62 protein-coding genes and 1 tRNA gene (1 of these 63 only partly in view) are annotated in these 54246 nt (G+C 71.6%); 12 read left to right on the forward strand and 51 right to left on the reverse strand.

What is annotated here, in order from left to right; all coding sequences use genetic code 11:
- Positions 1-141 precede the first annotated feature (141 nt).
- The 42 genes from rplQ to ACFVS0_RS13430 form a co-directional block, all read right to left on the reverse strand.
- Positions 142-699, reverse strand: a complete 558-nt coding sequence (rplQ, locus tag ACFVS0_RS13225; RefSeq protein ID WP_430550489.1) for a 50S ribosomal protein L17 — start codon at positions 697-699, stop codon at positions 142-144.
- A 76-nt stretch (positions 700-775) separates the two neighbouring features.
- Positions 776-1792 (reverse strand): DNA-directed RNA polymerase subunit alpha, encoded by a 1017-nt coding sequence (locus tag ACFVS0_RS13230; RefSeq protein ID WP_429727860.1) that lies wholly within the window; start codon positions 1790-1792, stop codon positions 776-778.
- A 161-nt stretch (positions 1793-1953) separates the two neighbouring features.
- Positions 1954-2358 carry a 30S ribosomal protein S11 gene (rpsK, locus tag ACFVS0_RS13235; RefSeq protein WP_380321664.1) on the reverse strand — a complete coding sequence of 135 codons (405 nt, stop codon included), beginning with the start codon at positions 2356-2358 and terminating at the stop codon, positions 1954-1956.
- Positions 2359-2432: 74 nt separating this feature from the next.
- Complete coding sequence (gene rpsM / locus ACFVS0_RS13240; protein ID WP_430550490.1) at positions 2433-2807, reverse strand: 30S ribosomal protein S13; 375 nt, start codon at positions 2805-2807, stop codon at positions 2433-2435.
- Between the two features lie 194 nt (positions 2808-3001).
- Positions 3002-3115: a 50S ribosomal protein L36 gene (gene rpmJ, locus ACFVS0_RS13245; protein ID WP_009740505.1), complete on the reverse strand. Its 114-nt coding sequence runs from the start codon at positions 3113-3115 to the stop codon at positions 3002-3004.
- A 70-nt stretch (positions 3116-3185) separates the two neighbouring features.
- Positions 3186-3407, reverse strand: coding sequence for a translation initiation factor IF-1 (gene infA / locus ACFVS0_RS13250; RefSeq protein WP_012867920.1), 222 nt, complete (start codon positions 3405-3407; stop codon positions 3186-3188).
- A gap of 240 nt (positions 3408-3647) precedes the next feature.
- Positions 3648-4532 (reverse strand): type I methionyl aminopeptidase, encoded by an 885-nt coding sequence (gene map, locus ACFVS0_RS13255; RefSeq protein ID WP_430588239.1) that lies wholly within the window; start codon positions 4530-4532, stop codon positions 3648-3650.
- Between the two features lie 13 nt (positions 4533-4545).
- Positions 4546-5103 (reverse strand): adenylate kinase, encoded by a 558-nt coding sequence (locus ACFVS0_RS13260; protein WP_430550765.1) that lies wholly within the window; start codon positions 5101-5103, stop codon positions 4546-4548.
- Positions 5104-5204: 101 nt separating this feature from the next.
- Positions 5205-6503 carry a preprotein translocase subunit SecY gene (secY, locus tag ACFVS0_RS13265; protein ID WP_430550492.1) on the reverse strand — a complete coding sequence of 433 codons (1299 nt, stop codon included), beginning with the start codon at positions 6501-6503 and terminating at the stop codon, positions 5205-5207.
- Between the two features lie 304 nt (positions 6504-6807).
- Positions 6808-7272, reverse strand: a complete 465-nt coding sequence (gene rplO / locus ACFVS0_RS13270; RefSeq protein ID WP_430550493.1) for a 50S ribosomal protein L15 — start codon at positions 7270-7272, stop codon at positions 6808-6810.
- Positions 7273-7274: 2 nt separating this feature from the next.
- The gene (rpmD, locus tag ACFVS0_RS13275; protein WP_079573239.1) at positions 7275-7457 is read right to left on the reverse strand and encodes a 50S ribosomal protein L30; all 183 of its coding nucleotides are present in this window, start codon (positions 7455-7457) and stop codon (positions 7275-7277) included.
- Positions 7457-8134, reverse strand: a complete 678-nt coding sequence (gene rpsE / locus ACFVS0_RS13280; protein ID WP_079572450.1) for a 30S ribosomal protein S5 — start codon at positions 8132-8134, stop codon at positions 7457-7459. The genes rpmD and rpsE overlap by 1 nt, the downstream gene beginning before the upstream one ends.
- 43 nt (positions 8135-8177) lie before the next feature.
- A complete protein-coding gene (rplR, locus tag ACFVS0_RS13285; RefSeq protein ID WP_429727854.1) occupies positions 8178-8549 on the reverse strand; it encodes a 50S ribosomal protein L18 in 372 nt (123 codons plus the stop codon).
- The gene (gene rplF, locus ACFVS0_RS13290) at positions 8549-9085 is read right to left on the reverse strand and encodes a 50S ribosomal protein L6 (RefSeq protein WP_430550494.1); all 537 of its coding nucleotides are present in this window, start codon (positions 9083-9085) and stop codon (positions 8549-8551) included. The genes rplR and rplF overlap by 1 nt, the downstream gene beginning before the upstream one ends.
- A 20-nt stretch (positions 9086-9105) precedes the next feature.
- Entirely contained in the window at positions 9106-9504 is a 399-nt protein-coding gene (gene rpsH / locus ACFVS0_RS13295) for a 30S ribosomal protein S8 (protein ID WP_430550495.1), read from the reverse strand.
- 73 nt (positions 9505-9577) lie between these two features.
- Positions 9578-9763, reverse strand: a complete 186-nt coding sequence (locus tag ACFVS0_RS13300) for a type Z 30S ribosomal protein S14 (protein WP_430550496.1) — start codon at positions 9761-9763, stop codon at positions 9578-9580.
- A 1-nt stretch (position 9764) separates the two neighbouring features.
- Positions 9765-10340 (reverse strand): 50S ribosomal protein L5, encoded by a 576-nt coding sequence (gene rplE / locus ACFVS0_RS13305; RefSeq protein ID WP_430550497.1) that lies wholly within the window; start codon positions 10338-10340, stop codon positions 9765-9767.
- The gene (gene rplX / locus ACFVS0_RS13310; RefSeq protein WP_430550498.1) at positions 10340-10681 is read right to left on the reverse strand and encodes a 50S ribosomal protein L24; all 342 of its coding nucleotides are present in this window, start codon (positions 10679-10681) and stop codon (positions 10340-10342) included. The genes rplE and rplX overlap by 1 nt, the downstream gene beginning before the upstream one ends.
- 2 nt (positions 10682-10683) lie before the next feature.
- The gene (rplN, locus tag ACFVS0_RS13315; RefSeq protein ID WP_079572436.1) at positions 10684-11052 is read right to left on the reverse strand and encodes a 50S ribosomal protein L14; all 369 of its coding nucleotides are present in this window, start codon (positions 11050-11052) and stop codon (positions 10684-10686) included.
- Positions 11053-11197: 145 nt separating this feature from the next.
- Positions 11198-11488, reverse strand: a complete 291-nt coding sequence (gene rpsQ, locus ACFVS0_RS13320; RefSeq protein WP_429764762.1) for a 30S ribosomal protein S17 — start codon at positions 11486-11488, stop codon at positions 11198-11200.
- Positions 11489-11495: 7 nt separating this feature from the next.
- Complete coding sequence (gene rpmC / locus ACFVS0_RS13325) at positions 11496-11735, reverse strand: 50S ribosomal protein L29 (RefSeq protein WP_430550499.1); 240 nt, start codon at positions 11733-11735, stop codon at positions 11496-11498.
- Positions 11735-12154, reverse strand: a complete 420-nt coding sequence (gene rplP, locus ACFVS0_RS13330; protein ID WP_380244191.1) for a 50S ribosomal protein L16 — start codon at positions 12152-12154, stop codon at positions 11735-11737. Before rplP ends, rpmC begins: the two co-directional genes overlap by 1 nt.
- A 3-nt stretch (positions 12155-12157) precedes the next feature.
- Positions 12158-12994, reverse strand: coding sequence for a 30S ribosomal protein S3 (gene rpsC / locus ACFVS0_RS13335; RefSeq protein ID WP_430588240.1), 837 nt, complete (start codon positions 12992-12994; stop codon positions 12158-12160).
- A complete protein-coding gene (gene rplV / locus ACFVS0_RS13340) occupies positions 12994-13362 on the reverse strand; it encodes a 50S ribosomal protein L22 (protein ID WP_079572426.1) in 369 nt (122 codons plus the stop codon). Before rplV ends, rpsC begins: the two co-directional genes overlap by 1 nt.
- A gap of 58 nt (positions 13363-13420) precedes the next feature.
- Positions 13421-13702 carry a 30S ribosomal protein S19 gene (gene rpsS / locus ACFVS0_RS13345; protein WP_075829208.1) on the reverse strand — a complete coding sequence of 94 codons (282 nt, stop codon included), beginning with the start codon at positions 13700-13702 and terminating at the stop codon, positions 13421-13423.
- Between the two features lie 15 nt (positions 13703-13717).
- Entirely contained in the window at positions 13718-14554 is an 837-nt protein-coding gene (gene rplB, locus ACFVS0_RS13350; protein WP_430550501.1) for a 50S ribosomal protein L2, read from the reverse strand.
- A gap of 29 nt (positions 14555-14583) precedes the next feature.
- Positions 14584-14886: a 50S ribosomal protein L23 gene (gene rplW, locus ACFVS0_RS13355; protein WP_079572420.1), complete on the reverse strand. Its 303-nt coding sequence runs from the start codon at positions 14884-14886 to the stop codon at positions 14584-14586.
- A complete protein-coding gene (gene rplD / locus ACFVS0_RS13360) occupies positions 14883-15581 on the reverse strand; it encodes a 50S ribosomal protein L4 (RefSeq protein WP_430550502.1) in 699 nt (232 codons plus the stop codon). Before rplD ends, rplW begins: the two co-directional genes overlap by 4 nt.
- Before the next feature lie 4 nt (positions 15582-15585).
- Positions 15586-16239 (reverse strand): 50S ribosomal protein L3, encoded by a 654-nt coding sequence (gene rplC / locus ACFVS0_RS13365; RefSeq protein ID WP_430550503.1) that lies wholly within the window; start codon positions 16237-16239, stop codon positions 15586-15588.
- Positions 16240-16252: 13 nt separating this feature from the next.
- On the reverse strand, positions 16253-16561 hold the full coding sequence (rpsJ, locus tag ACFVS0_RS13370) for a 30S ribosomal protein S10 (protein WP_013837837.1): 309 nt from the start codon (positions 16559-16561) through the stop codon (positions 16253-16255).
- 470 nt (positions 16562-17031) lie between these two features.
- Positions 17032-18228, reverse strand: a complete 1197-nt coding sequence (gene tuf / locus ACFVS0_RS13375; RefSeq protein WP_430550504.1) for an elongation factor Tu — start codon at positions 18226-18228, stop codon at positions 17032-17034.
- A gap of 130 nt (positions 18229-18358) precedes the next feature.
- A complete protein-coding gene (fusA, locus tag ACFVS0_RS13380) occupies positions 18359-20461 on the reverse strand; it encodes an elongation factor G (RefSeq protein WP_430560128.1) in 2103 nt (700 codons plus the stop codon).
- A 112-nt stretch (positions 20462-20573) separates the two neighbouring features.
- Positions 20574-21044 carry a 30S ribosomal protein S7 gene (gene rpsG, locus ACFVS0_RS13385; protein WP_429764774.1) on the reverse strand — a complete coding sequence of 157 codons (471 nt, stop codon included), beginning with the start codon at positions 21042-21044 and terminating at the stop codon, positions 20574-20576.
- Complete coding sequence (rpsL, locus tag ACFVS0_RS13390) at positions 21044-21418, reverse strand: 30S ribosomal protein S12 (protein WP_225564431.1); 375 nt, start codon at positions 21416-21418, stop codon at positions 21044-21046. Before rpsL ends, rpsG begins: the two co-directional genes overlap by 1 nt.
- A gap of 387 nt (positions 21419-21805) precedes the next feature.
- On the reverse strand, positions 21806-25687 hold the full coding sequence (locus ACFVS0_RS13395; protein WP_430550506.1) for a DNA-directed RNA polymerase subunit beta': 3882 nt from the start codon (positions 25685-25687) through the stop codon (positions 21806-21808).
- Between the two features lie 56 nt (positions 25688-25743).
- Positions 25744-29256, reverse strand: a complete 3513-nt coding sequence (gene rpoB, locus ACFVS0_RS13400) for a DNA-directed RNA polymerase subunit beta (protein WP_430550507.1) — start codon at positions 29254-29256, stop codon at positions 25744-25746.
- Between the two features lie 482 nt (positions 29257-29738).
- Positions 29739-30131: a 50S ribosomal protein L7/L12 gene (gene rplL, locus ACFVS0_RS13405; RefSeq protein ID WP_430550508.1), complete on the reverse strand. Its 393-nt coding sequence runs from the start codon at positions 30129-30131 to the stop codon at positions 29739-29741.
- 83 nt (positions 30132-30214) lie between these two features.
- Positions 30215-30745 (reverse strand): 50S ribosomal protein L10, encoded by a 531-nt coding sequence (rplJ, locus tag ACFVS0_RS13410; protein WP_429764782.1) that lies wholly within the window; start codon positions 30743-30745, stop codon positions 30215-30217.
- Positions 30746-31049: 304 nt separating this feature from the next.
- Complete coding sequence (locus tag ACFVS0_RS13415; protein WP_430588241.1) at positions 31050-33611, reverse strand: CHAT domain-containing protein; 2562 nt, start codon at positions 33609-33611, stop codon at positions 31050-31052.
- A gap of 17 nt (positions 33612-33628) precedes the next feature.
- A complete protein-coding gene (locus ACFVS0_RS13420) occupies positions 33629-35479 on the reverse strand; it encodes a S8 family serine peptidase (protein WP_430588242.1) in 1851 nt (616 codons plus the stop codon).
- Positions 35480-35546: 67 nt separating this feature from the next.
- Entirely contained in the window at positions 35547-36068 is a 522-nt protein-coding gene (locus ACFVS0_RS13425) for a carboxypeptidase-like regulatory domain-containing protein (protein WP_430550511.1), read from the reverse strand.
- Positions 36065-36700, reverse strand: a complete 636-nt coding sequence (locus ACFVS0_RS13430; RefSeq protein ID WP_430564326.1) for an RNA polymerase sigma factor — start codon at positions 36698-36700, stop codon at positions 36065-36067. The genes ACFVS0_RS13425 and ACFVS0_RS13430 overlap by 4 nt, the downstream gene beginning before the upstream one ends.
- A 281-nt stretch (positions 36701-36981) precedes the next feature.
- On the opposite strand from ACFVS0_RS13430, the gene ACFVS0_RS13435 reads away from it, so the two are divergent.
- Both ACFVS0_RS13435 and ACFVS0_RS13440 read left to right on the forward strand, forming a co-directional pair.
- Complete coding sequence (locus tag ACFVS0_RS13435) at positions 36982-37389, forward strand: DUF4383 domain-containing protein (RefSeq protein ID WP_430550513.1); 408 nt, start codon at positions 36982-36984, stop codon at positions 37387-37389.
- Complete coding sequence (locus ACFVS0_RS13440; protein WP_430588243.1) at positions 37386-37952, forward strand: hypothetical protein; 567 nt, start codon at positions 37386-37388, stop codon at positions 37950-37952. Before ACFVS0_RS13435 ends, ACFVS0_RS13440 begins: the two co-directional genes overlap by 4 nt.
- Positions 37953-38033: 81 nt before the next feature.
- Here the strand turns inward: ACFVS0_RS13440 and rplA are convergent, their stop codons facing one another.
- From rplA to ACFVS0_RS13465, 5 genes are all read right to left on the reverse strand, one after another.
- Positions 38034-38744, reverse strand: a complete 711-nt coding sequence (gene rplA, locus ACFVS0_RS13445) for a 50S ribosomal protein L1 (protein WP_430550515.1) — start codon at positions 38742-38744, stop codon at positions 38034-38036.
- Between the two features lie 140 nt (positions 38745-38884).
- The gene (gene rplK, locus ACFVS0_RS13450) at positions 38885-39316 is read right to left on the reverse strand and encodes a 50S ribosomal protein L11 (protein ID WP_380323551.1); all 432 of its coding nucleotides are present in this window, start codon (positions 39314-39316) and stop codon (positions 38885-38887) included.
- Between the two features lie 70 nt (positions 39317-39386).
- Positions 39387-40232 (reverse strand): transcription termination/antitermination protein NusG, encoded by an 846-nt coding sequence (nusG, locus tag ACFVS0_RS13455; RefSeq protein WP_430588244.1) that lies wholly within the window; start codon positions 40230-40232, stop codon positions 39387-39389.
- A 62-nt stretch (positions 40233-40294) separates the two neighbouring features.
- Positions 40295-40555: a preprotein translocase subunit SecE gene (gene secE / locus ACFVS0_RS13460; RefSeq protein ID WP_430550517.1), complete on the reverse strand. Its 261-nt coding sequence runs from the start codon at positions 40553-40555 to the stop codon at positions 40295-40297.
- Between the two features lie 130 nt (positions 40556-40685).
- A tRNA-Trp gene (locus ACFVS0_RS13465) sits at positions 40686-40761 on the reverse strand.
- Positions 40762-41038: 277 nt separating this feature from the next.
- On the opposite strand from ACFVS0_RS13465, the gene ACFVS0_RS13470 reads away from it, so the two are divergent.
- From ACFVS0_RS13470 to ACFVS0_RS13505, 8 genes are read left to right on the forward strand one after another with little or no spacing between them, the layout of a single operon-like run.
- Positions 41039-41986, forward strand: coding sequence for an ABC transporter ATP-binding protein (locus tag ACFVS0_RS13470; protein ID WP_430588245.1), 948 nt, complete (start codon positions 41039-41041; stop codon positions 41984-41986).
- Entirely contained in the window at positions 41983-42879 is an 897-nt protein-coding gene (locus tag ACFVS0_RS13475) for an ABC transporter permease (RefSeq protein WP_430564443.1), read from the forward strand. Before ACFVS0_RS13470 ends, ACFVS0_RS13475 begins: the two co-directional genes overlap by 4 nt.
- On the forward strand, positions 42866-44167 hold the full coding sequence (locus tag ACFVS0_RS13480) for a sensor histidine kinase (protein ID WP_430588246.1): 1302 nt from the start codon (positions 42866-42868) through the stop codon (positions 44165-44167). The genes ACFVS0_RS13475 and ACFVS0_RS13480 overlap by 14 nt, the downstream gene beginning before the upstream one ends.
- Positions 44164-44811 carry a response regulator gene (locus ACFVS0_RS13485; protein WP_430550521.1) on the forward strand — a complete coding sequence of 216 codons (648 nt, stop codon included), beginning with the start codon at positions 44164-44166 and terminating at the stop codon, positions 44809-44811. Before ACFVS0_RS13480 ends, ACFVS0_RS13485 begins: the two co-directional genes overlap by 4 nt.
- 38 nt (positions 44812-44849) lie before the next feature.
- Positions 44850-45929 (forward strand): adenosine deaminase, encoded by a 1080-nt coding sequence (locus ACFVS0_RS13490; protein ID WP_430550522.1) that lies wholly within the window; start codon positions 44850-44852, stop codon positions 45927-45929.
- A 7-nt stretch (positions 45930-45936) separates the two neighbouring features.
- Positions 45937-46314, forward strand: a complete 378-nt coding sequence (locus ACFVS0_RS13495; RefSeq protein WP_430588247.1) for a hypothetical protein — start codon at positions 45937-45939, stop codon at positions 46312-46314.
- Entirely contained in the window at positions 46314-47906 is a 1593-nt protein-coding gene (locus tag ACFVS0_RS13500) for a sensor histidine kinase (protein WP_430588248.1), read from the forward strand. The genes ACFVS0_RS13495 and ACFVS0_RS13500 overlap by 1 nt, the downstream gene beginning before the upstream one ends.
- Positions 47903-48559 (forward strand): response regulator transcription factor, encoded by a 657-nt coding sequence (locus ACFVS0_RS13505; protein WP_430550525.1) that lies wholly within the window; start codon positions 47903-47905, stop codon positions 48557-48559. The genes ACFVS0_RS13500 and ACFVS0_RS13505 overlap by 4 nt, the downstream gene beginning before the upstream one ends.
- An 88-nt stretch (positions 48560-48647) precedes the next feature.
- Here ACFVS0_RS13505 and ACFVS0_RS13510 read toward each other — a convergent pair whose 3' ends face one another.
- From ACFVS0_RS13510 to ACFVS0_RS13525, 4 genes are all read right to left on the reverse strand, one after another.
- The gene (locus ACFVS0_RS13510; RefSeq protein ID WP_430588249.1) at positions 48648-49067 is read right to left on the reverse strand and encodes a hypothetical protein; all 420 of its coding nucleotides are present in this window, start codon (positions 49065-49067) and stop codon (positions 48648-48650) included.
- A gap of 106 nt (positions 49068-49173) precedes the next feature.
- The gene (locus ACFVS0_RS13515; protein ID WP_430588250.1) at positions 49174-50532 is read right to left on the reverse strand and encodes a phosphotransferase; all 1359 of its coding nucleotides are present in this window, start codon (positions 50530-50532) and stop codon (positions 49174-49176) included.
- 85 nt (positions 50533-50617) lie between these two features.
- Positions 50618-51727 (reverse strand): DNA glycosylase AlkZ-like family protein, encoded by a 1110-nt coding sequence (locus ACFVS0_RS13520; RefSeq protein WP_430588251.1) that lies wholly within the window; start codon positions 51725-51727, stop codon positions 50618-50620.
- A 37-nt stretch (positions 51728-51764) separates the two neighbouring features.
- The gene (locus ACFVS0_RS13525; RefSeq protein WP_430588252.1) at positions 51765-52709 is read right to left on the reverse strand and encodes a LysR family transcriptional regulator; all 945 of its coding nucleotides are present in this window, start codon (positions 52707-52709) and stop codon (positions 51765-51767) included.
- Between the two features lie 70 nt (positions 52710-52779).
- On the opposite strand from ACFVS0_RS13525, the gene ACFVS0_RS13530 reads away from it, so the two are divergent.
- Together ACFVS0_RS13530 and ACFVS0_RS13535 are read left to right on the forward strand one after the other, a co-directional pair.
- Positions 52780-53808: an EamA family transporter gene (locus tag ACFVS0_RS13530; protein ID WP_430588253.1), complete on the forward strand. Its 1029-nt coding sequence runs from the start codon at positions 52780-52782 to the stop codon at positions 53806-53808.
- Positions 53809-53818: 10 nt separating this feature from the next.
- A protein-coding gene (locus tag ACFVS0_RS13535) for a sensor histidine kinase (protein WP_430588254.1) crosses the window boundary here: on the forward strand, positions 53819-54246 show its 5' end (the start). The gene runs 814 nt beyond the window's last position; only the first 428 of its 1242 coding nucleotides appear in the window; the start codon lies at positions 53819-53821; the stop codon falls past the right edge of the window.

The following is a 54246-nucleotide window of genomic DNA, read 5'->3' on the forward strand; positions in this document are numbered from 1 at the left end:
GGGGGTCTACGTTGGGGGGGGGGGGGGAGGGGGGGGGGGGGAAAAAGAAAAAAACCGAACCCCGAGCGGGGGAAGAGGGGGGCCCCCCCCCCCTTTTGGGGGTGGCCTGGGGCCTCGTCGTCATCGCGGGGACGCGGGAGGTCAGGCCTCCTTGGTCTCCTCGGCCTTCTCGTCAGCCTTGTCCTCGGCGGGGGCCTCGGCCGGAGCCTCGGTGGCCTCCTCGGTCGCCTCGACGGCGGCCTCGTCCTTGGCGGGCTTCTCGTCCTCGGCCTTGGCGGCCTTCGTCGACGCCTTCTCAGTGGCCTTCGTGGCCTCCTTGACGACGGCCTGCTTCGGGCTCACCGGCTCGGTGACGAGCTCGATGACCGCCATGGGCGCGTTGTCGCCCTTGCGGTTGCCGATCTTGGTGATGCGCGTGTAGCCACCGTTGCGCTCGGCCATGGCCGGGGCGATCTCGGTGAACAGCGTGTGCACCACGGACTTGTCGCGGACGACGGTCAGCACCCGGCGACGGGCGTGCAGGTCGCCGCGCTTCGCGAAGGTGATGAGGCGCTCGGCCAGGGGGCGCAGGCGCTTGGCCTTCGTCTCCGTGGTCGTGATGCGGCCGTGCTCGAAGAGCGACGTCGACAGGTTCGCGAGGATCAGGCGCTCGTGAGCCGGGCTGCCACCGAGCCGCGGACCCTTGGTGGGGGTAGGCATTTCTGGTTCTCCTTGAGGGTGGTTCCGCACCGCGCGGCCCGGTCAGGTCGAGCGGGCTGCTGCGGGCGCGGAGACGTCAGTACGACTGCTCGTCCGAGTACGTGGCCTCGTCGTCCCCACCGCTGAAGTACGCGGAGCTGGACGGGTCGAAGTCGAGGGGCGAGTCCTTCAGCGAGAGGCCCAGCTCGGCGAGCTTCTCCTTGACCTCGTTGATGGACTTCGCACCGAAGTTGCGGATGTCGAGCAGGTCGGCCTCGCTGCGAGCCACGAGCTCACCCACCTGGTGGATGCCCTCGCGCTTGAGGCAGTTGTACGAGCGGATCGTGAGGTTGAGCTCCTCGATCGGCAGCGCCAGGTCCGCGGCCAGCGCGGAGTCCGTCGGCGACGGGCCGATCTCGATGCCCTCGGCCTCGACGTTCAGCTCGCGGGCGAGACCGAACAGCTCGACGAGCGTCTTGCCGGCCGAGGCGAGCGCGTCGCGCGGGGCGATCGCGGCCTTCGTCTCGACGTCGACGATCAGCTTGTCGAAGTCCGTGCGCTGCTCGACACGCGTGGCCTCGACCTTGTAGGTGACCTTGAGGACCGGCGAGTAGATCGAGTCGACGGGGATCCGACCGATCTCGGCCTCGTCGTTCTTGTTCTGCGCCGCGGACACGTAGCCACGACCGCGCTCGACGGTGAGCTCGATCTCGAGCTTGCCCTTGTCGTTGAGCGTGGCGACGTGCAGGTCCGGGTTGTGCACCTCGACGCCCGCCGGCGGCACGATGTCCGCGGCGGTGACCACGCCCGCACCCGTCTTGCGCAGGTACATCACGACGGGCTCGTCGTTCTCCGAGGAGACGACGAGGTTCTTGATGTTGAGGATGATCTCGGTGACGTCCTCCTTCACACCCGGCACGGTGGAGAACTCGTGGAGCACTCCGTCGATGCGGATGGAGGTGACGGCCGCGCCCGGGATGGACGACAGGAGGGTCCGGCGCAGGGAGTTGCCGAGCGTGTAGCCGAAGCCAGGCTCGAGCGGCTCGATGGAGAAGCGCGAACGGTACTCCGAGATGACCTCTTCGGTCAGGGAGGGGCGCTGTGCGATCAGCACGGTCAGGTCCTTTCAGTGTGCGTCCGCCATATGACGCATCACGGATCCGCGAGTACTCGCGGCCCCGGGCGGGACTCGGTCCACCCGCCCGGGCAGGCTGCGGCGTCGTGCGGGCCCGGGGCCGATCCCTCGGCCCCGGGGTCCCGACGACGTCGGGAGGGTCAGACGCGGCGGCGCTTCGGGGGACGGCAGCCGTTGTGCGCCTGGGGCGTCACGTCCTGGATCGAGCCGACCTCGAGGCCGGTCGCCTGCAGGGAGCGGATCGCGGTCTCACGACCGGAACCCGGGCCCTTGACGAAGACGTCGACCTTCTTGACACCGTGCTCCTGGGCGCGGCGAGCGGCCGACTCGGCGGCGAGCTGCGCGGCGTACGGCGTGGACTTGCGGGAGCCCTTGAAGCCGACGTGGCCGGCGGACGCCCACGAGATCACGGCGCCCGACGGGTCGGTGATCGAGACGATCGTGTTGTTGAAGGTGCTCTTGATGTGAGCCTGGCCGAGCGGGACGTTCTTCTTGTCCTTGCGACGCGGCTTGCGCGCGGCCGTGGCACGAGTCTTGGGAGGCATGTGTTCTCTGATCTCCTGGTCTGATCGGACCGGGGCGGTTCAGCTCGGGGAGCCGACCACGCCACGGACTGCTCTCAGCGGGCCTTCTTCTTGCCCGCGACGGTGCGCTTCGGGCCCTTGCGGGTGCGCGCGTTGGTCTTGGTGCGCTGACCGCGCACCGGGAGGCCGCGGCGGTGACGCAGGCCCTGGTAGGTGCCGATCTCGACCTTGCGGCGGATGTCGGCAGCGACCTCGCGGCGCAGGTCGCCCTCGAGCTGGAAGTTGCCCTCCAGGAAGTCGCGGAGAGCGACGAGCTGGTCGTCGCCGAGGTCCTTGACCCGCAGGTCCGGGCTGATCCCGGTCGCGGCCAGCGTCTGCTGGGCGCGGGTACGGCCGACGCCGTAGATGTACGTGAGCGCAACCTCGAGCCGCTTGTCGCGGGGGAGGTCGACGCCGATCAGACGTGCCATGTGCCTTCCGGCTCCTGTACTTCTTCCAGAGGTCTGCCGCACCGCCTCCCGCGATGACCGCGGGCCCCGGCCCCTGGACCGGAGGTTCCCCTCGCCCGTCCCCCCGGGAGCTTGCGCTCCGGCAGGACGGGTCGAGGTTCGTGGTGGTGCGCTGTGTCCGACGGCGAGCGAGTGCCGTCAGGCGGTGGCTGCGATCAGCCCTGGCGCTGCTTGTGGCGCAGGTTCTCGCAGATCACCATGACGCGACCGTGCCGGCGGATCACCTTGCACTTGTCGCAGATCTTCTTGACGCTCGGCTTGACCTTCATCAGTGTTCCTCCGCCGCCGTACGCACGCCGGCGGGTGCCGGCGCCACGACGGCGCTCGATGGGGTGGTGGTTACTTGTAGCGGTAGACGATCCGACCGCGGGACAGGTCGTACGGGCTGAGCTCGACCACGACACGGTCCTCCGGGAGGATCCGGATGTAGTGCTGACGCATCTTGCCCGAGATGTGCGCGAGGACCTTGTGGCCGTTCGCCAGCTCCACACGGAACATCGCGTTCGGCAGGGCCTCGACCACGCTGCCCTCGATCTCGATGACGCCGTCCTTCTTTGCCATGTCCTCCGCTAACTCTCGTCTGTCCCCGGGCGCCCGTCAGCAACGTGACGGAGGTCCGGATGTCGTGCGTGCCGCCTGCTCACCCTCGTCCCGACCGGCCGACGTGACGTCGAGCCGGTGCTGGTCCGCAGCGCCACCATCTCGCGCGTGCATCTCGAGGAACTGCCGAACGGACTACACCCGACAGACCATCGTACTCCATCGCACCAGCAGCTGCGAACGTGAGCAGACGGTCGTCGGTCACACGTCGAGGGGCACGGGCACGACCTCGAACGGGGCGAGACCGGCGCGTCCGCCGTCGGCGGCCGTCAGCACGCTGATGCCGCCCTCGAGGAGGGCCACGGAGTGCTCCCAGTGGGCGGCGCGCGAGCCGTCCTGCGTCACGACCGTCCAGTCGTCGGCGAGGACCCGGGTCGCCCCGCTCCCCCGCGTGACCATCGGCTCGACGGCGAGGCACATGCCCGGCCGCAGCCGGGGGCCGCGGTCCGAGGTGCGGAAGTTCACGACGTCGGGCGGCTGGTGCATCGCCGTGCCGATGCCGTGGCCCACGTAGTCCTCGACGATCCCGTACTCGACGCCCGAGACGCCCCCGGCCAGCTCGACGGCGGCCTCGACCGCGGTCCCGACGTCGCCCAGCCGCTTGCCGCCGGCCAGTGCGGCGATCCCCGCCCACATGGCCGTCCGCGTCGCACGGACGAGGTCGAGGTCCGCCGCGTCGACACCGTCGACCGCCGCCGTCTCCTCGACGTCGAGCGCGCCGTCCGGCCCCAGCACGAGGCTGATCGCCGAGTCGCCGTGCCAGCCGTCCACGATCGCGCCGCAGTCGACCGACACGACGTCGCCGACCTCGAGCACGCGACCACCGGGGATGCCGTGGATGACTTCCTCCGAGACGGAGACGCAGATCGTCGCGGGGTACCCCTCGTAGCCGAGGAACGACGGCGTCGCCCCCGCGTCCGCGATGACCCGCGCCGCGACCGCGTCGAGGTCCGCCGTCGTCAGGCCCGGGCGGGCCGCGGCACGCACCGCGTCGAGCGCCGACGCGACGACCAGGCCGGCACGCCGCATGACGCGCACCTGGTCGGGCGTCTTGAGCTCGATGCGCTCGCGCGAACCGAAGATCATGGCGTCAGGGACCTCAGCCGAGCTCGGCGGCCAGCGCCTGGACGATGCGCTCGGTGACCTCGGAGACGTCGCCGATGCCGTCCACCTTCGCGAGGATGCCCCGCTCGGAGTAGGCGGCGGTCAGGGGCGCGGTCTGCTCGTCGTAGATGTCGAGCCGGCGCGCGATCGCCTCCGGGGTGTCGTCCTCGCGGCCCTCGATCTCGGCGCGCTTGGCGATCCGCGACAGGAGCTCCTCGCGGGCGGCGGTGAGCTCGATGACGCCGTCCAGCTCCCAGCCGAGGTCGGCCAGGATGCCGTCCAGCGCCTCGACCTGGTGCGCGTTGCGCGGGTAGCCGTCGAGCAGGAAGCCGGACTTCACGTCGTCCTCGCCGAGGCGCGAGCGCACCATCTGGTCGGTGACCTCGTCCGGGACGAGCTCACCCTTGGCGCTGTACTCCTGCGCGAGCTTCCCGAGCTCCGTGCCGCCCTTGATGTTGGCGCGGAAGATGTCGCCCGTCGAGATGGCGGGGATGCTGAAGAGCTCGGCGAGGCGCGCGGCCTGCGTGCCCTTGCCCGCACCCTGCGGCCCCATGATCACCAGGCGCGTCACCCGCGCCTCGGCGCTGGGGGCGCCGTGGAGCTCGCGGCGGGTGGTCGGCGTGGCAGCAGTGCTGCCGCCTTCGGTCGTCTCGGTCAACGGAGGAACCCTTCGTAATGACGCTGCTGGAGCTGGGAGTCGATCTGCTTCACGGTCTCGAGCCCGACGCCCACGATGATGAGGATCGACGTGCCGCCGAACGGGATGTTCGTGGTGACTCCCAGCACCACGAGCACGATCGTGGGGATGAGGGCCACGATGGCCAGGTAGATCGAGCCCGCGGACGTGATGCGGGTGATCACGTAGTCGAGGTACTCGGCCGTGGGCCTTCCCGCGCGGATGCCGGGGATGAAGCCGCCGTACTTCTTCATGTTGTCCGCGACCTCGTCCGGGTTGAACGTGATCGACGTGTAGAAGAACGCGAAGAAGATGACCATCAGCACGTACAGCACGATGTACAGCGGGTCGGACTGCTGGACCAGGTTCTCCGAGATCCACAGCACCCAGCCCGCGGTCGGCTCGCCGAACTGGGCGATCAGCCCGGGGATGGCCAGGATCGACGCCGCGAAGATGACCGGGATGACGCCGGCCATGTTGATCTTGATCGGGATGTAGGTGCTGGTCCCGCCGTACATGCGGCGGCCCACCATGCGCTTCGCGTACTGCACCGGGATGCGGCGCTGGGACTGCTCGACGAAGACGACCAGCCCGACGACGAGCACGATGACCAGGATCATCACGATGAAGTTCAGGGGGCCGTTCGAACCGCCGGCGATCGACCAGAGGGCCGACGGGAAGCTCGCCGCGATCGACGTGAAGATCAGCAGGGACATGCCGTTGCCGACGCCGCGCTCGGTGATCATCTCGCCGAGCCACATGACCAGGCCGGTACCGGCCGTCATGGTGACGACCATCAGCGTGGCGGTCATGAAGCTGTCGTCCGTGATCACGTCGACGGGGCAGCCCTGGAAGAGCATCCCCGTGCGCGCGGTCGTGATGATCGTCGTCGACTGCAGGATCGCCAGGGCGATCGTCAGGTAGCGCGTGTACTGCGTCAGCTTCGCCTGCCCCGACTGGCCCTCCTTGTGCAGGGCCTCGAACCGAGGGATGACGACGCGCAGCAGCTGCACGATGATGCTCGCGGTGATGTACGGCATGATGCCGAGCGCGAAGATCGACAGCTGCAGCAGCGCGCCACCGCTGAAGACGTTCACGAGGCCGAGCAGCGAGGTGCTGCCCTCGAGGGCCGCGACGCACTGCTGGACGTTGCCGTAGTCGACGCCGGGTGTGGGCACGAGCGACCCCACCCGGAAGAGCGCCATGATCGCGATCGTGAACAGCAGCTTGCGCCGCAGGTCCGGTGTCCGGAAAGCCCGGCCGAATGCGCTGAGCACCTATCCTCCTGGCCCGCCGCGGCGGGTTGTCGTGTCGCCGGGGATCGGCGAGGTGTGGCGCGAGCTCCCGGCACCGCGGCCCGTGGGCCACGCCGCCGTCACGCCGACTCGGTCAAGGTCCGACCGGGGAGAACCCGGCCTCGCCGTCACCCGGATCAGGTGCGTGGCGCGGACCGTGACGGATTCTACGTGGCCGGGACCAGTGATCCAGACCACACGCCGTCGCGGAGAGCTGGCCCGCGCCAGCACGCCGGGAGCACACAGGGCCGGCAGCGCGTGTGCGCCGCCGGCCCTGATGCGGATGTCAGTCCTCGGAGACCGTGCCGCCGGCCGCCAGGATCTTGTCCTTGGCGGAGCCGGAGACGCGGTCGACCGTGACGTCCAGCTTGACGGTGATCTCGCCGTTGCCGAGCACCTTCACCGGCTGGCCCTTGCGGACCGCGCCCTTGGCGACGAGGCCCTCGACGGTGACGGAGCCACCCTCGGGGTACAGCGCGGCGAGCTTGTCCAGGTTGACGACCTGGTACTCGACGCGGAACGGGTTCTTGAACCCGCGCAGCTTCGGGAGGCGCATGTGCAGAGGCATCTGCCCACCCTCGAAGCCGGCGGGAACCTGGTAGCGAGCCTTCGTGCCCTTGGTACCGCGACCCGCCGTCTTGCCCTTCGACGCCTCGCCACGACCCACACGGGTCTTGGCGGTCTTGGCGCCGGGGGCCGGACGCAGGTGGTGGACCTTGAGCGGCTGCGACTTCTCGGTGTTGTCGGCCATGATCACTCGACCTCCTCGACGGTGACGAGGTGCGCCACCGTGGTGACCATGCCACGGATCTCCGGACGGTCCTCCTTCACGGCGGTGTCGCCGATCCGCTTGAGGCCGAGGGTCCGCAGCGTGTCACGCTGGTTCTGCTTGCCGCCGATGGCGGACTTGACCTGGGTGACCTTCAGTCGAGGCATCACGCACCCACCTTCTCGCCGGCCTTCTCCGCCTTGGCGGCAAGTCCGGCAGCCTGCGCACGCAGGAGCGCGGCCGGAGCCACGTCCTCGAGCGGCAGGCCACGGCGGGCGGCCACGGCCGCCGGCTCCTCGAGGCCCTTGAGGGCCGCGACGGTCGCGTGCACGATGTTGATCGAGTTGGACGAGCCGAGCGACTTGCTCAGCACGTCGTGGATGCCGGCGCACTCCAGCACGGCGCGCACCGGACCACCGGCGATCACACCGGTACCCGGCGAGGCCGGACGCAGGAACACGACGCCGGCGGCCTCCTCACCCTGGATGGGGTGAGGGATGGTGCCCTGGATGCGCGGGACGCGGAAGAAGTTCTTCTTCGCCTCCTCGACACCCTTGGCGATCGCCGCGGGCACCTCCTTGGCCTTGCCGTAGCCGACACCGACGGTGCCGTCGCCGTCGCCCACCACGACCAGCGCGGTGAAGCTGAAGCGACGACCGCCCTTGACGACCTTCGAGACGCGGTTGATCGTCACCACGCGCTCGACGAAGGCGTTCTTGTCGGCCTGGTCGCGGCCACCGCCACGGCGGTCGTCACGACGACCGCCACCGCCGCCGCGGCGGCCGTCGGTCTTGTTGGACTCGTTGGCGCCCTGGGGGGCGCCGGTGCGCTGCCCTGCAGCCATCAGAGGATCCTCATCTTCCGTGCGAACTCGCGGACGTCGGCCATCACAGCTCCAGCCCCGCTTCCCGGGCGCCGTCGGCGACCGCAGCCACCCGACCGTGGTACTTGTTGCCACCGCGGTCGAAGACCACGGTCTCGACGCCGGCGGCCTTGGCACGCGCGGCGACGAGCTCGCCGACCTTGCGGGCCTTGGCCGTCTTGTCGCCGTCGAGGGCGCGCAGGTCGGCCTCGAGGGTCGAGGCGGAAGCGACGGTCTTGCCGACCGTGTCGTCCACGACCTGCGCCACCATGTGGCGCGACGAACGGGTCACGACGAGGCGCGGACGCGCCGCGGTGCCCTTGATCTTCTTGCGCAGGCGCAGGTGACGGCGCTGACGAGCGACGGCCTTGCCCTTGCCCAGAACCTTGAGAGCCATCACTTACCAGCCTTTCCGACCTTGCGGCGGACGACCTCGCCGGCGTATCGCACGCCCTTGCCCTTGTAGGGCTCGGGCTTGCGGATCTTGCGGATGTTCGCTGCGACCTCGCCGACCTGCTGCTTGTCGATGCCCGCGACCGAGAACTTGGTCGGGCTCTCCACCGCGAAGGTGATTCCCTCGGGCGCCGTGACGACGACCGGGTGCGAGAAGCCGAGAGCGAACTCCAGGCTCTGGCCCTTGGCCGCGACGCGGTACCCGGTACCGACGATCTCGAGCTTCTTCTCGTAGCCCTGGGTCACACCGGTGACGATGTTGGCCAGGAGGGTGCGGGTGAGGCCGTGCAGCGCACGAGACTCACGCTCGTCGTCCGGGCGCGACACCACGAGGGTGGCGTCGTCCTGGGCGACCGTGATGGGGGCGGGCACCGCGTGCTCCAGGGTCCCCTTGGGGCCCTTGACGGTCACGAGCGCACCGCTGATGGTGACGTCCACACCGGCCGGGACCGGAACGGGAAGCTTGCCGATTCGAGACATGGCGATTTCTCCTTTCCGGATTACCAGACGTAGGCGAGGACTTCGCCGCCGACGCCCTTGGCCTGGGCCTGACGGTCCGTCAGCAGGCCGGAGGACGTGGACAGGATGGCCACGCCGAGGCCGCCGAGGACCTGGGGCAGGTTGGTGGACTTCGCGTAGACGCGGAGGCCGGGCTTCGAGACGCGGCGGATGCCGGTGAGGGCACGCTCGCGGCTCGGGCCGTACTTGAGGGACAGGGTGAGGGACTTGCCGACCTTCGCGTCCTCGACGCTCCAGCCGGTGATGTACCCCTGCGCCTGCAGGATCTCCGCGATGTTCGACTTCAGCTTCGAGTGCGGCATGGTGACCGTCTCGTGGTGCGCCGAGTTCGCGTTACGCAGACGCGTGAGCATGTCTGCGATGGGGTCTGTCATGGTCATTGGGCTCCAGCCCTTCCTCGCCGGGGTATCCGGGTAGTGCTTGCGCACCGCCCGGACCTGCGGCGTAGTGGTTTTACCAGCTGCTCTTGTTGACGCCGGGGAGCTCGCCGCGGTGGGCCATCTCCCGCAGGCAGATCCGGCACAGGCCGAACTTGCGGTAGACCGAGTGCGGACGGCCGCACCGCTGGCACCGGGTGTAGGCGCGGACCGCGAACTTCGGCTTGGCGGCCGCCTTGTTGATCAGGGCCTTCTTCGCCATGTCAGTTCTGCTCCTTGAAGGGGAAGCCGAGACGGCGCAGCAGGGAGCGGCCCTCGTCATCGGTCGTCGCCGTGGTCACGACCGTGATGTCCATGCCGCGGACGCGGTCGATCTTGTCCTGGTCGATCTCGTGGAACATCGACTGCTCCGTGAGACCGAAGGTGTAGTTGCCGTGCCCGTCGAACTGCTTCGGGCTCAGACCGCGGAAGTCGCGGATACGGGGCAGCGCGATCGACAGCAGCCGGTCGAGGAACTCCCACATCCGGTCGCCGCGCAGCGTGACGTGCGCGCCGATCGGCATGCCCTCGCGCAGCTTGAACTGCGCGATCGACTTCTTGGCCCGGGTCACCTGGGGCTTCTGCCCCGTGATCGCCGTGAGGTCGCGGATCGCGCCCTCGATGAGCTTGGAGTCCTTCGCGGCGTCACCGACACCCATGTTGACGACGATCTTCGTCAGACCGGCGACCTGCTGGATGTTCTGGTGGCCGAACTCCTCGAGCAGCGCCGCGATGATGTCCTCGCGGTACTTCTGCTTGAGGCGCGGGGTGGCCGGGGCCTCGAGAGTGGTCTCGGTCATCAGATGTCCTTCCCGGAACGCTTGGCGACGCGCACGCGGACGGTGCGGGTACGGCCATCGCGCTCGACCTGCTCGGTACGGAACCCGACGCGCGTGCCCTTCTTGGACTCCGGGTCGACGATCATCACGTTCGAGACGTGGATCGACGCCTCGACGGTCTCGATGCCACCCGTGCGGGTGCCCCGAGCCGTCTGGCCGGCCTTGACGTGCTTGGTGACGCGCTGCACGCCCTCGACCACGATGCGGTCGGTGTCCTTGAGGACCTCGAGCACACGGCCCGTCTTGCCCTTGTCGCGACCGGCGATGACGATCACCTGGTCGCCCTTCTTGATCTTCGCCATGGTCAGAGCACCTCCGGCGCCAGCGAGATGATCTTCATGAACCGCTTGTCGCGCAGCTCGCGCCCGACCGGGCCGAAGATGCGGGTGCCACGGGGCTCACCGTCGTTCTTGAGGATCACGGCGGCGTTCTCGTCGAACTTGATGTAGGAACCGTCGGGACGACGGCGCTCCTTGGCGGTCCGGACGATGACGGCCTTGACCACATCGCCCTTCTTCACGTTGCCGCCGGGGATCGCGTCCTTGACGGTGGCGACGATCGTGTCGCCGATACCGGCGTAGCGACGGCCGGATCCACCGAGAACACGGATGCAGAGAATCTCCTTGGCACCCGTGTTGTCGGCGACCCGCAGTCGCGACTCCTGCTGGATCATCGATTGATCTCCTGTCGTCGAGCCGGTTCTCGTCCCAGGCTGTCCCGGGCGAGCCTTGCCGAACGGATAGTTGCTGTGGTGGCCGGGGCGGGCCGCATACGTGTGTCACGTCCCGCCCCGGCCGAAGGTCACCAGACCTTCTGGATCACTTGGCCTTCTCGAGGATCTCCGTCAGGCGCCACCGCTTGGTCGCGGACAGCGGACGGGTCTCCATGATCTCGACCAGGTCGCCGATACCGGCGGAGTTCTGCTCGTCGTGCGCCTTCACCTTGGTGGTGGTGCGCAGGACCTTGCCGTACAGGGGGTGCTTCTTGCGGTCCTCGACCTCGACGACGATGGTCTTCTCCATCTTGTCGCTGACGACGTAGCCACGACGGACCTTGCGCGTGCTGCGCTCGGTCGTCTCAGCGGCCACCGCGTTGGTGTTCTCGCTCATCGATGCCTCACTCACTCACGCTCGGGGCCGTGCGGATACCGAGCTCGCGCTCGTGCAGGACCGTGTAGATCCGCGCGATGTCGCGCTTGACGGCCTTGATCCGACCGTGGGACTCCAGCTGGCCGGTGGCCGACTGGAAACGGAGGTTGAAGAGCTCCTCCTTGGCCTTCTTCAGCTCGGCGACCAGCTTCTCGTCGTCGAACCCGTCGAGGTCAGCGGGGGTCATGCCCTTGGTTCCGACTGCCATCAGTTCGCACCACCCTCGCGCACCACGAAACGGCACTTCATCGGGAGCTTGTGGATCGCGCGGCGCATGGCCTCACGGGCCAGCTCCTCGTCGACGCCGGCCAGCTCGAAGACGATCCGGCCGGGCTTGACGTTGGCGACCCACCACTCGGGCGAGCCCTTGCCGGAACCCATGCGGGTCTCGGCGGGCTTCTTGGTCAGGGGACGGTCCGGGTAGATGTTGATCCAGACCTTGCCGCCACGCTTGATGTGGCGGGTCATCGCGATACGAGCAGCCTCGATCTGACGGTTGGTGACGTAGGCGGGCTCGAGAGCCTGGATGCCGAAGTCGCCGAACGCGATCGTGGTGCCACCCTTGGCCGCGCCGGAGCGCTTCGGGTGGTGCTGCTTGCGGTGCTTGAGCCTGCGGGGGATCAGCATGACTCAGGCCTCCGTTCCGGACTCGGGGGCCGCAGCCGCCTCGGCCGGCGCCTGGGCCGCGTCGGACGCGGGGGCGCTCTCTACGGCCGGCTGGGCCTGACGCTCGGGGCGACGACCGCCACCGCGGCGCTCCCCGCGCTCCGGACGACCACCACGACCCCCACGGGGGGCGGCGGTCGCCTGCTGCGCGGCGAACTCCTTCTCGGTCATGTCGCCCTTGTAGATCCACACCTTCACGCCGATACGGCCGAAGGTGGTGCGGGCCTCGAAGAAGCCGTAGTCGATGTACGCGCGCAGCGTGTGCAGCGGCACACGACCCTCGCGGTAGAACTCCGACCGGCTCATCTCGGCGCCGCCGAGACGGCCCGAGACCTGGACCCGGATGCCCTTGGCGCCGGCGCGCTGCGCGGACTGGATGCCCTTGCGCATGGCGCGGCGGAACGAGACGCGGCTCGCGAGCTGCTCGGCGATGCCCTGCGCGACCAGCTGCGCGTCGATCTCCGCGTTCTTGACCTCGAGGATGTTGAGCTGGACCTGCTTGCCCGTGAGCTTCTCGAGCTCGCCGCGGATGCGGTCGGCCTCAGCACCTCGGCGGCCGATGACGATGCCCGGACGCGCCGTGTGGATGTCCACGCGGACGCGGTCGCGGGTGCGCTCGACCTCGACCTTGGAGATGCCGGCCCGCTCGAGACCGGTGCTCATGAGCTTGCGGATCGCCACGTCCTCGCGGACGTAGTCGCGGTACCGCTGACCAGGCTTGGTGCTGTCGGCGAACCAGCGCGACCGGTGGTCGGTGGTGATGCCGAGGCGGTACCCGTGCGGGTGAACCTTCTGCCCCACTATCGGGCCCCTTCCTTCTGCTCACGCGGTGCGACGACCACGGTGATGTGGCTGGTGCGCTTGAGGATCTGGCTCGCACGCCCCTGCGCCCGCGGACGGAACCGCTTGAGCGTCGGCCCCTCGTCGACGAACGCCGCCGAGACGAAGAGCTCCGTCTCGTCGAAGCGCTCGCTGGCGCGGTCGGCCTTCACCCGGGCGTTCGCGACGGCGCTCTCCACAACCTTGCGGATCGGCTCGCTCGCCGCCTGCGGCGCGAACTTCAGCACCGCGACGGCCTCGGCGGCCTGCTTGCCACGGATGAGGTCCACGACGCGCCGGGCCTTCTGGGGCGTGACACGGACGAACCGCGCCTGCGCCTTGGCTTCCATTGCTGTCCTGCTTCCTTTTCTCAGACCGTCGGGGCCTGTCGCCTGGCTGACCCGGGGGTCAGCGGCGACGGCCCTTCTTGTCGTCCTTCACGTGGCCGCGGAAGGTTCGCGTGGGAGCGAACTCGCCGAGCTTGTGGCCGACCATCGCCTCGGTGACGAAGACCGGGGTGTGCTTCCGGCCGTCGTGCACGGCGAAGGTGTGACCGAGGAAGTCGGGCGTGATGACCGACCGACGGGACCAGGTCTTGATGACGTTCTTGGTCCCCTTCTCGTTCTGAGCGTCCACCTTCTTCTGCAGGTGGTCGTCGACGAAGGGGCCCTTCTTCAGGCTACGAGGCATCTGTCAGGCTCCTTTTCAGCGCTTCTTGCCGGTGCGGCGACGGCGGACGATCAGCTTGTCGCTCGGCTTGTTCGGGCGGCGGGTCCGGCCCTCGGGCTGGCCCCACGGGCTGACCGGGTGGCGACCACCGGAGGTCTTGCCCTCACCACCACCGTGCGGGTGGTCGACCGGGTTCATGACCACGCCACGGACGGTCGGGCGGACGCCCTTCCACCGCATGCGGCCGGCCTTGCCCCAGTTGATGTTCGACTGCTCGGCGTTGCCCACCTCGCCGACCGTGGCGCGGCAGCGCAGGTCGACGTTGCGGATCTCGCCGGACGGCATGCGCAGCTGCGCGTACGGGCCGTCCTTCGCGACGAGCTGCACGGAGGCACCCGCGGAGCGGGCGATCTTCGCGCCGCCACCGGGGCGGAGCTCGACGGCGTGGATGACCGTACCGGTCGGGATGTTGCGCAGCGGCAGGTTGTTGCCGGGCTTGATGTCGGCGCCGGCACCGGCCTCGACGACGTCGCCCTGCGACAGCTTGTTCGGCGCGATGATGTAGCGCTTCGTGCCGTCCGCGTAGTGCAGGAGCGCGATCCGAGCCGTGCGGTTCGGGTCGTACTCGATGTGCGCGACCTTGGCGGGCACGCCGTCCTTGTCGTGACGACGGAAGTCGATCACGCGGTAGGCACGCTTGTGGCCACCGCCCTTGTGACGGGTCGTGATGCGACCGGAGTTGTTGCGCCCACCCGTCTTGGACAGCGGACGGACCAGAGACTTCTCCGGCTCGGAGCGCGTGATCTCGACGAAGTCGGCGACGCTGGAGCCGCGGCGTCCGGGCGTCGTCGGCTTGTACTTACGGATTCCCATGGGTTAGTCCTCGATCTGCTCTCTGCGCCTCAGGAAGCCGGACCGCCGAAGATGTCGATCGTGCCCTCACGGAGGGTCACGATCGCGCGCTTCGTGTCCTTGCGCTTGCCCAGGCCGAAGCGCGTGCGACGCGCCTTGCCCTTGCGGTTGATCGTGTTGACCGAGTCGACCTTGACGCCGAAGACCTGCTCGACCGCGATCTTGATCTCGGTCTTGTTGGCCCGCGGGTCCACGACGAAGGTGTACTTGCCCTCGTCGAGGAGGTTGTAGGACTTCTCGGAGACGACCGGCGCGATCAGGATGTCGCGCGGGTCCTTCGTCACGGCGGTCACTTGGTGGCCTCCTCGGTCTCGGCCGCCTCGGACTCCGTGGCGACGGCCTTCACGCTCTTGCCCGTGGCCGGGCCGGCGAGGAACGCGGCGAGCGCGCCCTCGGTGAAGACGACGTCGTCGGAGACGAGCACGTCGTAGGTGTTGAGCTGGTCCGCGGTCAGCAGGTGGACCTGCTCGACGTTGCGGAGCGACAGGATCGTCAGCTCGTCCGAGCGCTCGGTGACCACGAGGACGTGGGTGCGCTCGGTGAGCGCGGCGAGCGTCTTGACCGCGGTCTTGGTCGACGGCGCACCGTCGAGACCGAAGCCGGAGACCACGTGGACACGGCCGGCGCGAGCCCGGTCGGACAGGGCACCGCGGAGAGCGGCGGCCTTCATCTTCTTCGGGGTCCGCTGGTCGTACTTGCGCGGCTGCGGGCCGTGGACGGTGCCACCGCCGGCGAACTGCGGGGCGCGGGTCGAACCCTGACGGGCGCGGCCGGTGCCCTTCTGCTTGTACGGCTTGCGGCCACCGCCGCGGACCTCGCCGCGGGTCTTGGTGGCGTGCGTGCCCTGGCGGGCGGCGGCGCGCTGCGCCACGACCACCTGGTGGATCAGCGGGACGTTGGTTGCGACGTCGAACACCTCGGCGGGAAGGTCGGCGGTGCCGGCCTTCTTGCCCTGGGCGTCGAGCACGTCGACGGTCTGGTTGGCCATGGGGTCACGCACCCTTCGCAGCGGTACGCACGACGACGACGCCACCCTTGGGGCCGGGAACTGCGCCCTTGACGAGCAGCAGACCCTTCTCGGCGTCGACCGCGTGGACGGTCAGGTTCTGGACGGTCATGCGCTCGTGGCCCATGCGACCGGCCATCCGCAGACCCTTGAACACGCGCGACGGCGTCGAGGCGCCACCGATCGAGCCGGCCTTGCGGTGGTTGCGGTGGGCACCGTGGGAGGCGCCGACGCCGGAGAAGCCGTGACGCTTCATGACACCGGCGGTGCCCTTGCCCTTGGTGGTGCCGACGACGTCGACCACGGTGCCGGCCTCGAAGGCGGCGGCGGTGATCTCCTGGCCGAGCGTGTACTCGGCGGCGTCCTCGGTGCGGACCTCGGCGACGTGACGACGCGGCGTGACGCCGGCCTTCTCGAAGTGGCCCTTGAGCGGCTTGGTGACCTTGCGCGGGTCGATCTGGCCGGCGGCGAGCTGCACGGCGGCGTAGCCGTCGGCGTCCGCGGCGCGAACCTGCGTCACGACGTTGGTCGGGACGGCCACGACGGTGACGGGGACGAGGCGACCCGCGTCGTCCCACAGCTGCGTCATGCCGAGCTTGGTGCCGAGCACCGCGGTCACGTTCTTCTGCTGGTTGGTCATATCTATCCCAGCCTCAGAGCTTGATCTCGATGTTCACGTCGGCAGGCAGGTCGATCCGCATGAGCGAGTCGACGGCCTTCGGCGTGGGATCGATGATGTCGATGAGCCGCTTGTGCGTGCGCATCTCGAAGTGCTCGCGGCTGTCCTTGTACTTGTGAGGCGACCGGATGACGGTGAAGACGTTCTTCTCCGTCGGCAGCGGCACCGGACCCACGACCGTCGCACCAGCGCGCGTCACCGTGTCGACGATCTTGCGCGCCGAGCTGTCGATGACCTCGTGGTCGTAGGACTTGAGCCGGATGCGGATCTTCTGTCCCGCCATGGCGTCGTCTGACTCTCTCTCTCGAACCGCTACTGTCCGACCCCCGCGCTCGGGCGTGTCGCGTTAGGCGACGCACCCGGGCACACACCGAACCGGCGTGGGGCCGTTGATTGTGGTCCGCGAGGCGGACCACGACGTTTGTCTGGCCTGTCGAGACGTGTGTCCCGCGGGGCGCTCATGCGCGTCGACAGCCGGCAACCCCGCGACCCCTCCCTGAGGGAGGGGGACCGCTCCAGGCGGGTGGACCGCTCCGGGAGACCGGACCGGTGCACGCACCGTGGTGCTACACACTGTTCGACACGAGAAAGAACGCGCCCGTGACAGGCAACCTGAACATCTTGCCACAGGGAACCCCGTGATTCCAAGCCGGAACGAGGTTCTCCCGCTGTGACGCCGGACGCACCGGAGGCCCGGGCCCCGTACAGGGCCCGGGCCTCCTGCGCTCAGGTGATCAGCTGAGGGTCAGCAGGTCACTTGATGATCTTGGTGACACGGCCGGAACCGACCGTGCGGCCACCCTCACGGATGGCGAAGCCGAGGCCCTCCTCCATGGCGATCGGCTGGATCAGCGCGACCGTCATCTCGGTGTTGTCGCCCGGCATGACCATCTCGGTGCCCTCGGGCAGCGTGATGACACCGGTGACGTCCGTGGTGCGGAAGTAGAACTGCGGACGGTAGTTCGAGTAGAACGGGTTGTGACGGCCACCCTCGTCCTTGCCCAGGATGTAGACCTGAGCCTCGAAGTCGGTGTGCGGGGTGATCGAACCCGGCTTCACGACGACCTGGCCGCGCTCGACGTCCTCGCGCTTGATGCCACGCAGGAGCAGACCGGTGTTGTCGCCGGCCTGGGCCTGGTCCATCTGCTTGTGGAACGTCTCGATACCGGTGACCGTGGTCTTCTGCGGCTGGCGGATACCGACGATCTCGACCTCGGAGTTGACGTCGAGCGTGCCACGCTCCACCTTGCCGGTCACGACGGTGCCGCGGCCGGTGATGGTGAAGACGTCCTCGATCGGCATGAGGAAGGGCTTGTCGAGCTCGCGAACCGGGTCGGGGACGTTCTCGTCCACGGCCTCCATGAGCTCCAGGACCTTCTTGGTCCACTCGGGGTCACCCTCGAGGGCCTTGAGGCCGGAGACGCGCACGACCGGAGCGTTGTCGCCGTCGAACTCCTGCGACGACAGCAGCTCGCGGACCTCCATCTCGACGAGCTCGAGGATCTCCTCGTCGTCGACCATGTCGGCCTTGTTCAGCGCGACCAGCAGGTAGGGCACGCCCACCTGGCGGGCCAGCAGCACGTGCTCGCGCGTCTGGGCCATCGGACCGTCGGTCGCCGCGACCACCAGGATCGCGCCGTCCATCTGGGCGGCACCGGTGATCATGTTCTTGATGTAGTCGGCGTGACCCGGAGCATCGACGTGCGCGTAGTGACGCTTGGGCGTCTCGTACTCGATGTGCGCGATGTTGATCGTGATACCGCGCTGCTTCTCCTCCGGCGCGGCGTCGATCTCGTCGAAGTTGCGCTGCGTGTTCGCCGGCAGGTCGGGGTACGTGTCCGCAAGCGTCTTCGAGATCGCGGCGGTCAGCGTCGTCTTGCCGTGGTCGACGTGCCCGATCGTGCCGATGTTGACGTGCGGCTTGGTCCGCTCGAACTTGGCCTTAGCCACTGGGGTCCTCCTGGGACTTGGGTAGATGTTCCCGAACGTTGCGAGACTCGGCGAGAGAGCCTACATCCCGCGGGGCGACGGGGGTTTCCTACAGGTTGATGGTTGTGCTAGGTCGTCGACCTGTGGGGACTCACTCGCCCCGGGTCTTCTTGATGATCTCGTCAGCAACGTTGCGAGGAACCTCGGCGTAGCTGTCGAACTGCATCGAGTACACCGCGCGGCCCTGCGTCTTGGAACGCAGGTCACCGATGTACCCGAACATCTCGCTCAACGGTACCTGGGCACGCACGACCTTGACACCGGTCGCGTCCTCCATGGACTGGATCATCCCACGACGCGAGTTGATGTCGCCGATCACGTCACCCATGTACTCCTCGGGCGTCCGGACCTCGACGGCCATGACGGGCTCGAGGATGACCGGGTCGGCCCGCTTGATGCCCTCCTTGAAGACCATCGAGCCGGCGATCTTGAACGCCATCTCCGAGGAGTCGACGTCGTGGTACGCGCCGTCGAGCAGCGTGGCCTTGACCCCCACCACGGGGAACCCGGCCAGCACACCCTGCTGCATCGCCGACTGGATACCGGCGTCCACGGACGGGATGTACTCACGCGGGATGCGGCCACCGGTGACGGCGTTGGCGAACTCGTAGAGCTCGCCCTCGGTCGTCTCGAGCGGCTCGAAGGTCACCTGGACCTTGGCGAACTGGCCCGAGCCACCGGTCTGCTTCTTGTGCGTGTAGTCGATCTTCTCCGCGGTGCGGCGGATCGTCTCGCGGTACGCGACCTGCGGCTTGCCGACGTTCGCCTCGACCTTGAACTCGCGACGCATGCGGTCGACGAGGATGTCGAGGTGGAGCTCGCCCATGCCGCCGATGACGGTCTGGCCGGTCTCCTCGTCCAGCTTGACGCGGAAGGTCGGGTCCTCCTGGGCGAGCTTCTGGATCGCCGTGGAGAGCTTCTCCTGGTCGGCCTTCGTCTTCGGCTCGATGGCCACGTCGATGACCGGCTCCGGGAAGGTCATCGACTCGAGGATGACCGGGTTCGCCGGGTCGCAGAGCGTGTCACCGGTGGTGACGTCCTTGAGCCCGATGAAGGCGTAGATGTGCCCGGCGTGCGCCTCCTCGACCGGGTTCTCCTTGTTGGAGTGCATCTGGAAGAGCTTCCCGATGCGCTCCTTCTTGCCCTTGGTCGAGTTCTGGACCTGGGCGCCCTGCGCGACCTTGCCCGAGTAGACGCGGACGTAGGTGAGCTTGCCGAAGAACGGGTGCGTGGCGACCTTGAACGCGAGGGCCGAGAACGGCTCCGTCTCGTCCGGACGACGCTCGATGATCTTCTCCGCGTCCTTGACGTCGTGGCCCTGGACGGCCGGGACGTCGAGCGGGGTCGGCAGGTAGTCGATGACGGCGTCGAGCATGGGCTGCACGCCCTTGTTCTTGAACGCCGAGCCGCACAGGACCGGGAAGGCCTCGGACCGGATGACGAGCTTGCGGATGCCGGACTTGATCTCGGCGACCGTGAGCTCCTCGCCACCGAGGAACTTCTCGAGCAGCTCGTCGTCGGCCTCGGCGACGGCCTCGACGAGCTCGGCCCGGTACTGCTCGGCCTTCTCGACGAGGTCGGCCGGGATCTCCTCGACCGCGTACTCCTCACCCATCTTGGTGTCACCGCGCCAGGTGAGCGCCTTCATCTCGAGCAGGTCGACGACGCCCTCGAAGTCGTTCTCGGCGCCGATCGGCAGCTGGATGACCAGCGGCTTCGCCTTGAGGCGGTTGACGATCGTGTCGACCGTGAAGTAGAAGTCGGCGCCCAGCTTGTCCATCTTGTTGACGAAGCAGATGCGCGGCACGTCGTACTTGTCGGCCTGACGCCACACGGTCTCCGACTGGGGCTCCACGCCCTCCTTGCCGTCGAACACCGCGACGGCACCGTCGAGCACGCGCAGCGAGCGCTCGACCTCGACGGTGAAGTCCACGTGACCCGGGGTGTCGATGATGTTGATCTGGTTGTTCTTCCAGTAGCAGGTCGTCGCGGCGGACGTGATCGTGATGCCGCGCTCCTGCTCCTGCTCCATCCAGTCCATCGTCGACGCACCGTCGTGCGTCTCACCGATCTTGTAGTTCACACCGGTGTAGAAAAGGATGCGCTCGGTGGTGGTGGTCTTGCCGGCATCGATGTGGGCCATGATGCCGATGTTGCGGACCTTGTTCAGGTCGGTCAGCACGTCGAGTGCCACGGTGTCTTACCCCTTGTCGGTGGAAGGTCGGAAGCCGGGCCGGAGGGCCGGCTGCCGGCCGGTTCCGGATCCTCGGACGGCCCCGGGGGTCACCCGGGGCCGTCCGTGCGCATCACCAGCGGTAGTGCGCGAAGGCCTTGTTCGAGTCGGCCATCTTGTGCATGTCCTCGCGGCGCTTCACCGCGGCACCGAGGCCGTTGGAGGCGTCGAGGATCTCGTTCATGAGGCGCTCGGTCATCGTCTTCTCGCGACGGGCGCGCGAGAAGTCCGTGAGCCAGCGCAGCGCGAGCGTCGTGGAACGCACGGGGCGCACCTCGACCGGCACCTGGTAGGTGGCGCCACCGACGCGGCGGGAGCGGACCTCGAGGGCCGGGCGGACGTTCTCCAGCGCGCGCTTGAGCACGACGACCGGGTCCTGGTCCGTCTTGGCACGGACGCCCTCGAGGGCGCCGTAGACGATCGCCTCGGCGGTGGACTTCTTGCCGTCGAGCAGGACCTTGTTGATCAGCTGCGTGACGACGGGCGACCCGTAGACGGGGTCGACGATGAGCGGCCGCTTGGGGGCCGGACCCTTGCGAGGCATCAGGCCTTCTCCTTCTTCGCGCCGTACTTGCTGCGGGCCTGCTTGCGGTTCTTCACGCCCTGCGTGTCGAGCGCGCCGCGCACGATCTTGTAGCGGACACCGGGAAGGTCCTTCACACGGCCGCCGCGCACGAGCACGATCGAGTGCTCCTGCAGGTTGTGGCCGACGCCGGGGATGTACGCCGTGACCTCGGTACCGGAGGACAGCTTGACGCGCGCGACCTTGCGGAGCGCGGAGTTCGGCTTCTTGGGGGTGGTGGTGTACACGCGCGTGCACACGCCGCGCCGCTGGGGGGAGGCCTTGAGGGCGGGCGTCTTCGACGCCACGGCCTTCGTGCTCCGGCCCTTGCGGACGAGCTGCTGGATCGTAGGCACTACGTCTCCGTCGTCTTCTCGAGCTCTCGGGGGCCGGCCGGCCCCCGACGGTGGTCTGTCTGGCTGGTGCGCGCCGATCGCATGCGGCACCCGCGGCCCTCACGGACCGCAACGCCACTTACCACCGGCTCGATGGCCCGGGTCAGCTCCCCCGTCCTGACGGACAGTCCGAGCGATCTTCCCGGGGTACCTGTGCGCTCAGGTCGGCGGCGCCTCCGGCAGCCGGCCCGAGCGGTGAGGCTCTGGGCTGACAGCGGGATGCGCGCGCGACGGCACGGGCACGGCTTCCAAGATTACCCGCGGAAGCAAGCGGGGTCAAAGGAACAGGAGGGGCGCACGCTGTGACGTGCGCCCCTCCCGGACTACCTCGTGGTGAGGATCAGCGGATCAGCGGAAGTCTCCGAAGTCCAGGTCCTCCAGCGGGATCGCCTCGCCCGAGCCCATGCCGAGCGTCGGGAAGTCGATCTCGTCGTAGCCGAAGCTCGGGTAGAGCTCGGCCTTGGCCTGCTCGGTCGGCTCGACCTCGATGTTCCGGTAGCGGGGCAGGCCCGTGCCGGCGGGGATGAGCTTACCGAGGATGACGTTCTCCTTGAGGCCCAGCAACGGGTCACGACGACCGCTCATCGACGCCTCGGTGAGCACCCGGGTCGTCTCCTGGAAGGAGGCGGCCGAGAGCCACGAGTCGGTGGCGAGCGAGGCCTTCGTGATGCCCATGAGCTCCGGACGGCCGGAGGCCGGCTGGCCACCCTCCGCCACCGCACGACGGTTCGCGTCCTCGAAGCGGGTCCGCTCCGCGAGCTCGCCCGGCAGCAGGTGCGAGTCACCCGAGTCGAGCACGGTCACGCGACGCAGCATCTGCCGCACGATGACCTCGATGTGCTTGTCGTGGATGTCCACGCCCTGCGAGCGGTAGGTCTCCTGGACCTCGTCCACCAGGTGCTTCTGCGTGGCACGCGGGCCGAGGATGCGCAGCACCTTCTTCGGGTCGACGGCGCCCTGGACCAGCTGGGTGCCGACCTGGACCTGCTCGCCGTCGGCGATCAGGAGGCGGGCACGCTTGGTCACCGGGTAGCGGATCTCCTCGCCGCCGTCGGCCGGCGTGAGGACCAGGTGGCGCGTGCGCTCCGTGTCCTCGATCGCCACGGTGCCGGTGTACTCCGCGATCGGGGCCTCACCCTTGGGGGTGCGGGCCTCGAACAGCTCGGTGACACGGGGCAGACCCTGCGTGATGTCCTCCGCGGAGGCGACACCACCGGTGTGGAAGGTACGCATCGTCAGCTGCGTGCCCGGCTCACCGATCGACTGCGCGGCGATGATGCCGACGGCCTCGCCGATGTCCACCAGCTTGCCGGTGGCCAGGGAGCGGCCGTAGCACTTGGCGCAGGTGCCGACGCGCGACTCGCAGGTCAGCACGGAGCGGACCTTGACGTTCTCGATGCCGGCGGCGATCACCTGGTCGATGATCACGTCGCCCGCGTCCGAGCCCGCCTCGGCCACGACGTTGCCGTCCGCGTCCACGACGTCCGTCGCGAACGTGCGCGAGTAGATGCTCGTCTCGACGCGCGGGTGCGGCACCAGCACGTCGCCGATGCGCTCGGCGACGGGCAGCGTGAGGCCGCGCTCGGTGCCGCAGTCCTCCTCGCGGATGATGACGTCCTGCGACACGTCGACCAGACGACGGGTGAGGTAGCCGGAGTCCGCGGTACGCAGCGCCGTGTCGGCCAGACCCTTGCGGGCACCGTGCGAGGCGATGAAGTACTCGAGGACGGACAGGCCCTCGCGGTAGTTGGACTTGATCGGGCGGGGGATGATCTCGCCCTTCGGGTTCGCCACGAGGCCGCGCATACCGGCGATCTGACGCACCTGCATCCAGTTACCACGAGCGCCCGAGGACACCATGCGGTACAGCGTGTTCCGCGAGTTGCTCTCGAGGTTCTCGCGCATGACCGACGCGATCTTGTCGGTGGCCTGGGTCCAGATCTCGATGAGCTCCTGACGGCGCTCGTCGTCGGTGATCAGACCCTTGTCGAACTGGTCCTGGACCTTGAGGGCACGCTGCTCGTGCTCGTCCAGGATGTCGTTCTTGACCTCCGGCATCGCGACGTCGGAGATCGCGATCGTGACGCCCGAGCGCGTGGCCCACCGGTAGCCGGCGTCCTTCAGCGCGTCGAGCGACGTGGCGACGTCGACCTTCGGGTAGCGCTCCGCCAGGTCGTTGACGATCGTCGAGAGCTCCTTCTTGCCGACGACGCCGTTCTGGAACGGGTAGTCGATCGGGAGCGCCTCGTTGAAGATCGTGCGGCCCAGGGTGGTCTCGAACAGCAGCGGCTGCCCGGGCTCCCAGCCCTCCGGCGCCTCGAAGCCCTTGGTCGGGGGCACGAGGTCCGACATCCGCATCTTGATCGTGGCGTTGAGGTCCAGCGCACCACGGTCGAGCGCCATGATCGCCTCGGCCTGCGAGGAGAACACGCGCCCCTCCCCCGTCGCGCCGGGGCGGTCCGAGGTGAGGTGGTGCAGACCGATGATCATGTCCTGCGAGGGCATGGTCACCGGACGGCCGTCCGACGGCTTGAGGATGTTGTTGCTCGAGAGCATGAGGATGCGGGCCTCGGCCTGCGCCTCCGCGCTCAGGGGCAGGTGGACCGCCATCTGGTCGCCGTCGAAGTCCGCGTTGAACGCGGCGCACACGAGCGGGTGCAGGTGGATGGCCTTGCCCTCGACGAGCTGCGGCTCGAACGCCTGGATGCCGAGGCGGTGCAGGGTGGGGGCACGGTTCAGCAGCACCGGGTGCTCCTGGATGACCTCCTCCAGCACGTCCCAGACCTCGCCGCGGGTGCGCTCCACCATGCGCTTGGCGCTCTTGATGTTCTGCGCGTGGTTGAGCTCGACGAGCCGCTTCATGACGAACGGCTTGAACAGCTCGAGCGCCATCTGCTTGGGCAGGCCGCACTGGTGCAGCTTGAGCTGCGGGCCGACCACGATGACCGAACGGCCCGAGTAGTCGACGCGCTTGCCGAGCAGGTTCTGGCGGAACCGGCCCTGCTTGCCCTTGAGCATGTCGGAGATCGACTTCAGCGGGCGGTTGCCCGGGCCCGTGACCGGGCGTCCGCGGCGACCGTTGTCGAACAGCGAGTCCACGGCCTCCTGGAGCATCCGCTTCTCGTTGTTGACGATGATCTCCGGCGCACCCAGGTCGAGCAGGCGCTTGAGCCGGTTGTTGCGGTTGATCACGCGCCGGTACAGGTCGTTGAGGTCCGACGTCGCGAACCGGCCGCCGTCGAGCTGCACCATCGGGCGCAGGTCCGGCGGGATGACCGGGACGGCGTCGAGCACCATCGCCGTGGGCGAGTTGGTCGTCGTGAGGAACGCGTTGACGACCTTCAGGCGCTTGAGCGCGCGCGTCTTGCGCTGACCCTTGCCGGTGCGGATGGTCTCCCGCAGCGACTGGGCCTCGGCGTCCAGGTCGAAGCTCTCGAGGCGCTTCTGGATCGCCGCGGCGCCCATCGAGCCCTCGAAGTACGTGCCGTACCGGTCGACGAGCTGGCGGTACAGCATCTCGTCGCCCTCGAGGTCCGCGACCTTGAGGTTCTTGAACCGGTCCCAGACCTGCTCGAGGCGGTCCAGCTCCTGGTCGGCACGCTTGCGCAGCTGCGCCATCTCGCGCTCGGCGGAGTCGCGCACCTTGCGGCGCGCGTCGGCCTTGGCGCCCTCGGCCTCCAGCTCGGCCAGGTCGGCCTCGAGCTTGGCGGCGCGGGTGTTGATGTCGTTGTCGCGGCGGTCCGAGATCTCCTTCTTCTCCAGGTCGATCTCGTTCTGGAGGTTCGGGAGGTCCTCGTGGCGGGCCTCGTCGTCGACCCACGTGACCATGTAGGCCGCGAAGTAGATGACCTTCTCCAGGTCCTTCGGGGCCAGGTCCAGCAGGTAGCCGAGGCGCGACGGCACACCCTTGAAGAACCAGATGTGCGTGACCGGGGCGGCGAGCTCGATGTGGCCCATGCGCTCACGGCGCACCTTCGAGCGCGTCACCTCGACGCCGCAGCGCTCGCAGATGATGCCCTTGAAGCGCACGCGCTTGTACTTGCCGCAGTAGCACTCCCAGTCCCGGGTGGGGCCGAAGATCTTCTCGCAGAAGAGCCCGTCCTTCTCCGGCTTCAGGGTGCGGTAGTTGATGGTCTCGGGCTTCTTGACCTCTCCGTGCGACCAGGCACGGATGTCGTCGGCCGTGGCCAGGCCGATACGCAGCTCGTCGAAGACGTTGACGTCGAGCAAGATGTCCTACTTCCTCAAAGCTTTCGAATGTCCGTGGAGTTCAGCTGGTCGCTGGATCAGATCTCGTCGACCGTGGCGGCCGAGTTGGGGCGGCGCGACAGATCGATGCCCAGCTCCTCCGCGGCGCGGTACACCTCGTCGTCGGACTCCTTCATCTCGATGGAGGTCCCGTCGCTCGAGAGCACCTCGACGTTCAGGCACAGCGACTGCATCTCCTTGAGGAGCACCTTGAAGGACTCCGGGATGCCCGAGTCGGGGATGTTCTCGCCCTTGACGATCGCCTCGTAGACCTTCACGCGGCCCGGGACGTCGTCGGACTTGATGGTGAGCAGCTCCTGGAGCGTGTAGGCCGCGCCGTACGCCTCGAGGGCCCACACCTCCATCTCGCCGAAGCGCTGGCCGCCGAACTGCGCCTTACCACCCAGCGGCTGCTGCGTGATCATCGAGTACGGGCCGGTCGAGCGCGCGTGGATCTTGTCGTCGACCAGGTGGTGGAGCTTGAGGATGTACATGTAGCCCACCGACACCGGGTCCGGGAACGGCTCGCCGGAGCGGCCGTCGAACAGCCGGGCCTTGCCGTCGGTCGCGACCATGCGGTCGCCGTCGCGGTTCGGCAGCGTCGTGGAGAGCAGGCCGCGCAGGCCCGACTCCTCGAGGCCGTCGAACACCGGCGTCGCCACCGGGGTCCCCGGCTCCGACTTCGACGCGACCTCGGGCAGGGTCTCCTTCCAGGAGAGGTCCTTGCCCTCGGCCAGCTCGATGTCCCAGCCGCGGCTCGCGACCCACCCGAGGTGCGTCTCGAGGACCTGGCCGACGTTCATGCGGCCGGGCACGCCCAGCGGGTTGAGGATGACGTCGACCGGCGTGCCGTCGGGGAGGAACGGCATGTCCTCCTGCGGCAGGATCTTCGAGATGACGCCCTTGTTGCCGTGACGGCCGGCGAGCTTGTCGCCGACGGTGATCTTGCGGCGCTGGGCGATGTAGACGCGGACCAGCTGGTTCACGCCGGCGGGCAGCTCGTCGCCGTCCTCGCGGTTGAACTCGCGGACGCCGATGACCGTGCCCTGCTCGCCGTGGGGCACCTTGAGGGACGTGTCGCGCACCTCGCGGGCCTTCTCGCCGAAGATGGCGCGCAGCAGGCGCTCCTCCGGGGTCAGCTCGGTCTCGCCCTTCGGGGTGACCTTGCCGACCAGGACGTCGCCCGCGCCGACCTCGGCACCGATGCGGATGATGCCGCGCTCGTCGAGGTCCGCCAGGACGTCCTCGGAGACGTTCGGGATGTCCCGCGTGATCTCCTCGGGCCCGAGCTTGGTGTCGCGGGCGTCGACCTCGTGCTCCTCGATGTGGATCGAGGACAGGACGTCGTCCTCCACGAGGCGCTGCGACAGGATGATCGCGTCCTCGTAGTTGTGGCCCTCCCACGACATGAACGCGACGAGCAGGTTGCGGCCGAGCGCGAGGTCGCCCTCGTCGGTCGCCGGGCCGTCGGCCAGCACGGAGCCGACCTCGACCCGCTGGCCCTCGTCCACGAGCACGCGCTGGTTGTAGCTCGTGCCCTGGTTCGAGCGGCGGAACTTCGCCGCACGGTACGAGCCCGTGGTGCCGTCGTCGTTCGCGACGAGGACCAGGTCCGCGGACACCTCGGTGACCACGCCGGGCTTGGTCGCCACGATGACGTCGCCGGCGTCGACCGCCGCACGACGCTCCATGCCGGTGCCGACCAGCGGCGCCTCGGAGCGCACCAGCGGCACGGCCTGGCGCTGCATGTTCGCGCCCATGAGCGCGCGGTTCGCGTCGTCGTGCTCGAGGAACGGGATGAGCGCCGTCGCGACGGACACCATCTGGCGCGGCGAGACGTCCATGTAGTCGACCTCGGCCGGCGGCAGGTCGTCGGTCTCGCCGCCCTTGGTGCGCACCAGGACGCGGTCGTTGAGGAACGTGCCGTCCACGGCGAGCTCGGTGTTCGCCTGGGCGATGATGTGCCGGTCCTCGTCGTCGGCGGTCAGGTAGACGATCTCGTCCGTGACCTTGCCGTCGGTGACCTTGCGGTACGGCGTCTCGATGAAGCCGAACGGGTTGATGCGACCGAACGACGCGAGCGAGCCGATGAGGCCGATGTTCGGGCCCTCAGGGGTCTCGATCGGGCACATGCGGCCGTAGTGCGACGGGTGGACGTCACGGACCTCCATGCCGGCGCGGTCGCGGGACAGACCACCCGGTCCGAGGGCGTTCAGACGACGCTTGTGCGTCAGGCCCGCGAGCGGGTTGTTCTGGTCCATGAACTGCGACAGCTGCGAGGTGCCGAAGAACTCGCGGATCGACGCCACCACGGGGCGGATGTTGATCAGCGTCTGCGGCGTGATCGCCTCGACGTCCTGCGTCGTCATGCGCTCACGGACCACGCGCTCCATGCGGGACAGGCCCGTGCGCACCTGGTTCTGGATGAGCTCGCCGACGGCGCGGATGCGACGGTTGCCGAAGTGGTCGATGTCGTCGGTCTCGACGCGGACCTCGGTCGGCTGGCCGTCGCGGGTGCCGGGGATGGTCACCAGGTCGGCGTGCAGCGCGGCCAGGTACTTGATCGTCGCGACGACGTCGGTCACGGACAGCGTCGAGTCCGCCAGCGGCGCGTCGACACCCAGCTTCTTGCTGATCTTGTAGCGACCGACCTTCGCGAGGTCGTAGCGCTTCGGGTTGAAGTAGAAGTTCTCGAGCAGCGCGCGCCCGGCCTCGACCGTGGGCGGCTCGCCCGGACGGATCTTGCGGTACAGGTCGACGAGGGCCTCGTCCTGCGTGTGGACGTGGTCCTTCTCGAGGGTGTCGAGCACGGACGGGAAGTCCGCGAACTCCTCGCGGATCTCCGCCTCGGTGAGGCCGAGGGCCTTCAGCAGGACGGTGACGGGCTGCTTGCGCTTGCGGTCGACGCGCACGCCGACGGCGTCGCGCTTGTCGATCTCGAACTCGAGCCAGGCGCCGCGCGACGGGATGACCTTCGCCGAGAAGACGTCCTTGTCGCTCGTCTTGTCGGGGGTGCGCTCGAAGTAGACGCCCGGGGAACGGACCAGCTGCGAGACGACGACGCGCTCGGTGCCGTTGATGATGAACGTGCCGCGCGCGGTCATGAGCGGGAAGTCACCCATGAAGACCGTCTGGCTCTTGATCTCACCGGTCGTGTAGTTCACGAACTCGGCCGTCACGAACAGCGGGGCGGCGAAGGTGAAGTCCTTCTCCTTGCACTCGTCCGCGGTGTACTTCGGCGGCTCGAAGCGGTGGTTCGAGAAGGAGAGGGACATCGACTGGCCGAAGTCCTCGATCGGCGAGATCTCCTCGAAGATCTCCTCGAGGCCCGACGTCGCGGGGACGTCGGAGCGGCCGGCGGCGGTGGCCGCCTCGACCCGGGCCTGCCAGGCAGGGCTGCCGAGGAGCCAGTCGAAGCTCTCGGTCTGCAGCCCGAGGAGGTCGGGGACCTCGAGCGGCTCGTAGATCTTGGCGAAGGAGACGCGGCGGGAAGCGGTGCGGTTCGCGATAGCGTCGGCGGACGGAACAGAAGGGGTGCGCGAGGCAGCCAAGAGGGGTCCTTCCCTGCAGTTCGATGGCACGCTGTACGCTCAGCGAGGCTGCAGGCGCCGGACCGCGGCGGGAGGAACCGGCCCAGGGGTCACGAAGACGTGATCACGGGGGGCGGGACTTCGTCGGCGGGGAGGCGTCGGGGCACAAGCGAGCGCAAAGCGCTAGCGTAGCCAGAACTTCATCGTTTGTCCAACTCGCGCGGGCACACGAGCGGACGCCCTCGGTTCTGGGTCTTTGAGGACGTTGTCTCGGTGGCCGCCATATGCCGCCCAAGAAACGGTTGTCGGACCAGCCTAACCCGTGATAAGCGGCCCCGGCCAGGCATCGGCGCGCGACGTCGGTCACGACACCACACCTCCACAACCGGTCCGCTCCCCCGCGACCCCCCGCGACCCCCCGCGACGTCGTGCGGACGCAGCGAGGCCCGCACCCCGAAGGGATGCGGGCCTCGCGGAAGCGATGCGCGGCTAGGCCGCGGCGATCACTTGACGGTGACGGTGGCGCCGGCGCCCTCGAGGGCAGCCTTGGCCTTGTCGGCCGTCTCCTTGTTCGCGGCCTCCAGGACCGGCTTCGGGGCGCCGTCGACCAGGTCCTTGGCCTCCTTCAGGCCGAGGGACGTGAGCGCGCGCACCTCCTTGATGACCTGGATCTTCTTGTCGCCGGCGGCCTCGAGGATGACGTCGAACTCGGTCTTCTCCTCGGCGGCCTCGGCGCCACCGGCACCGCCGGCGGCGGGGGCGGCAACCGCGACGGCGGCGGGAGCAGCGGCGGTGACCTCGAACTTGTCCTCGAAGGCCTTCACGAACTCGTTGAGCTCGATGAGCGTGAGCTCCTCGAAGGCGGCCAGGAGCTCGTCGGTGCTGAGCTTCGCCATGATGGCGTTCCTTTCGGTTGGTGCGTCCTGGGGCCGGGGGCCCCGCAGAAGCAAGGGAGGGGGTAGTGCTTGCCGCACCGCCGTCAGGCGGCAGCGGCCTCCGATTCCTGCTTCTGACGCAGGGCATCGATGACGCGAGCGGCCTGGGCCGGCTTCGCGCTGAAGGCGTAGGCAGCCTGGAAGAGCTTGGCCTTCATCGCGCCGGCCGTCTTGGCCAGCAGGACCTCGCGGGACTCGAGGTCCGCGAGCTTGGTGACCTCTGCAGCGGTCAGCGGCTTCCCGTCAAGGACACCGCCCTTGATGACCAGTGCAGGGTTCGCCTTGGCGAAGTCACGCAGACCCTTGGCGGCCTCGACCGGGTCGCCGGTCACGAACGCGATCGCGGACGGACCCTTGAGGTCGGCCTCGAACGCGTCGATCCCGGCCTCCTTGGCCGCGATGGACGTCAGCGTGTTCTTCACCACGGCGTAGGTTGCGTTGCCGCTGAGCGACCGACGCAGCTCCTTGAGCTGCGCGACGGTGAGCCCGCGGTACTCGGTCAGCACGGCCGCGTTCGCGTCGCGGAACTTGTCCGCGACCTCCGCGACAGCGGCTGCCTTGTCCGGCCTCGCCATGGCAATCCTTCCGGTGGTGGTGCCACCGGTACCTGCGAAAGAAAAGAGCCCCGGCGCAGGTGCGCACGGGGCTCGGAGCTCACAGCCAGGCTGTGTGGTCGTCGTCGTGTCACCTACGCAGGCCCCCGCACTCTCACGGGACTTCGGTCTTCGGCTTCCCGGGCGAAACGATTCTCATCAGTTCCAGGCAGCGTCGGACGACCGGCGGTCTTGGGTTACCCGAGAACTCTACATGACAGCAGGCCGTGCTCGGCACGCATCCCGTGTGGTACCCACCACTCGCCATGTCATCCTCGCTGACACGTCACAGCACCAGCGGACCGAAGCACACCAGCGGCACCGGCTCGGGCTCGTCCGCCACGGCGTGGGCGAGCGCCGCGCCCGGCCGCAGGCCGTCGCGCAGCCCCTGGTGCAGCACGGGCATCACGCGCACCGCGACGTCGTCCCGCAACGGGGCGACGGCGGCGATCACGGCGCGCGCGCCCATGCGTAGCAGCACGCTCGTCAGCCCGAGCGGTTCGCCGCCGTGCCGGATGCTCGCCGAACCGACGTCGCACGCCGACAGGACGAGCACCGACCTTGACAGATCCCGCCCGTCCAGCTCGTGGGCGAACAGCGGGCCGTCCGCCAGCTGCAGGCTCGAGAACATGGGGTTCTCGGGTTCATGGGTCCCGTGTGCGGCGACGTGGACGACCGGCGCACCCTCGACCGCCTCGGCCACGGCGGCGCACACGGCGTCCGCGCCGGTGAGCAGCCGCGCGCCGCTCCCCCAGACCGCCGCCACCTGCTCCGCCTCAGCAACCCCGTGCACGAGCCCGGACCCGGCGACCGAGAGACCCGGTCCGGGGGACCAGTCCGCCTCGCCCCGTGCGATCCACGAGTTCACCACCGTCGACAGCCCTCGCCGCGAGGGCAGCGCTGCCCACGGCAGCGAGACCAGCCGGTCGCGCGCCGCGACGTAGACGTCCCGCCCTGCGACGTCGAGCGTGCCGAGGAGGAGGGCGTCGAGCCGCCGCAGAGCCGCCTGCACCGACGCGCGGACCACCTCTCGCAACGGCGTGGGCAGCAACGGGTTCGCCAGCGCCTGCTGATCGGCCCGCACTCGTCTCGCCAGCTCGAGGACAGGGGGCGCCGGGCCGAGATCGACCAGGCGCGCTCCACTCCCGTCGAGCCGGATGGCGCGCAGGCGGCCGCCGCTCATCGTCAGGTTTAGGACCACCCGGTCCGACCCGGCGGCGCGCAGCTCCGCCCGCAGCCCGCGCGCGGTGGCCGGGGAGGGCACGCCCCGGTCGCCGCCCGAGTGCCAGGTCCGTTCCCGCGCCCGGTCCTGGAGCCGTCGCGCGTCGCGATGCATCTCGACGCCGCGCATCAGCTCGGCATCCGTCGTGGCCTCGTCCGAACGGAGCAGGCGCGCACGCTCCATCAGCCGACGTGCCGACACGATCAGCTCGGCGGCCTGCTGGTCGTCCGGTGGGCGGACCCGTCCCGACCCCGCGAAGGTCGCACGCCCGCGCTCCAAGGCGTCGAAGAACGCGTCCGGCGACACGGACATCAGCGCCGCGTCGATGTCGACCCCCTGCAGCCGGATGCCGTGCACCGCGGCGGCCGTCACCGCCTCGACCGCCCCGAGCTGTTGACGCTGCACCGCGAGGAGCCGATAGCCCCGTCTGACGGCCGCCAGACCTGCACGCCGAGACCCCGTGCCGAAGCCGCACAGCGCGGCGACGACCTCACCGCGCACGCGCGCGCCGAGGGCCAGGCTGGATCGCGGTGGCAGGGCGCGGAGGCGTTTCTGCGACTCGGTGAACCTGCCCGCGCGAGCCCATGCCTCCGCGGCGAGCAGCCGGGCGTCGATGAGCACCCGGTCCGCGCCGGGCTGGTCCTCGACACGCGCGCAGAGCTCGTCGGCCGCCTGCGCGAGGGGCCGCAGCAGCTCTCGCCGCTCGTCCGCGACGACGAGCCCGAACCGTGAGTCCAAGGCGACGACCTCCGCCCGGAGCGCCATGACCCCGTGGCCCGCCCGCCGGGCACGGTCACGGACCCGCTCGGCGAGCTCCTCAGCCTCCGAGAACCTCGCGAGGCCCGCCAGGCACCGAGCCTGCTCGAGCTCGGCGTCCAACAGGTCGCGTGCGCCACCCGTGGCGGCGAGGATCCCGGCCGCCGTCCGGAGCGCGACCTCCGCATCCGTCAGCAATCCGGCCTCATAGAGCACCGCCGCCTTGTCCATCAGGCCGACGCCGGCATGCTCGGGCGGTGCCGCCTCCGCGGCGGCGTCCATCGCTCGCAGGGCCGCCGGGAGGTCGCCGGCGAGGAACTGCGCGTACCCGAGGTTGTGCTCCGCCATCGGGACCACCTGCTCGTCCCGCAGCGCGCGAGCGATCTCCAAGCACCGTCGAAGGTCGACGACGGCATCGTCGATCGCACCGACCTCGAGCAGGAGGGAGCTCCTGTTGAGGAGGACCGGGAGCATCTCTGCCTCGTCGACAAGGCCGTCCAGCGCGGCGTCGAGCTCGATCCGCGCGCCGTCGTGGTCCCCCGACCGCAGCAGCTGCAGGCCGAGGTTGGCGTGGACGAGGGCCACCATCTCCGCGCTGCCGGCGCGGAGCGCCATCGCCGCCGCCGCGGCCAGCTTCGCCAGGACCACCTCGCGGTCTGCACCGAGCTCGCCCTCGCAGGCTGCGATACCCACGAGGACCCGGGCGCGGACCGCGGCGACCTCCGCCGCCGTCGACTCCCCCTCAAGCCGGTCGAGCCGGACGAGGGCGGCCTCGTAGCGGCCGAGTGTGCTCGAGAACTGGCGATGAGCGCGCGCGTGCGACCGGATCTCGTCGACCTCGGCGCGGACCGTCGCCAGCGCGTCGCTCATGCCTCACCCCCTGTGGATCACCCCGGGGTGGACGTGCCGCCGAGCGACAGGCCTCCCGTCGCCCCGGAGATGGCTCGCCAGATCGCCGCCACCCGCGCCTCATCGCCGTGATCGGCCCGGTCGACCGACTCCGTGAGCGTAGCGTCAGCCGCGCGGGCACGCCGACTCCGGTCCGCGAGCAGCTCACGGGCGATCTCACCCGCGAGGACCGGCGCGGCGAACGACGTCCCGCTCCAGGTCGCGAATCCTCCCTGGAATCCCTCCGGGTCGATCGTCGACCGCACTGCGTCGGCGTACCGCTCCCGCGTGCGCAGAGAAGGCGTGCTCGGACCGTCGAGAGTTCGCGGCACGGTGCTCACCACCGCGGCGCCGGGGCGGACGCACGTCACCCAGGGCCCGTCGTTGGAGAACAACGCCGTCGAGCCGTCGGGGTTGGCGGCCCCCACCGCCAGGATGGGGGGCCGCTCCGTGCTCGTGTCCCGCGGGCTGGTGATGCGTGGAGGAGTGGCGCGTCGGTCCACCTCGGGCGCGAAGGCAGCCGGGAACTCAGGACGTGTCTCGCCGTCGTTGCCCGCCGCCACGACGACCGCGACGCCGGAGTCGCGCAGCCGCGCGAGCACGTCGGACAGAGGGTGGTCCCACTGCAGGTCCTCGGGCTGCTCGTGGTAGTAGCCCATCGGGAGCACCACCACGTCCACCGCGACGTAGCCCTCCTCCCCCGCGAGCCCTCGGCGGTGGAACCGCAGGAGTCGCCGGAGCGACTCGATCACCTCGGACTCGATGGCGGCGCCGGCACCCCCGACCACCCGCACCGGCAGGAGCCGCGCGTCCGGGCAGGTCTGGTGCACGATCCCTGCGATGAACGTCCCGTGTCCCGCGACGGGGTCGAGGGGGCCCGTCAGCGGAGCGGTGCTCGCGCCACCGATCTCGGCGTCCTCCTCCGGCAGCTGCGGCACCGGGTACGTCCCGATGGGCCCGTCGGGCAGGCTCGCTCCGCGGATCACCACGCCGTTGCCGTCGTCCGGGTCCTTCCCCAGCCCGTAGGAGCCGAACCACGGATGCGTCCCGATCCCGGTGTCGACGATCGCGACCACCGGGCGGACCGCCCCGTCCGGGGTCCGCGACTCGTCGCCGTCGTCCCGGGCTCGGCGCGCCGGCGGCGCCCCGAGCCAGGCCACCGGCGACCTCCCCCCGCTGCCGGGCACGCCGTACTCCGCCATCCCGTGGGTGGTGAACGGATGAGTCGTGAACGGCTGCGCCGCCATGGGGTGGGTCGTGAACGGATGGGTCGTGAAGGGGTGCGTCGTGAAGGGGTGCGTCGTGAAGGGGTGCGTCGTGAAGGGATGGGTCGTGAAGGGGTGCGTCGTGAACGGGAGCGCGGTCAGGACGTGATCGAGACTGAGAGACCACGGGGTCGACTCGTCGCGGGCGTCGGCCTCGAGCACCTCCCAGGCGTCGGGCTGCACGTCGGGTCGGTCCGCGATCAGACGAAGCACGAAACCCAGGTCCTCGTCCACCAGATCGAGCGGTGCGGCGTCCGCGGAGGGCTCGGTCCCATGCCGGTACCTGACCTCGACCCCGACGTGACAGCCCTGACGCCGCGCCGCGCGCTCGAAGCCTGCAGCCGCGTCCTCGTCCTCGCTCGGCTCCAGGGAGAGCACCGACGGCAGCGCCTCGGCGCCACCTGGTGCCCGCAGGCGGCCACGGATCGAGTCAGGAAGGCCTCCACGGACCAGGAGACGATCGGCCACGTACCAGGTCGACCCGACCTGGCGCTGCCCGGGACTCCGTCGCGCGGTGCTGGGGTCCAGGAACCGGATCGTCGGCTCGGGCCGGCTCGGCGTCGGTCCTACGGGGCTCTCGGTCACGTGTCCTCCTCGTCACGGGCGCGCCGGATCGGCGCACGTTCAGGGCGGGCGCTCTGCGCCCGATGTCTCAGAGCTCGATGACCGGCGTGGCGACGGTGACGTCGCCGCCGTCGGGCAGGCGCACGAGCAGGCTGGTGGGGCCGCGGTCGACGGCGGTGAAGGCGAAGCGGCCGTCGTCGTCCGCCGTGGTGGTGCGCTCGCCGCCGGGCTGGCGCAGCTCGACGACCAGCGTCGCGGCGGGTGCGACCCAGCCGTCGAGGCGCACGTGGGTGCCGTCGTCGTCGATGGACAGCGCGATCATCACGGTGAGTCGCTCGTGCGTGAACGTGATGGTGCGCGCCTCGAGCGGCGGGGCGTCGCCGCGCACGGACCCGACGGGGGCCTCGATCTGCTGCAGCTCCATGACCTCGGCCTCGAGCCGGGCGAGCGTCATCGCGAACAGCGACCGCTCGACCAGGCCCTCGGGCACCGGGTCGACCGCCTCGACCGCGCGGCCGAGCCGCCCCAGGACCGCGACGTCGTGCGCGTCCAGGGTCTCGTCCTCGCCGGGCACGGGCTCGCCCCACGCGTTCTCGTGCTTCTGGCTCATGTCCACGAGGCATCCCCTTGCTCGGTGAGGACGGCGCGCAGCTTCGCCAGGCACCGTCCCCGTGTGGCGCCGATGCTTCCCACCGGCATGCCGATCGACGCCGAGATCGCCTTGTAGTCCGGGCGGTCGGCGAGCGAGACGAGTCGCAGCAGCTCCTGGCAGCGCTCCGGGAGCCGGCGCAGCGACGACCAGAGGATCCGGTCGCGCTCGTCGGTCAGCACCTCGGCCTCCGGGCCCGGGCGGGCGTCCGGCAGCGCCGCGGCGCCCTCGGTCACGTCGTCCGGCAGCTCGGTGCGGCGGCGCAGGTCCGCACGCCCCTTGCGCACCGTCTCCCAGGCGGCCCGGCGGGCCGTCACGAGGAGCCACTTCAGCACGGCCTTCGGCTCGGCGATCGTGTCCGCGTGCCGCACGAGCGCCGCCCACGTGGACTGCACCACGTCGTCGGCGACGTCCCGGTCGACGCCCTGGGCCCGCACCGTGTGCCACAGCAACGGCGTCGCCTCCCGGACCAGGTCGGTCAGGGCGTCCGTGCGCCCCTCCCGGAACTCCAGGATCGCCCGCGCGGCCCGGTCGCCCAGGCTCTCGTCGGCGTCGGGCGCCCCACCGAGCGGTTCCTCAGTGGCTCGTGTCATGGCTGTTCGCACCTCGGGAGGGCTCGTGGAGAAGCCGGGGCGGCCCCGCCCCGGAACCTCCGAGCCTACGGCGCGCCCCGACGACGCGGCAGGAGGAAGTTGCATCGACATGCAAGGACCTCCTCCGGCAGCGCTCGTGCGGTGCTGCGTACTCGTCATCGCCCGGAAAGAGGACGACCCGCGCCGCGTGATACACGCGGCCCCATCCATCCTGCGGACCGCTCCGAACCACCTCCGAGCGCGGGACCACCCCGCGCCCGAGAGAAGAAGGAGCAGCCACCATGGGCTCGTCCGCGAACCGCCTCCTCGCCGCAGTCTTCGGCGCCGTCTACCTGCTGGTCGGCCTCGCCGGGTTCGTCGTCACGTCAGGCGTCGGCTTCGCCGCCACGGAGGGCGAGAAGCTGCTGTTCTTCGAGGTGAACCCGCTGCACAACATCATCCACGTCGCGATCGGCGCCGCCCTGCTCCTGGCGTCCCGCTCGGTCGCTGCGGCCAAGGGCGTCAACGTGACCGTCGGCGCCGTCTACCTGCTGGTCGGGGTCCTCGGCCTCTTCCTCGTCGGGACGGGCGCGAACATCATCGCGCTGAACGGCGCCGACAACGTGCTGCACCTGGCCAGCGCGCTCCTGCTGCTCGGCGTCGGGCTGGGGGCGGACCGCCGCGCCGAGGCGGGCGTCGCCACGGCATGACCGCGATCGCCGCGCCGGGCCGCATCCTCGTCGCGTTCACCCTGCTCGGCGCGGGCCTCGTGAACCTGGGCGCGGCGCGGAGCACGCTCCCCCGTCCGCAGGGGCTGCTCGCGCTGGTGGCCGGGGTGGCGGAGCTGGTGGTCGCCCTGCTGGTCCTGCGCGGCGTCGTACCCCGCGGGGCGCGGCAGGCCGCCGCGGGGTGGGGGGTCGGGGTCCTCGCGGTCGTCAGCGTCGTCGGCCTCGCCCTCGCCGTGGCGCCGGGCGGCCACTTCGGCGCGGCCGCGGTGGCGGCCGCGACCCTGCAGCTCGCCGGCGCCGCGACGATCGGCGCGACAACCCGGCCGCGCGACGCCGCCCCCGAGCCGGCGGCGGACGGCGCTCGCCGGCCGCACCGCGGTGGTCCGGCCATGACCCTGGCCGGCCTGTTCGCCGGCGCGCTGCTGGTCGCGACGGCCACGACGGCCGGCCTCACCGACACCGACGCGGGTGCGGTCGCCGTCCCGCACGGCGATCACCACCTGCCGGACCTCCCCGGCCTCCCGGAGCACCACCACGGGTCGTGACGGCGGTCCTGGGACGCCGACGGCCCGGCACCCTCGCGGGTGCCGGGCCGTCGGCGGTGGTTCAGCGGGTCCCTGCCGGGATCACGCCTCCTCGAGGAGCTTCGAGGTGCGCGACTGGTCGAGCGGGATGCCCGGGCCCATCGTCGTCGTCATCGTGGCCTTGGTGATGTACCGGCCCTTCGACGACGTCGGCTTGAGACGCAGGACCTCGTCGAGCGCGGCGGCGTAGTTCTCCACCAGCGCCTTCTCGTCGAAGGACGCCTTGCCGATGATGAAGTGCAGGTTCGCGTGCTTGTCGACGCGGAACTCGATCTTGCCGCCCTTGATGTCGGACACGGCCTTGGTCACGTCCATCGTCACGGTGCCGGTCTTCGGGTTCGGCATGAGACCGCGGGGGCCCAGCACCTTGCCCAGGCGACCGACCTTGCCCATGAGGTCCGGCGTCGCCACGGCGGCGTCGAAGTCGGTGTAGCCGGCGGCGACCTTGGCGATCAGGTCGTCACCGCCGACCTCGTCGGCCCCGGCGGCCACGGCCTCCTCGGCCTTGGCGGCGTTCGCGAAGACGATCACGCGGGCCGTCTTGCCGGTGCCGTGCGGGAGGTTGACCGTGCCGCGGACCATCTGGTCGGCCTTGCGGGGGTCGACGCCCAGGCGGAACACGACCTCGACGGTCGCGTCGTACTTGACCGTCGCGGTCTCCTTGGCGAGGCGGACCGCCTCGAGGGGGCTGTACAGGTTCTCGCGGTCGATCTTCTCGGCCGCGGCGCGGTACGCCTTGCTGCGCGTTGCCATCTGCTTCTCCTTCTGCAGTCGTGGTGAGCGGGTCCGCGCGGACCCTGCCACGTGCCCGACGTCGATCGCCGGGACTTGGTCCGAGCCGCCCGGACCGCGCCGGAAGGATCCGGTCACGGTCCGGGCGGCCCGCTCACGGATCACTCCGCGACGGTGATGCCCATCGAACGAGCGGTGCCGGCGACGATCTTCATCGCGGCGTCGATGTCGTTCGCGTTGAGGTCCTGGAGCTTGGTCTGCGCGATCTCGCGGACCTGGTCCTGGGTGAGCTGCGCGACCTTGACGGTGTGCGGGGTCGCGGAGCCCTTGGCCACACCGGCGGCCTTCTTGATGAGCTCGGCGGCCGGCGGCGTCTTCGTGATGAACGTGAACGAGCGGTCCTCGTACACGGTGATCTCGACGGGGACGACGTTGCCGCGCTGCGACTCCGTGGCCGCGTTGTAGGCCTTGCAGAACTCCATGATGTTCACGCCGTGCTGACCGAGCGCGGGGCCGATCGGCGGGGCGGGCGTGGCCGCACCGGCGTTGATCTGGAGCTTGATGAGGCCGGAGACCTTCTTCTTGGGAGGCATGACTCTTCCCTGACTTTCTTGTTCGTGGGCCGACGCCGTGGGCGATGACCCGGTTGCAGTACCGCGTCCGTCAGATCTTGGCGACCTGGTTGAACGACAGCTCGACCGGGGTCTCCCGGCCGAAGATGGAGACGAGGACCTGGAGCTTCTGGGCCTCGGCGTTGATCTCGGAGATCGTGGCGGGCAGCGTGTCGAACGGGCCGTCGGTGACGGTGACCGACTCGCCGACCTCGAAGTCGACCTCGACCGGGGCCTTCGCCGTCGCGCCCGACGCCGCCGCGGCCTTGCCGGCCTCGGGGGCCGTCTCGACGAACACCGGCGCCAGCATCGAGTAGACCTCGTCCAGCGTCAGCGGCACGGGCTGGTGCGTGTGGCCGACGAAGCCGGTCACGCCCGGCGTGTGGCGCACGGCGCCCCACGACTCGTCCGTGAGGTCCATGCGCACGAGGACGTAACCGGGGATGCGGACGCGGCGGACGGTCTTCTTCTGCGCGTTCTTGATCTCGGTCACCTCCTCCATGGGGACCTCGATCTGGAAGATGTAGTCCTCCATGTTCAGGCTCTGGATGCGGTTCTCCAGGTTGGCCTTCACACGGTTCTCGTACCCGGCGTACGAGTGGATGACGTACCAGTCGCCGAGCTGCGAGCGCAGGGTGCGGCGGAACTCCTCGGCCGGGTCCTCGACGACGTCGCCGTCGGCGTCCGACGGGCGCACGTCCTCGTCCGCCTCGTCGGCAGCGTCCTCGTCCTCGGCGGCCTCGTCCTCGACGGTCTCGTCGGCAGCGTCCTCGACGTCCGCCTCGGCCGCCGCGTCCGTGGCGGGGTCCGCGGGCACGTCGAGGTCAGCCGCGGCGCCGTCGGCGTCGGGCTGGGTGGGGTCGACGTTCTCCGTCTGGTCCAGCGGATCCTGGGACACGAACGAACCTGCTTTCTGGAATCTGCTTGCTTCGGGGGCGGGCGTCCGGTGGCCTGCCGAGGTCAGTCGCCGAAGAGGGCGAGGACGCCCAGTCCGATGACCCAGTCGAGGGCCACCACGAACAGCATGACCACGGTGACGAACACCAGCACCACGATCGTGTAGTTGACCAGCTCCGAGCGGGTCGGGGTCACGACCTTGCGGAGCTCCGCCACGACCTGGCGCACGAAGAGCGCGATGCGCGCGAACAGGTTCGGGCGCTTGCCGGTGGCCGACCTGCCCCCGCCGGGCGTCCCCACGGCCTCAGCCGGTGACTCGCTCACTCGCTCTACCCCGTTTCGCGTTCCCGCCGCGGCCACGCCACCTGCCGGCGACGCGCCCACGGCACTGACTCCTGGCGTTCCGGGGTCATGCGGATGGCCCCGCTGCGCGCGGCCCCGCGGGGGATCACGCTGGCAGGGTAGACAGGACTCGAACCTGCAACCTGCGGTTTTGGAGACCGCTGCGCTACCAATTGCGCCACTACCCTTCGTGCTCGACACCCGTGTCGCCACGCTCGAAGCACCCCGGAAGGGCGCGCTCGATCTTGGCGGGCATCAACCACCGAGGGACAACTGTACGCGACGCAGGGGCCTGGGTCGAACCACGCCGGAACCACGCCGGAACCACGCTCGAACCGGGCTCGAACCGGGCTCGACACTCCCGCCCGGCCGTCCGCCCGACGCCCGCCGTCCACCGATCGGTGGACCCGCGGTCCCGCCGTCCGAGGCTCCCGCGGGGCCCCCCGCGGGCGGGAGGCTCGACGCATGACCTCGACGACGACACCCTCCCCGGCTCCCCCGCCGGCCGCCCCTCGCGGGCGTCCCGGCGTCCGTCCCCCCGTCGCACCGGAGTCCCCCGGCGGCGCCGTCCGCGTCCGCGGGCTCGCCAAGCGCTACGGGCCCAAGCAGGCGGTCGACGGGCTGGACCTCGACCTCGCGACGGGCGAGATCGTCGCCGTGCTCGGCCCCAACGGCGCGGGCAAGACGACGACGATCGAGATCCTCGAGGGGTTCCGCGACCGCGACGCCGGCGAGGTGCGCGTGCTCGGCGAGGACCCCGCCCGGGCCGGGCGGGCCTGGCGGGCGCGGCTCGGCGTCGTCGCGCAGGACTCGCGCGACCAGGCGGAGCTCACCGTCGCGGAGTCCGTGCGCTCCACCGCCCGGTACTACCCGGCGCCCCGCGACCCCGACGAGGTCGTCGAGGCCGTGGGCCTCGCGCCCAAGGCGGGCGCGCGGGTGCGCTCCCTGTCGGGCGGGCAGCGGCGCCGGCTCGACGTCGCGCTCGGCGTCGTCGGCCACCCGGAGCTCCTCTTCCTCGACGAGCCGACCACCGGCTTCGACCCGCAGGCGCGGCGGACGTTCTGGGACCTCGTGCTGGGCCTGCGGGACACCGGCACCACCATCCTGCTCACCACGCACGACCTCGCCGAGGCCGCGCACCTGGCCGACCGCGTCGCCGTCGTGCGCGACGGGCGCGTCGTCGCGGAAGGGACGCCCGAGACGCTCGGCGGCCCGGGCGCGCGCACCCCCCTGGTGACCTGGACCGCCGACGGCGTCCGGCACTCCGAGCGCACCGACGCGCCGACGGCGCTCGCCGCGCACCTCATGGCGACCGTCGCCGGCGCCGACGGCGAGGTCGCCGACCTGTGCATCACCCGCCCCAGCCTCGAGGACGTCTACCTGGGGCTCCTGACGACGGAGGACGACCGATGAGCACCACGGACCAGGCGGACCAGGTGGACCAGGTGTCGACGGGCGCGACCGCCGCGTCGTCGGGCCGGGCGGACACGGGCGGGCGGCTGCCCGGGCTCGGACGGCTCACGCTGGTGCGGGCCGCCGTGGAGCTGCGCCAGTTCTGGCGCGAGCGCGACGCCGTGATCTTCGTGTTCGCCTACCCCATCGTCATGCTCGCGATCTTCGCGTCCGTGTTCGGGAGCGAGGACCAGGGCACCGAGGTCGCCCAGATCGGCTTCGCCCAGTACTTCCTGCCCGGCATGGTCGCGACCGGCATCATGCTCACCAGCTTCCAGTCGCTGGCCGTCTCCATCGCCGTGGAGCGCGACGACGGCACGCTCCGCCGCCTGCGCGCCACTCCCCTGCCGGTGACCGCGTACGTGGGCGGCAAGGTGGCGCTGACGCTCGCGACGTCGGTCGTGCAGACGGCCCTGCTGCTGGCCGTCGCGGCCCTCGCCTTCGACGTCCCGCTGCCCACCGACGCCGGCCGCTGGACCACGTTCGCCTGGGTGTTCGCGCTCGGGGCCGCCGCCGGCACGGTCTGCGGCGTCGGGTTCTCGTCACTGCCGCGGTCCGGGCGGTCCGCGAGCGCCGTCGTGACGCCGGTCGTGCTGGTGCTGCAGTTCATCTCGGGCGTGTTCTTCGCGTTCTTCGCCCTGCCGGGCTGGATGCAGACCCTGGCCTCGGTGTTCCCCCTCAAGTGGATCGCTCAGGGCATGCGGTCCGTCTTCCTGCCGGAGGAGATGGCGGCGCTCGAGACGAGCGGGTCCTGGCAGCACCCCGCGACCGCTGCTGTACTGGTCGCATGGCTGATCGTGGGGCTGGTCGTCGGGGTGCGCACCTTCCGGTGGCGGCGCCGTGACGACGGCTGACGGCGCCCCCGGCACAGAGCCCGCCGCATCGTCCGGCGCGGCGGCCGACGACGAGGTCGCCCGGGTGACGTCCGACCCCTGGGACCGGCAGGTCGTGTGGTGGGACGTCGGGTTCGTCCTCATCGTGCTGCTGACCGCGTCGGCGATGGCGCTCGGCGGGGACTCGAACGCCCGCGAGCTGTGGACGGCGTACGCCGCGATGGCCGTCATGCTCGTCGGGTACGCCGTGTGGGGCGCTCCCGCGGCCCGCAGCCGCGACCAGCGGCGGGCGCTGGCCTACACGGTCGTGCTGATCGTCGGGACCGCGGTCGCCGTCGCCCAGGGCGGCCTGGCCACGTTCCTGCTGTTCGCGTCGTTCACGCAGCTCTGGATGCTGCTGGAGCCGCCGCGCCGCGCCGTGGTGGCGAGCGTCGCCCTCGGCGTCGCGACCACGTTCGCCATCGCCGCCCAGCAGGGGTTCGACGTCCCGACGCTGATCGAGGCCGCACCGCAGATGGGCATCGCGATCGCGTTCTCCGTGCTGCTCGGGCTCTGGTTCGCCGCGACGATGCGCCGCTCGGAGGAGCGGGCGCGGCTGCTGCACGAGCTGCGCCAGGCGCAGGCGGAGCTCGCCGAGTCGCACCACGCGGCGGGCGTGACGGCGGAGCGGGAGCGCATCGCCCGGGAGATCCACGACACGCTGGCGCAGGGTTTCACGAGCGTCGTGACGCAGGCGCAGGCGGCGTCGGCGGCCCTCGACCGGGGCGAGCAGGACCGCGCCCGGGAGCGGCTGCTGGTCGTGGAGCAGACCGCGCGGGACAACCTCGCGGAGGCCCGTGCGCTCGTCGCCGCCTTCGCACCCGTGCCCCTCCAGGGCTCGACGCTGGCCGAGGCGCTGCGCCGCCTGGCCGAGCGGTTCACCGCCGAGACGGGCACGCCCGTGACGCTGGACGTGGCCGGGGCGGCCGGCCCGGCGCGCACCGGCGGCGCCACGGGCCAGGCGGCCGCCGACGTGGTGCTGCTGCGCTCGGCGCAGGAGGCGCTGGCGAACGTGCGCAGGCATGCGGGCGCTCGTGCGGTGACGATCCTGCTCGCCCGAGGCGGCTCAGTCCCCGGGGCGCCGCCCGACGTGCGGCTCGAGGTGACCGACGACGGGCGGGGCCTGCCGCCCGGCCAGGTCGACGGTCTCGGGCTGGCCGGGATGCGGGAGCGCGTCTCCGCGGTGGGCGGCACGCTCGTCGTCGAGCCCGGCGAGGGCGGCGGCACGCGCGTCGAGGTGCACGTGCCGGCCTCGGGCGGCGCCGCGTGAGCGGGGCGGGGACGACGGGCACGGTGCGCGTGCTCGTCGTCGACGACCACCCGGTCGTGCGCTCGGGGATCATCGGGATGCTCGACGGCGAGCCCGACGTCGAGGTCGTGGGCGAGGCCCCGGACGGCGAGGTCGCGGTGGCGCTGGCCGTCGAGCTGGCGCCCGACGTCGTGCTCATGGACCTGCGCATGCCCCGCCTGGACGGCGTGGGCGCGACGGCGCGCATCGTGGGGGCGTCCCGCGGCGGCGGGCCGAGCGTCGTCGTCCTCACGACGTACGACACGGACGCCGACATCCTGCGCGCCGTCGAGGCGGGCGCGACGGGCTACCTGCTCAAGGACACCCCGCGCGACGAGCTCGTGGCGGCGGTGCGCGCGGCCGCGCGGGGCGAGACCGTGCTGGCGCCGGGCGTCGCGACCCGGCTCGTGACGAGCGTGCGGACCGCGGCGGAGCGGCCCACGGCGCGCGAGGCCGAGGTGCTCGGCCTCGTGGCGCGGGGCCTGTCCAACGCCGCCGTCGGGCGGGAGCTGTACATCGCGGAGGCCACGGTGAAGACGCACCTGCTGCGGGCGTTCGCGAAGCTGGGCGTGGACGACCGCACCGCCGCCGTGACCGTGGCGCGCGAGCGCGGCTGGCTGCCCTGACCGGGCCCGCACCCACCGGGTCGGGGCAGACTGGCGCCGTGCGCGATCTGGCGAAGCTCCCCAAGGCCCACCTGCACCTGCACTTCACGGGGTCGATGCGGGTGCCCACCCTGCGCGACATGGCGGCCGGGCACGGTGTCCGGCTGCCGAGCGCCCTCACGGACGGCGACCCGCTGCGGGTGCCGGCCGACGAGCGGGGCTGGTTCCGGTTCCAGCGCCTCTACGACGCGGCCCGCGCGTGCGTGCGGTCGGAGGCGGACATGCGCCGCCTGGTCGACGAGGCCGCCGAGGACGACGCCGCCGAGGGGTCGCGGCGGCTCGAGATCCAGGTGGACCCGACGTCGTACGCGCCGTTCGTCGGGGGCATCACGCCGGCGGTCGAGATCGTGCTGGACGCGGCGCGGGCCGCGAGCGCCGCGCACGGCGTCGAGGTGGCGGTGGTCGTGGCCGCGTCGCGGATGCGCCACCCGCTCGACGCCCGCACCCTCGCCCGCCTCGCGGCCCGGTACGCGGGCGACGGCCCGGGCGAGGTCGTGGGCTTCGGTCTGTCCAACGACGAGCGGCGCGGCGACACCGCCGAGTTCGCGGCCGCGTTCCGGATCGCACGCCGGGCCGGGCTGGCGTCGGTGCCGCACGGCGGCGAGCTGCTCGGCCCGGCGCACGTGCGCGACGTCGTCGACGCCCTGCACCCCGACCGGCTGGGCCACGGGGTGCGGGCCGGGGAGGACCCCGCGCTGCTCGCCGAGCTCGTGGAGCGCGAGGTGGCCCTCGAGGTGTGCCCCGCCTCGAACGTCGGCCTCGGCGTGTACGCCGACACGTCCCAGGTGCCGCTGCGGCCGCTGGTCGAGGCGGGCGCCCGCGTCGCCCTCGGCGCGGACGACCCGCTGCTGTTCTCCTCCCGGCTGCTCGACCAGTACGTCGCCGCCCGCGAGGTGCACGGGTTCACCGACGCCGAGCTCGCGGACCTGGCACGGTCGTCGGTGCGGGCGAGCCGGGCGTCGGACAGCACGCGGCGCCGCCTGCTGGCCGACGTCGACGCCTGGCTCGCGGCACCCGACCCGGGGCCGGGGCACGGGGCCGACGCGCTCTCATCTGCGTCTCATCCGTCCGCGGGATGATCCGGCCATGGCTCAACGGGCGGCGGAACGGTCGGGACGTCGGTGGCGCGCCGCGGTGCCCTGGGTGCTCGGCGTGGCGCTCGTCGCGCTGATCGGCGGGGTCCTTGCCGCCGCGATGTCGTCGGTGCCCGAGGACCGCGACGTGGGCGGCGTCGTGGTCGTCTCCCCCACGCCCGACCCGGCGTCGCCGACGCCGTCGCCGTCCGGGGAGGCGACGCCGTCGCCGTCCGGGAGCCCCACGCCCACGCCGACGCGGACGTCCGACGACGGCGGCGTCGCGCCCGTCCCGCCCACGGACGACGACGATGACGACGACGGGCCCGACGACGATGACGACGGTCCGGACGACGATGACGACGCCCCCGACACGGACGAGGACGACTGATGGCGCGAACCCCGCGGCCCCAGGGCGGGCCGACCGTCCGCACGCGCATCCTGGCCGTCCTCCTCGCCCTCACCGCCCTCGCGGTCGCGCTGGCCGGGGCGACCGCGTACCTCCTGACGTACGAGCAGGTCGACGACCGCATCGACGCCGACCTCACCGAGAGCGCCGACGAGCTGCGCACCCTCGCCGCGTCCGGCGTCGACCCCGTGACGGGCGACCCGTTCTCGTCGGCCGAGGAGGTGGTGGTGACCGCCATCCAGCTCGACGTCCCCGCCCGGCACGAGGGCGTCATCGGGCTCCGCACCGGACAGCGCCCCCTGGTGTCCCAGCAGGCCGTCGAGGTGCACCTCCAGGACGACGCCGAGTTCGTCGCCGCGGTCACGCCGCTGCTCGACTCCGACCAGGTCGTGCTGCGGACGATCAGCACCGCGACCACCGACTACCGCGCGCTCGTCGCGCCCGTCGCCGCGCTGCCCGGGGCGAACGGCGCCGTGCCGACGTCGAGCGAGCCCGCGGCGCTCGTGCTCGCCTACGACCGGGTCGCGGAGCACGCGGAGACCCAGGCCGTCTTCCGCAGCTACGCGCTCGTGGCGCTCGCCGCGCTGGTCGTGACGGGCGTCGTGGGGTGGCTGCTCGCCGGGCGCCTGCTGCGCCCGATCCGGATGCTCGCGCGCACCGCGCAGCAGATCGGCGAGTCGGACCTGTCCGCCCGGATCCCCGAGTCGGGCAACGACGACCTCACCCACCTCACGCGAGCCTTCAACGGGATGCTCGACCGGCTCGAGGGCTCGTTCGAGTCCCAGCGCCGCCTGCTCGACGACGTCGGGCATGAGCTCCGCACGCCCCTGACGATCGTGCGCGGCCACCTGGAGCTCATGGACACCGCCGACCCGGCGGACGCGGCGGAGACGCGCGACCTCGCGCTCGACGAGCTCGACCGGATGCACCGCCTGGTCGACGACCTGGTCACCCTCGCGACCGTCGGGCAGCCCGACTTCGTGCGGCCCGCGCCGGTCGAGCTGGGCCGGCTCACCGACGACGTGCTCGACAAGGCGCGGACGCTCGGCGAGCGCACCTGGCTGGTCGACTCCCGCACCGACGCCCGCACGATGGCGGACGCGCAGCGCCTCACCCAGGCGTGGCTGCAGCTCGCCGCCAACGCCGTGAAGTTCTCCGCGCCGGGCAGCGTGGTCGCGATCGGGTCGCGCACGACACCGGACGGGGCGCGCGTGCGCCTGTGGGTGCGCGACGAGGGTGTCGGCATCGCGCCGGACGACCTGGAGCGCGTCTTCGACCGTTTCGCGCGCGGCGACCACGACGGCGAGCGGCGGGACGGCTCCGGGCTCGGCCTGGCGATCGTCGCGGCCATCGCCGAGGGGCACGGCGGCGAGGTGACGGTCGAGTCCGTCCCCGGCCGGGGCTCCACGTTCGCGGTCGTCGTGCCCGTGCTGCCCGTGCCCGACGCGGGCCCCGACCCGACCCCCGGGCGCGCCGTGCCCCCCGTCGGCCGCACGGCGCCGACCGCGCGCTCCGCGCCCACCCCCGAGCTGCCCCCGCGCACCGCCCCCGACCGGGAAGGACCCGCCACGTGAGCCAGATCCTCATCGCGGAGGACGAGACCCGCATCGCGTCGTTCGTCGCGAAGGGGCTGCGCGCCTCCGGCTACGCGAGCACGACGGTCGCGACCGCGCGGGAGGCGTTCGACCTCGCGTCGTCGGGCGACTTCGACCTCATGGTGCTCGACCTCGGGCTGCCCGACCAGGACGGCTTCACGGTGCTGCGCCGGCTGCGCGAGGCGAGGGTGACGCTGCCGGTCATCATCCTCACCGCCCGCACGTCCGTGGCGGACACGGTGGCCGGGCTCGAGGGCGGCGCCGACGACTACATGCCCAAGCCGTTCCGCTTCGAGGAGCTGCTGGCCCGCATCCGGCTGCGGCTGCGGGCCGAGCCGGCGGGCGAGGTCACGGTGCTCAGCCACGGCGACCTCAGCCTCGACCTGCGCACCCGCCGGGCCACCGCCGCCGGCGTCGAGGTGGACCTGTCGGCCCGGGAGTTCGCGCTCGCCGAGGCGTTCCTGCGCAACGCCGGGCAGGTGCTCAGCCGCGAGCAGCTGCTCTCGCGGGTGTGGGGGTACGACTTCGACCCGGGCTCCAACGTGGTGGACGTGTACGTGCGCTACCTGCGCAACAAGCTCGGTGCCGAGCGGTTCGTCACCGTGCGCGGCATGGGCTACCGCCTGGCCTGACCCGACATGCCGAACAGGCGGTCGTGCACGTTCTGAACGGTCAGAACGTGCACAACCGCCTGTTCGCCGACGGGGCGGGTCGGGGTGGTCAGTCCGCGGACGCCGCCGTCGGGGCGGTCTGCGCCGACTGCGGGGTGACCGGGCTGACCGGGCTGACCGGAGAGGCCGCGGTCGCCGGGCTGGCGGCGGTCGGCGCCGTCTGGGCGGACGGGGCGGTGTTCGCGGTCTGCGTCGTCGGCGCGGTGGTCGCCGTGGCGACCGAGCCCGCCGTCACGGTGGTGATGGACGTGCCGTTCGCCGTCGCCGCGGGCGACGGGTTCGCGGCCGTGCCCACCGCCGCCGAGCCCGCCGAGCCCGCCGGGGCCCCGTCGTCGCCCACCTGGACGGCGGACGCGACGACCGCGTCGGACGGCGTGCGGTCGAACGTGCCCTGGGCCGCGGCGACGCCGGCACCCAGGCCGACCGCGCCCAGCGCGCCCGTGACGATCCATGCGCTGCGTGCCTTCATCGTGCTGCTCCTTCGTCGGGTGGTTCCTGGCGGGCGTCTCCCGCCGACTGGTCCCCAGCCTCGTGGGCCACCGTGAGAGGGCCGGGAGGCGTGGATGAGAGGGTTCTCAGACTGCGGCCGCGTCCGCGGCGAGGCGCTCGGCGACGTCGAGGAACGCCCCGACGGCCGCGGCGTCCTCGGCCCCCGCCGCCAGGGAGACGACGACGGCCGCGGCCCGGGCACCCAGCAGGGCCGGCTCCACCGCGCTGCCGAAGGCCTCGAGGCAACGGTCCACCAGCCCGCCCACCCCCGCGTACGCGCCCGGGTCGAGCGACGGCAGCACCGCCAGGTGCGCGACGGCGCACGCCAGGTCGTCCACCAGGTACCCGGGGCCCAGGGTGTCGACGTCGAGCACGGCGCCGACGCGCGGTCGGGCCCGGCCGCCGGCGTCCGCCCGGCCGGTCCCGGGGTCGAGCAGCAGGTTCGCGGCGTGCAGGTCGCCGTGCGTCACGACGAGCGGCCCGGGGTCGCCCGCGGCGACGACGACGTCGATCGCCTCGCGCAGCGCGGCGAGCCGGGCGGCGTCGACCCCGTGCACGGTCGCGAGGGCACCGAGGTAGTGGGCCGAGCGGTCGGCCCACGCGGGGCGGCGCGGCAGGGCGAGGCCCGCGCGCGGCAGCGCCGTCGCGACCCGCAGCAGCTCCGCCGGGTCGATGCCGGCGGGCTGGTCGGCGGCGGGGGTGCGCGCGACGAGCTCCGCGACGGACTCGCCGCGGACCTCGTCGAGCAGGACGACGCCGTCGGCGGCCCAGGACCGGACCCGCGGCGCGGCCACGCCGCCGGGGCGCGCCGTGAAGAGCGCGTGCCGCCGCACGAGGTCGTCGACGCGCGTCGGGCGCACCACCTTGACGTACGCGGCGCCGTCCGCGGTGCGCGCCCGCAGCACGGCACGGCGCAGGGGGCGGTAGGTGACGGTCTCGAGGGAGAGCAGCGGGGCGTCGGACCCGGCGGCGCGCAGGCGCCCGGCCACCCGGTCGGGCGTGCTGCCCGCCGCGAGCCCGGGCAGGGCCGGGTCGTGCGGGTGGCGCCACACGTGCACCGTGCGCCCGCCGTCGTCGAGTCGCACGACGCCGGGGCCGAGGCCGCCGTCCGCGTCGGCACCGGCCCGGTCGCCGCGGGCACGGCGGAACGCCGACGCGCGGGCGCTCGTCGCGAACAGGTGCTCCGGCCCGCGGACCGTGCGCCCGCCGGCCTCGCGACGCGCGACGACGTCGTACGCCACGGTGACCTCGGCGCCGGGGCGCGCGTGCACCTGCCGCACCGACCACGACTCGAGCGCGGCGCCGTCGGCCGCGAGCGCCGCGCCCAGGACGTCCGCGGCCGCGTCGCCGGTGAGCAGGTCGAGCCAGGCGCGGTGGTCCGCGGGAGACGTCGGGGCGGGGCCGGTCGGGGCGGGGCGCGTCAGGGCGGGGCTGGTGGGCGGCACGGCACCATCCGACGCGGCGCGCGCGTGACCGGGGTGAGACGTCGATGAGAGGACTCTCATCCGGCCGGGCCGGAGGGCGGGAGCGTCAGAGGGACACGTCGTCGAGCCCGAGCCACCCGGCGAGGTCCGCGAGCTCGCCGCGCACCGCCTGCGACACGTCGGGGTCGAACGGCAGGTCCTCGTGGATCGCGTCCACCCGGAGCACGCCCGCCCTGCGGTCGGCGGTGGCGTCGACCTTGCCGACGAACCGGTCCCCGTGCAGCACGGGCAGCGCGAAGTAGCCCCAGCGACGCTCGGCGCGCGGCTTGTACATCTCGAGCACGTAGTCGAAGTCGAAGACCTCCAGCAGCCGGGCACGGTCCTGCACGAGCGCGTCGAACGGCGAGAGCACCGCGGTGCGGCCCTCGAACGGCTCGTCGACGCCGTCCAGGGCTGCCGGGTCCACGAGCCACGTCCGCTCGGTGCCCTCCACGGTGACCGGCGTGCCCACCAGGTCCACGTGGTCCTCGTCCCCCGGCAGGCCGGGCAGGCGGGCCCGGGTGATGCCGCGCGCCCGCACGCGGCGCGCGACCCGCTCGCGCGCCGCCTCCGCGCGCGGCAGCGGGTCGACGTCCGGGTACACGCGCTCGGCCAGGTCCCACAGCCGGTCGCGGCCCCGTCGCCCGCAGACGGCGACGTCGCCGTGCAGGCTCGCGAACTCCAGCATCTGCGTGACGTTGCGGTGCCCGGTCCAGCCGGTCGAGCGCCAGGGCCGCACGCTCGTGTCGGGGACGTCGCGGGCGACGAGCGGCCCCTCGGCCTCGAGCAGGCGCAGGACGTCGTCGAGGAACGGCGCGTTGTCGTGGAACCAGCCGGCGCGCCAGTCCCCGAACGGCCACCGGCGCATCTGCTCGAGGTACAGCGGCAGGTCCTCGATCGACCGCACCGTGCCGCCGAGGCGGAAGAGCATCCGGTCGGCGAGCGCGTCCTCCACCGCCCCGGGCCACGTCGCGCGGCCGAGCCTCGACCACGGGACCAGGTCGACGGCGGGCGCGACGGCGGCGGTCGGGTCGACCGGCAGCACCATCAGGTGCTCGACCGTCGCCAGGAGGTCGTCCGGGCGGTGGGCGTCGAGCAGCTGGGCCCGCACCGCGATGCGGCGGGCCTGGTCCCGCGTCAGCCTCACGGACGTGCCCGTGCCCCGGTCGGTGACCACCCGACGACGGTAGCGCCGGGCCCCGACACCCGACCGGCTACCCGCGGACGTCCGCCGCCACGCCCGCCGCGACGGACCTGCCCGCGGCGACCACCTGGTCGAGCACGGCAAGGGTCGCCGGACCGGGCGCCCCTCCGGTCGTGCGGTGCCGGGCGACGATCTGCCGCGTCCCCAGCCCGGGCAGCGCGACGACCTGCACGGCCTCGGGCAGGGGGTCCCGCGCCGCGAGCGCCGGGACGACGGCGACGCCGAGGTCGGCGGCGACCAGCGCGAGGGCGACCGCGTAGTCGTCGTACCGGTGCGTGAGCGGCGTCGTCGCCCCCGACGCGGCGTGCGCGCGCTGCACCACGCGGTCGGCCGCGTGGCCCGCCTCGGCCCCGAGCCAGGTGGCGTGGGCCAGGTCGGTCAGCCGCTCGGGCGTGGGCCGGTCGGCGGGCAGCACGACCAGCCACGGCTCGTCCAGGACCGGCACGTCGCGCATCCCGGCGGGGGTGGTCCGCCCGATGGCGCTCTCGGTCTCGGTGAGGATCAGGTCGAGGTCTCCGCGGCGCAGGTCCCGCTGCGCGGCCTCGCCCTCGGTCTGGCACAGGTGGACGTCGAGGCCGGGGGCGGTGCGCGCCAGCCCCCCGGCCAGCGGCGCGAGCAGGCCGCCGACCAGGGTGGGCGACGCGCCCACCGCGACGGTCCCGCTCGGCTCGCCGGCCAGCTCGGCGAGGGCCCGGCGCGTGTCGGTGAGCTCGGCCTCGATGCGCTCCGCCGCGGCGACGACCAGCCGGCCGGCGGGCGTGAGGACGGCCCCGGCGGGCTGCCGGTCCACGAGCCGTTGGCCCGACTCCGCCTCCAGGCGCGCGACCTGCTGCGAGACGGCCGACGGGGAGACGCCGAGCGCCGCGCCGGCGGCCACGATGCCGCCGTACCTGTGGACCGCGAGGAGGGTGGCGATCCGGCGGGGGTCCAGGTGGGTCGGACGAGCCTGCTGCATCACAAAATCTTAAGGCAGACCACGCAGAACTTCTATTGATCTACAGCAATGCGTCGCCCACGATGGGGCGATGTCGACGTCGAACCTCCCGCCCCGTTCCGCGGACGGACCGGCCCCGGCGCGCGGCGGTGCCGTCCTGGTCGCCGCGGGCGCGCTGCTGTGGGGCACGGGCGGCGTCGCGGCCGCGACGATCGCCGCCCACAGCGCGATGTCGCCCACCGCGGTCTCGGCGCTGCGCCTGCTCGGCGGCGGCCTGGCCGTGCTCGCGGTCACCGCGGCCACCGGGCAGCTCCGCCGGGTCCCCCGGACCCGCGCCTCCGCGCGGCACGTCGCGCTCACCGCCGCGCTGACCGCCGTCTTCGGGGCCGCCTACTTCCAGTCCGTCGCGCACGTGGGCGTCGCGGTCGCCACCGTGGTCGCCCTGGGGGCGGCGCCGCTGGTCGTGGCGGCCCGCGCCGCCGTCCGCGCGCGCCGGCTCCCGCGCGTCCCGGTGCTCATGGGACTCGTGACGTCCGTCGTCGGGCTCGCGCTCGTCAGCGGCGTGCGGCCGGTCGCCGGCTCGTCCCGGGACCTGGCAGCGGGACTGGCCCTCGCGCTCGTCGCCGCCGTCGCGTTCGCCGCGACCACCGTCGTCAACCGGCGCGCGCTGCCCGGGCTGGGGCCCGCCCCGCTGCTCGGGACGTCGTTCACGCTGGCGGGGCTCGTGTCGCTGCTCCCCGCCGCCGGGACCGGCCTCGCGCTCGGCTCCCTCGACGCCACGGCGTGGTGGACCCTCGCCTTCCTCGCCCTCGTGCAGACCGCCGTCGGCTACCTGGCGTTCTACGCCGGGCTCCAGCGCGGCGTCGGCGCCACGTCGGCGGCGCTGCTCTCGCTGCTGGAACCGGTCGGCGCCGCCGTCCTGGCCGTCGCCGTGCTGGGCGAGGCGCTCACGCCGACGGCGGTCCTCGGCATCGCCCTCGTCCTCGGGGCCGTGCTGCTCGCCCGGGACCGGGCCGTCACGCCCCGCCCGCGGGCGGGCGCCCGTCGGCGGGCGGATGGTCCCCCGGGACGACCCGGCACGGCACCCCGGGCGGACGCGCGGGAGGGCGCCGCGGCGTAGCGTGCCGGGCATGGACCGCGGCCCGCTCGACCGGTGGCGCCCCCGGCTGTTCCTCGCGGTGGCGCTGGCCGTCGTCGTGACGGCCGGGACGTTCGGGGCGTCGCACTGGCAGCCGGGCGCGCGCGACGTCGACGCGCTGGGGCTGCTGCTCGCGCTCGTGGGGCCGGTCGTGCTGCTCACGCTCCCCCGCCGCCCCGTCCTCGCGGTGCTGCTCGCGGTCGGCGCCGTCGGCACCTACCTCGCGCTCGGCTACGCCTGGGGGCCGGCGCTGGGCGGCACGGTCGGAGTCCTGGTCATGGTGCTGCTCACGGGGCCCGCCGCCCGGGCGCGGGTCGTCGCCTGGTCGGGCGCCGTGCTGATGTGGGGCGTCGTGGTGGGCGCGGCCGCCCTGCGCGACGACGGGGCCCGCGTCGGCGGCCTGCTCGGCGGCGCCGCCTG

Origin of the sequence: Isoptericola sp. NPDC058082, assembly GCF_042885055.1 — a bacterium.
GTDB lineage: Bacteria > Actinomycetota > Actinomycetes > Actinomycetales > Cellulomonadaceae > Isoptericola.

Excerpts from the sequence above, each read along its gene's own strand:
- rplD (WP_430550502.1), bottom strand. The coding sequence starts at position 15,581 with ATGGCCAACCAGACCGTCGACGTGCTCGACGCCCAGGGCAAGAAGGCC.
- ACFVS0_RS13440 (WP_430588243.1), top strand. The coding sequence starts at position 37,386 with ATGACCGCGATCGCCGCGCCGGGCCGCATCCTCGTCGCGTTCACCCTG.
- rplB (WP_430550501.1), bottom strand. The coding sequence starts at position 14,554 with ATGGGAATCCGTAAGTACAAGCCGACGACGCCCGGACGCCGCGGCTCC.
- rplR (WP_429727854.1), bottom strand. The coding sequence starts at position 8,549 with ATGGCTCTCAAGGTTCTGGGCAAGGGCAAGGCCGTCGCTCGTCAGCGC.
- rplA (WP_430550515.1), bottom strand. The coding sequence starts at position 38,744 with ATGGCAACGCGCAGCAAGGCGTACCGCGCCGCGGCCGAGAAGATCGAC.
- ACFVS0_RS13525 (WP_430588252.1), bottom strand. The coding sequence starts at position 52,709 with ATGCAGCAGGCTCGTCCGACCCACCTGGACCCCCGCCGGATCGCCACC.
- ACFVS0_RS13430 (WP_430564326.1), bottom strand. The coding sequence starts at position 36,700 with ATGACACGAGCCACTGAGGAACCGCTCGGTGGGGCGCCCGACGCCGAC.
- rplF (WP_430550494.1), bottom strand. The coding sequence starts at position 9,085 with ATGTCTCGAATCGGCAAGCTTCCCGTTCCGGTCCCGGCCGGTGTGGAC.
- rpsJ (WP_013837837.1), bottom strand. The coding sequence starts at position 16,561 with ATGGCGGGACAGAAGATCCGCATCCGGCTCAAGTCCTACGACCACGAG.
- rpsE (WP_079572450.1), bottom strand. The coding sequence starts at position 8,134 with ATGGCTGCAGGGCAGCGCACCGGCGCCCCCCAGGGCGCCAACGAGTCC.
- rplE (WP_430550497.1), bottom strand. The coding sequence starts at position 10,340 with ATGACCGAGACCACTCTCGAGGCCCCGGCCACCCCGCGCCTCAAGCAG.
- rpsK (WP_380321664.1), bottom strand. The coding sequence starts at position 2,358 with ATGCCTCCCAAGACTCGTGCCACGGCCGCGCGCAAGCCGCGTCGCAAG.
- ACFVS0_RS13435 (WP_430550513.1), top strand. The coding sequence starts at position 36,982 with ATGGGCTCGTCCGCGAACCGCCTCCTCGCCGCAGTCTTCGGCGCCGTC.
- rpsM (WP_430550490.1), bottom strand. The coding sequence starts at position 2,807 with ATGGCACGTCTGATCGGCGTCGACCTCCCCCGCGACAAGCGGCTCGAG.
- rpmC (WP_430550499.1), bottom strand. The coding sequence starts at position 11,735 with ATGGCAGTCGGAACCAAGGGCATGACCCCCGCTGACCTCGACGGGTTC.
- ACFVS0_RS13510 (WP_430588249.1), bottom strand. The coding sequence starts at position 49,067 with ATGAAGGCACGCAGCGCATGGATCGTCACGGGCGCGCTGGGCGCGGTC.
- rplV (WP_079572426.1), bottom strand. The coding sequence starts at position 13,362 with ATGGAAGCCAAGGCGCAGGCGCGGTTCGTCCGTGTCACGCCCCAGAAG.
- rpsS (WP_075829208.1), bottom strand. The coding sequence starts at position 13,702 with ATGCCTCGTAGCCTGAAGAAGGGCCCCTTCGTCGACGACCACCTGCAG.
- map (WP_430588239.1), bottom strand. The coding sequence starts at position 4,532 with ATGATCTTCGGTTCGCGCGAGCGCATCGAGCTCAAGACGCCCGACCAG.
- ACFVS0_RS13425 (WP_430550511.1), bottom strand. The coding sequence starts at position 36,068 with ATGAGCCAGAAGCACGAGAACGCGTGGGGCGAGCCCGTGCCCGGCGAG.
- rpsG (WP_429764774.1), bottom strand. The coding sequence starts at position 21,044 with ATGCCTCGCAAGGGTCCGGCCCCCAAGCGGCCGCTCATCGTCGACCCC.
- ACFVS0_RS13500 (WP_430588248.1), top strand. The coding sequence starts at position 46,314 with ATGGCGCGAACCCCGCGGCCCCAGGGCGGGCCGACCGTCCGCACGCGC.
- ACFVS0_RS13260 (WP_430550765.1), bottom strand. The coding sequence starts at position 5,103 with ATGGGGCCGCAGGGTGCGGGCAAGGGCACGCAGGCCGCGCGCCTCGCC.
- rpmD (WP_079573239.1), bottom strand. The coding sequence starts at position 7,457 with ATGCCTCGACTGAAGGTCACCCAGGTCAAGTCCGCCATCGGCGGCAAG.
- rplO (WP_430550493.1), bottom strand. The coding sequence starts at position 7,272 with ATGGCCGACAACACCGAGAAGTCGCAGCCGCTCAAGGTCCACCACCTG.
- ACFVS0_RS13530 (WP_430588253.1), top strand. The coding sequence starts at position 52,780 with ATGTCGACGTCGAACCTCCCGCCCCGTTCCGCGGACGGACCGGCCCCG.
- rplC (WP_430550503.1), bottom strand. The coding sequence starts at position 16,239 with ATGACCAACCAGCAGAAGAACGTGACCGCGGTGCTCGGCACCAAGCTC.
- rplN (WP_079572436.1), bottom strand. The coding sequence starts at position 11,052 with ATGATCCAGCAGGAGTCGCGACTGCGGGTCGCCGACAACACGGGTGCC.
- rplP (WP_380244191.1), bottom strand. The coding sequence starts at position 12,154 with ATGCTGATCCCCCGCAGGCTCAAGCACCGCAAGCAGCACCACCCGAAG.
- rplL (WP_430550508.1), bottom strand. The coding sequence starts at position 30,131 with ATGGCGAAGCTCAGCACCGACGAGCTCCTGGCCGCCTTCGAGGAGCTC.
- infA (WP_012867920.1), bottom strand. The coding sequence starts at position 3,407 with ATGGCAAAGAAGGACGGCGTCATCGAGATCGAGGGCAGCGTGGTCGAG.
- ACFVS0_RS13495 (WP_430588247.1), top strand. The coding sequence starts at position 45,937 with ATGGCTCAACGGGCGGCGGAACGGTCGGGACGTCGGTGGCGCGCCGCG.
- ACFVS0_RS13470 (WP_430588245.1), top strand. The coding sequence starts at position 41,039 with ATGACCTCGACGACGACACCCTCCCCGGCTCCCCCGCCGGCCGCCCCT.
- ACFVS0_RS13300 (WP_430550496.1), bottom strand. The coding sequence starts at position 9,763 with ATGGCGAAGAAGGCCCTGATCAACAAGGCGGCCGCCAAGCCGAAGTTC.
- rpsH (WP_430550495.1), bottom strand. The coding sequence starts at position 9,504 with ATGACCATGACAGACCCCATCGCAGACATGCTCACGCGTCTGCGTAAC.
- rplJ (WP_429764782.1), bottom strand. The coding sequence starts at position 30,745 with ATGGCGAGGCCGGACAAGGCAGCCGCTGTCGCGGAGGTCGCGGACAAG.
- ACFVS0_RS13475 (WP_430564443.1), top strand. The coding sequence starts at position 41,983 with ATGAGCACCACGGACCAGGCGGACCAGGTGGACCAGGTGTCGACGGGC.
- rplX (WP_430550498.1), bottom strand. The coding sequence starts at position 10,681 with ATGGCGAAGATCAAGAAGGGCGACCAGGTGATCGTCATCGCCGGTCGC.
- rpmJ (WP_009740505.1), bottom strand. The coding sequence starts at position 3,115 with ATGAAGGTCAAGCCGAGCGTCAAGAAGATCTGCGACAAGTGCAAGGTG.
- rpsQ (WP_429764762.1), bottom strand. The coding sequence starts at position 11,488 with ATGAGCGAGAACACCAACGCGGTGGCCGCTGAGACGACCGAGCGCAGC.
- rplQ (WP_430550489.1), bottom strand. The coding sequence starts at position 699 with ATGCCTACCCCCACCAAGGGTCCGCGGCTCGGTGGCAGCCCGGCTCAC.
- ACFVS0_RS13415 (WP_430588241.1), bottom strand. The coding sequence starts at position 33,611 with ATGAGCGACGCGCTGGCGACGGTCCGCGCCGAGGTCGACGAGATCCGG.
- rplK (WP_380323551.1), bottom strand. The coding sequence starts at position 39,316 with ATGCCTCCCAAGAAGAAGGTCTCCGGCCTCATCAAGCTCCAGATCAAC.